Annotated in this window: 52 protein-coding genes and 3 pseudogenes (1 of these 55 only partly in view); 23 read left to right on the top strand and 32 right to left on the bottom strand. The window is 63.1% G+C overall.

Annotated elements, in window-relative coordinates:
• Window positions 1–49, bottom strand: a pseudogene (locus AC19YR_RS20405) (RHS repeat-associated core domain-containing protein); its annotated part reaches 515 nt to the left of the window's first position; the annotation flags it as partial.
• A gap of 1460 nt (window positions 50–1509) precedes the next feature.
• On the opposite strand from AC19YR_RS20405, the gene AC19YR_RS20400 reads away from it, so the two are divergent.
• Window positions 1510–2136, top strand: a complete 627-nt coding sequence (locus AC19YR_RS20400) for a class I SAM-dependent methyltransferase (protein WP_500599890.1) — start codon at window positions 1510–1512, stop codon at window positions 2134–2136.
• A 73-nt stretch (window positions 2137–2209) separates the two neighbouring features.
• On the opposite strand, the gene AC19YR_RS20395 is transcribed toward AC19YR_RS20400, so the two are convergent.
• From AC19YR_RS20395 to AC19YR_RS20380, 4 genes are all read right to left on the bottom strand, one after another.
• Window positions 2210–4444, bottom strand: a complete 2235-nt coding sequence (locus AC19YR_RS20395; RefSeq protein ID WP_500599888.1) for a glycoside hydrolase — start codon at window positions 4442–4444, stop codon at window positions 2210–2212.
• Window positions 4445–4566: 122 nt separating this feature from the next.
• Complete coding sequence (locus AC19YR_RS20390; RefSeq protein ID WP_095109195.1) at window positions 4567–7620, bottom strand: efflux RND transporter permease subunit; 3054 nt, start codon at window positions 7618–7620, stop codon at window positions 4567–4569.
• The gene (locus tag AC19YR_RS20385) at window positions 7617–8687 is read right to left on the bottom strand and encodes an efflux RND transporter periplasmic adaptor subunit (RefSeq protein ID WP_500599886.1); all 1071 of its coding nucleotides are present in this window, start codon (window positions 8685–8687) and stop codon (window positions 7617–7619) included. Before AC19YR_RS20385 ends, AC19YR_RS20390 begins: the two co-directional genes overlap by 4 nt.
• On the bottom strand, window positions 8684–9778 hold the full coding sequence (locus AC19YR_RS20380) for an efflux RND transporter periplasmic adaptor subunit (protein ID WP_095109197.1): 1095 nt from the start codon (window positions 9776–9778) through the stop codon (window positions 8684–8686). Before AC19YR_RS20380 ends, AC19YR_RS20385 begins: the two co-directional genes overlap by 4 nt.
• A 250-nt stretch (window positions 9779–10028) precedes the next feature.
• Here AC19YR_RS20380 and AC19YR_RS20375 point away from each other — a divergent pair, with 250 nt between their 5' ends.
• Window positions 10029–11189 carry an AAA family ATPase gene (locus tag AC19YR_RS20375; RefSeq protein WP_095109198.1) on the top strand — a complete coding sequence of 387 codons (1161 nt, stop codon included), beginning with the start codon at window positions 10029–10031 and terminating at the stop codon, window positions 11187–11189.
• A 304-nt stretch (window positions 11190–11493) separates the two neighbouring features.
• On the opposite strand, the gene AC19YR_RS20370 is transcribed toward AC19YR_RS20375, so the two are convergent.
• Window positions 11494–12573 carry a fatty acid desaturase gene (locus tag AC19YR_RS20370; protein WP_095109199.1) on the bottom strand — a complete coding sequence of 360 codons (1080 nt, stop codon included), beginning with the start codon at window positions 12571–12573 and terminating at the stop codon, window positions 11494–11496.
• Window positions 12574–12673: 100 nt separating this feature from the next.
• Between AC19YR_RS20370 and AC19YR_RS20365 the strand changes: the two genes are divergently transcribed.
• Window positions 12674–13678 carry an AraC family transcriptional regulator gene (locus AC19YR_RS20365; protein WP_500599883.1) on the top strand — a complete coding sequence of 335 codons (1005 nt, stop codon included), beginning with the start codon at window positions 12674–12676 and terminating at the stop codon, window positions 13676–13678.
• Between the two features lie 132 nt (window positions 13679–13810).
• Here AC19YR_RS20365 and AC19YR_RS20360 read toward each other — a convergent pair whose 3' ends face one another.
• Window positions 13811–14503, bottom strand: coding sequence for a Crp/Fnr family transcriptional regulator (locus tag AC19YR_RS20360; protein ID WP_500599881.1), 693 nt, complete (start codon window positions 14501–14503; stop codon window positions 13811–13813).
• A gap of 86 nt (window positions 14504–14589) precedes the next feature.
• Here AC19YR_RS20360 and AC19YR_RS20355 point away from each other — a divergent pair, with 86 nt between their 5' ends.
• The gene (locus tag AC19YR_RS20355) at window positions 14590–15090 is read left to right on the top strand and encodes an Mpo1 family 2-hydroxy fatty acid dioxygenase (protein ID WP_500599879.1); all 501 of its coding nucleotides are present in this window, start codon (window positions 14590–14592) and stop codon (window positions 15088–15090) included.
• 210 nt (window positions 15091–15300) lie between these two features.
• Here AC19YR_RS20355 and AC19YR_RS20350 read toward each other — a convergent pair whose 3' ends face one another.
• The 6 genes from AC19YR_RS20350 to AC19YR_RS20325 form a co-directional block, all read right to left on the bottom strand.
• The gene (locus tag AC19YR_RS20350; protein WP_095109203.1) at window positions 15301–16281 is read right to left on the bottom strand and encodes a sulfate/molybdate ABC transporter ATP-binding protein; all 981 of its coding nucleotides are present in this window, start codon (window positions 16279–16281) and stop codon (window positions 15301–15303) included.
• Window positions 16282–16284: 3 nt separating this feature from the next.
• Entirely contained in the window at window positions 16285–17151 is an 867-nt protein-coding gene (gene cysW / locus AC19YR_RS20345) for a sulfate ABC transporter permease subunit CysW (protein WP_095109204.1), read from the bottom strand.
• Window positions 17152–17163: 12 nt separating this feature from the next.
• Window positions 17164–17982, bottom strand: coding sequence for a sulfate ABC transporter permease subunit CysT (gene cysT, locus AC19YR_RS20340; RefSeq protein ID WP_095109205.1), 819 nt, complete (start codon window positions 17980–17982; stop codon window positions 17164–17166).
• A 101-nt stretch (window positions 17983–18083) separates the two neighbouring features.
• Window positions 18084–19094 carry a sulfate ABC transporter substrate-binding protein gene (locus AC19YR_RS20335; RefSeq protein ID WP_095109206.1) on the bottom strand — a complete coding sequence of 337 codons (1011 nt, stop codon included), beginning with the start codon at window positions 19092–19094 and terminating at the stop codon, window positions 18084–18086.
• Between the two features lie 135 nt (window positions 19095–19229).
• Complete coding sequence (oscA, locus tag AC19YR_RS20330) at window positions 19230–19412, bottom strand: sulfur starvation response protein OscA (protein ID WP_020293745.1); 183 nt, start codon at window positions 19410–19412, stop codon at window positions 19230–19232.
• Between the two features lie 282 nt (window positions 19413–19694).
• On the bottom strand, window positions 19695–21590 hold the full coding sequence (locus AC19YR_RS20325) for an FTR1 family protein (RefSeq protein WP_500599877.1): 1896 nt from the start codon (window positions 21588–21590) through the stop codon (window positions 19695–19697).
• Between the two features lie 485 nt (window positions 21591–22075).
• On the opposite strand from AC19YR_RS20325, the gene AC19YR_RS20320 reads away from it, so the two are divergent.
• The 4 genes from AC19YR_RS20320 to AC19YR_RS20305 are packed head-to-tail and all read left to right on the top strand — an operon-like array spanning window position 22076 to window position 25221.
• Entirely contained in the window at window positions 22076–23473 is a 1398-nt protein-coding gene (locus AC19YR_RS20320; RefSeq protein ID WP_500599875.1) for a COG3014 family protein, read from the top strand.
• A gap of 13 nt (window positions 23474–23486) precedes the next feature.
• Window positions 23487–23855, top strand: coding sequence for a YcfL family putative periplasmic lipoprotein (locus AC19YR_RS20315; RefSeq protein WP_095109209.1), 369 nt, complete (start codon window positions 23487–23489; stop codon window positions 23853–23855).
• 34 nt (window positions 23856–23889) lie between these two features.
• Window positions 23890–24477 (top strand): penicillin-binding protein activator LpoB, encoded by a 588-nt coding sequence (gene lpoB / locus AC19YR_RS20310; RefSeq protein ID WP_095109210.1) that lies wholly within the window; start codon window positions 23890–23892, stop codon window positions 24475–24477.
• A gap of 3 nt (window positions 24478–24480) precedes the next feature.
• The gene (locus AC19YR_RS20305) at window positions 24481–25221 is read left to right on the top strand and encodes a penicillin-binding protein activator LpoB (protein ID WP_095109211.1); all 741 of its coding nucleotides are present in this window, start codon (window positions 24481–24483) and stop codon (window positions 25219–25221) included.
• Window positions 25222–25352: 131 nt separating this feature from the next.
• Here the strand turns inward: AC19YR_RS20305 and AC19YR_RS20300 are convergent, their stop codons facing one another.
• From AC19YR_RS20300 to AC19YR_RS20290, 3 genes are all read right to left on the bottom strand, one after another.
• The gene (locus AC19YR_RS20300) at window positions 25353–25985 is read right to left on the bottom strand and encodes a LysE family transporter (RefSeq protein WP_500599872.1); all 633 of its coding nucleotides are present in this window, start codon (window positions 25983–25985) and stop codon (window positions 25353–25355) included.
• 92 nt (window positions 25986–26077) lie between these two features.
• Window positions 26078–26659 carry a mechanosensitive ion channel family protein gene (locus AC19YR_RS20295; protein ID WP_095109213.1) on the bottom strand — a complete coding sequence of 194 codons (582 nt, stop codon included), beginning with the start codon at window positions 26657–26659 and terminating at the stop codon, window positions 26078–26080.
• Window positions 26659–28569, bottom strand: coding sequence for an ATP-binding cassette domain-containing protein (locus AC19YR_RS20290; protein WP_500599870.1), 1911 nt, complete (start codon window positions 28567–28569; stop codon window positions 26659–26661). The genes AC19YR_RS20295 and AC19YR_RS20290 overlap by 1 nt, the downstream gene beginning before the upstream one ends.
• A gap of 50 nt (window positions 28570–28619) precedes the next feature.
• Between AC19YR_RS20290 and AC19YR_RS20285 the strand changes: the two genes are divergently transcribed.
• The gene (locus tag AC19YR_RS20285) at window positions 28620–29084 is read left to right on the top strand and encodes a TIGR02444 family protein (RefSeq protein ID WP_095109215.1); all 465 of its coding nucleotides are present in this window, start codon (window positions 28620–28622) and stop codon (window positions 29082–29084) included.
• On the opposite strand, the gene AC19YR_RS20280 is transcribed toward AC19YR_RS20285, so the two are convergent.
• Window positions 29081–30007 (bottom strand): AlgP family protein, encoded by a 927-nt coding sequence (locus AC19YR_RS20280; protein WP_500599867.1) that lies wholly within the window; start codon window positions 30005–30007, stop codon window positions 29081–29083. The genes AC19YR_RS20285 and AC19YR_RS20280 overlap by 4 nt on opposite strands.
• 192 nt (window positions 30008–30199) lie before the next feature.
• Between AC19YR_RS20280 and AC19YR_RS20275 the strand changes: the two genes are divergently transcribed.
• The gene (locus AC19YR_RS20275; RefSeq protein ID WP_500599865.1) at window positions 30200–30862 is read left to right on the top strand and encodes an FKBP-type peptidyl-prolyl cis-trans isomerase; all 663 of its coding nucleotides are present in this window, start codon (window positions 30200–30202) and stop codon (window positions 30860–30862) included.
• A gap of 67 nt (window positions 30863–30929) precedes the next feature.
• Here AC19YR_RS20275 and rsd read toward each other — a convergent pair whose 3' ends face one another.
• The 8 genes and pseudogenes from rsd to AC19YR_RS20235 all read right to left on the bottom strand — a co-directional run.
• On the bottom strand, window positions 30930–31388 hold the full coding sequence (gene rsd / locus AC19YR_RS20270) for a sigma D regulator (RefSeq protein ID WP_500599892.1): 459 nt from the start codon (window positions 31386–31388) through the stop codon (window positions 30930–30932).
• A 211-nt stretch (window positions 31389–31599) separates the two neighbouring features.
• On the bottom strand, window positions 31600–32118 hold the full coding sequence (locus tag AC19YR_RS20265; protein WP_095109218.1) for a disulfide bond formation protein B: 519 nt from the start codon (window positions 32116–32118) through the stop codon (window positions 31600–31602).
• 233 nt (window positions 32119–32351) lie between these two features.
• Complete coding sequence (locus AC19YR_RS20260) at window positions 32352–33584, bottom strand: heme biosynthesis protein HemY (protein ID WP_095109219.1); 1233 nt, start codon at window positions 33582–33584, stop codon at window positions 32352–32354.
• On the bottom strand, window positions 33581–34705 hold the full coding sequence (locus AC19YR_RS20255; RefSeq protein ID WP_500599863.1) for a uroporphyrinogen-III C-methyltransferase: 1125 nt from the start codon (window positions 34703–34705) through the stop codon (window positions 33581–33583). The genes AC19YR_RS20260 and AC19YR_RS20255 overlap by 4 nt, the downstream gene beginning before the upstream one ends.
• A gap of 16 nt (window positions 34706–34721) precedes the next feature.
• Window positions 34722–35489, bottom strand: a complete 768-nt coding sequence (locus tag AC19YR_RS20250) for a uroporphyrinogen-III synthase (protein ID WP_500599861.1) — start codon at window positions 35487–35489, stop codon at window positions 34722–34724.
• Window positions 35486–36427 carry a hydroxymethylbilane synthase gene (gene hemC, locus AC19YR_RS20245; RefSeq protein ID WP_095109222.1) on the bottom strand — a complete coding sequence of 314 codons (942 nt, stop codon included), beginning with the start codon at window positions 36425–36427 and terminating at the stop codon, window positions 35486–35488. The genes AC19YR_RS20250 and hemC overlap by 4 nt, the downstream gene beginning before the upstream one ends.
• Before the next feature lie 137 nt (window positions 36428–36564).
• On the bottom strand, window positions 36565–37311 hold the full coding sequence (locus AC19YR_RS20240; RefSeq protein WP_095109223.1) for a LytR/AlgR family response regulator transcription factor: 747 nt from the start codon (window positions 37309–37311) through the stop codon (window positions 36565–36567).
• Window positions 37308–37529 (bottom strand): annotated as a pseudogene (locus AC19YR_RS20235) (sensor histidine kinase); the annotation flags it as partial. The pseudogene AC19YR_RS20235 and the gene AC19YR_RS20240, both read right to left, overlap by 4 nt.
• Before the next feature lie 389 nt (window positions 37530–37918).
• Here AC19YR_RS20235 and argH point away from each other — a divergent pair.
• Complete coding sequence (gene argH / locus AC19YR_RS20230; protein ID WP_095109289.1) at window positions 37919–39313, top strand: argininosuccinate lyase; 1395 nt, start codon at window positions 37919–37921, stop codon at window positions 39311–39313.
• Window positions 39314–39368: 55 nt separating this feature from the next.
• Here argH and AC19YR_RS20225 read toward each other — a convergent pair whose 3' ends face one another.
• On the bottom strand, window positions 39369–40028 hold the full coding sequence (locus tag AC19YR_RS20225) for a glutathione S-transferase family protein (protein ID WP_500599858.1): 660 nt from the start codon (window positions 40026–40028) through the stop codon (window positions 39369–39371).
• 125 nt (window positions 40029–40153) lie between these two features.
• Here AC19YR_RS20225 and AC19YR_RS20220 point away from each other — a divergent pair, with 125 nt between their 5' ends.
• The 3 genes from AC19YR_RS20220 (at window position 40154) to AC19YR_RS20210 (ending at window position 43889) form a co-directional block, all read left to right on the top strand.
• Entirely contained in the window at window positions 40154–40441 is a 288-nt protein-coding gene (locus AC19YR_RS20220; protein ID WP_095109225.1) for a hypothetical protein, read from the top strand.
• Window positions 40442–40621: 180 nt separating this feature from the next.
• A complete protein-coding gene (locus AC19YR_RS20215; RefSeq protein WP_095109226.1) occupies window positions 40622–40870 on the top strand; it encodes a TIGR02647 family protein in 249 nt (82 codons plus the stop codon).
• A gap of 169 nt (window positions 40871–41039) precedes the next feature.
• On the top strand, window positions 41040–43889 hold the full coding sequence (locus tag AC19YR_RS20210) for a class I adenylate cyclase (protein ID WP_500599856.1): 2850 nt from the start codon (window positions 41040–41042) through the stop codon (window positions 43887–43889).
• 6 nt (window positions 43890–43895) lie between these two features.
• Here AC19YR_RS20210 and rnk read toward each other — a convergent pair whose 3' ends face one another.
• From rnk to cyaY, 3 genes are all read right to left on the bottom strand, one after another.
• Entirely contained in the window at window positions 43896–44309 is a 414-nt protein-coding gene (gene rnk, locus AC19YR_RS20205) for a nucleoside diphosphate kinase regulator (protein WP_095109228.1), read from the bottom strand.
• Between the two features lie 135 nt (window positions 44310–44444).
• On the bottom strand, window positions 44445–44675 hold the full coding sequence (locus tag AC19YR_RS20200) for a DUF1289 domain-containing protein (protein WP_095109229.1): 231 nt from the start codon (window positions 44673–44675) through the stop codon (window positions 44445–44447).
• 4 nt (window positions 44676–44679) lie between these two features.
• Window positions 44680–45012, bottom strand: a complete 333-nt coding sequence (gene cyaY, locus AC19YR_RS20195) for an iron donor protein CyaY (RefSeq protein WP_095109230.1) — start codon at window positions 45010–45012, stop codon at window positions 44680–44682.
• 239 nt (window positions 45013–45251) lie between these two features.
• Here cyaY and lptM point away from each other — a divergent pair, with 239 nt between their 5' ends.
• The 6 genes from lptM to AC19YR_RS20165 are packed head-to-tail and all read left to right on the top strand — an operon-like array spanning window position 45252 to window position 49844.
• On the top strand, window positions 45252–45410 hold the full coding sequence (gene lptM / locus AC19YR_RS20190; protein WP_095109231.1) for an LPS translocon maturation chaperone LptM: 159 nt from the start codon (window positions 45252–45254) through the stop codon (window positions 45408–45410).
• A gap of 9 nt (window positions 45411–45419) precedes the next feature.
• Entirely contained in the window at window positions 45420–46667 is a 1248-nt protein-coding gene (gene lysA, locus AC19YR_RS20185) for a diaminopimelate decarboxylase (protein ID WP_095109232.1), read from the top strand.
• 4 nt (window positions 46668–46671) lie between these two features.
• Window positions 46672–47502, top strand: coding sequence for a diaminopimelate epimerase (gene dapF, locus AC19YR_RS20180; RefSeq protein ID WP_500599853.1), 831 nt, complete (start codon window positions 46672–46674; stop codon window positions 47500–47502).
• 13 nt (window positions 47503–47515) lie between these two features.
• Complete coding sequence (locus tag AC19YR_RS20175; protein ID WP_500599851.1) at window positions 47516–48241, top strand: DUF484 family protein; 726 nt, start codon at window positions 47516–47518, stop codon at window positions 48239–48241.
• Window positions 48242–48243: 2 nt separating this feature from the next.
• Window positions 48244–49143 (top strand): tyrosine recombinase XerC, encoded by a 900-nt coding sequence (gene xerC / locus AC19YR_RS20170; protein WP_095109235.1) that lies wholly within the window; start codon window positions 48244–48246, stop codon window positions 49141–49143.
• A complete protein-coding gene (locus AC19YR_RS20165) occupies window positions 49140–49844 on the top strand; it encodes an HAD family hydrolase (RefSeq protein ID WP_500599849.1) in 705 nt (234 codons plus the stop codon). The genes xerC and AC19YR_RS20165 overlap by 4 nt, the downstream gene beginning before the upstream one ends.
• A gap of 77 nt (window positions 49845–49921) precedes the next feature.
• Here AC19YR_RS20165 and sutA read toward each other — a convergent pair whose 3' ends face one another.
• From sutA to glnK, 3 genes are all read right to left on the bottom strand, one after another.
• Window positions 49922–50245: a dormancy-specific transcriptional regulator SutA gene (gene sutA, locus AC19YR_RS20160; RefSeq protein ID WP_095109237.1), complete on the bottom strand. Its 324-nt coding sequence runs from the start codon at window positions 50243–50245 to the stop codon at window positions 49922–49924.
• A gap of 450 nt (window positions 50246–50695) precedes the next feature.
• Window positions 50696–52033 carry an ammonium transporter gene (locus AC19YR_RS20155; RefSeq protein WP_095109238.1) on the bottom strand — a complete coding sequence of 446 codons (1338 nt, stop codon included), beginning with the start codon at window positions 52031–52033 and terminating at the stop codon, window positions 50696–50698.
• A gap of 32 nt (window positions 52034–52065) precedes the next feature.
• The gene (gene glnK, locus AC19YR_RS20150) at window positions 52066–52404 is read right to left on the bottom strand and encodes a P-II family nitrogen regulator (protein ID WP_002555808.1); all 339 of its coding nucleotides are present in this window, start codon (window positions 52402–52404) and stop codon (window positions 52066–52068) included.
• Between the two features lie 372 nt (window positions 52405–52776).
• Here glnK and AC19YR_RS20145 point away from each other — a divergent pair, with 372 nt between their 5' ends.
• From AC19YR_RS20145 to drt3a, 3 genes and pseudogenes are all read left to right on the top strand, one after another.
• Window positions 52777–53037: an accessory factor UbiK family protein gene (locus AC19YR_RS20145; RefSeq protein WP_095109239.1), complete on the top strand. Its 261-nt coding sequence runs from the start codon at window positions 52777–52779 to the stop codon at window positions 53035–53037.
• Between the two features lie 144 nt (window positions 53038–53181).
• Window positions 53182–54090, top strand: a pseudogene (locus tag AC19YR_RS20140) (YifB family Mg chelatase-like AAA ATPase); the annotation flags it as partial.
• A gap of 261 nt (window positions 54091–54351) precedes the next feature.
• Window positions 54352–55575: an antiviral reverse transcriptase Drt3a gene (gene drt3a, locus AC19YR_RS20135; RefSeq protein WP_076964273.1), complete on the top strand. Its 1224-nt coding sequence runs from the start codon at window positions 54352–54354 to the stop codon at window positions 55573–55575.
• The last annotated feature ends 513 nt before the right edge of the window (window positions 55576–56088 follow it).

The following is a 56088-nucleotide window of genomic DNA, read 5'->3' as shown; positions in this document are numbered from 1 at the left end:
GTTGCACCTGGGTGACGCAGCTCAACTGGTTCTGCCCGTCCCAGCTCATCAGTTGCCCGCGCTGCAACTCCAATTGGTTGCCGTTGGCGTCAAAGCCCCCGGCCAGGTCTTCTTCGCGGGCGCTGCTGCGGTTGCTGTCGGCGGCGGTGAACATCTGGAAGGTGGCGCTGGCGCTGTGTTGGCGCGTGCGCAGGTTGCCGGCGGCGTCGTAGGTGAAGGTCTGGGTGTAGGGGCGTAGCTGATTGGGATCAACGGCAGGCGACTGCCATGGGGGCAATTGCGGCCCATGGCTAGGCTGGGCGACTTCGCGGCCCGTGGCTTGAACCACTTGGTAGAGGCTGTCGTAGTGGTAGCGATTGAGCGGTTCGATGCGCCGGTTGCGGGCAAAACGGGTGGGCTGGGACGCATCCTCGATGCTCAGGATGTTACCCACCGGGTCGTAGCCATAGCGCAAATCCTGCACGGTCTTGCCGCCCGTCGCCGTAGCCCGCAAGCGGTGCAGGCGCCCGTCCTCGGCGGCGTACTCGGCGGATAGCTGCACACCGTTGCCAGCGGTTTCCCGCTCGGGCTGGCCTGTGGCGTTGTAGTCGATAGCGCTCACCAGCCGCGTCGGCGTTTGCCCGGCGCCCGCCAGGGTGAGCCACGCCGCGCTCACTTGCCCGCCGCGGCCGTGGGTAAATCGCCGGAGGTTGCCCATGGCGTCGGTCTGCTCGCGCAGTTCACCGCAGGCGGTGTAGGCCTGTTGGTTGGCGAACGTTCCCGCCTCCAGCAAGGCGTCGCGGGCGGCTACGCTGACCGGCCAATCGGGCAGCGCCAGGCTGTCGAGAAAGCGGTTATGGTCCAGCAGCGGTTGGCCGGCCAGGTTGTATTCGACGAGCTGCCGGGTGCCAGCGCGGTGGTCGTGGCGCCCCAAGCGTGCGCATTGGTTATGGCCGGCGTTCACCGCGCCGTAGCCCCAGCGCTCCACCACCCGGGGCGCCTGGCCGGCCAGTTGTTCGGTCATGGCGATGGGGCGCAGCTGTGGATCGAACTGGGTGTGGTGGCCAGTGCCGCGAGCGTCCCAACTCGACAGGGGCGCTTGGGCGACGCTCAACAGATGCAACTGCCAGCCGCCATCCACGCTGTCTGTCAGCAGCACCTGCGCCGAGAGGCTGTAGCGCGTCGTGAGGTTGGGCCGTTGCGCATGGCCCCACAAACGCGGATCCCACGCGGCCACCTGGCGCCACGCTGCATCGAACACTTGCCGGGTGATGCGCGGTTCGCTGGCCTGGGCTGCGGTTTCCCGGCAATAAGCCACGTGGCGAACCGGTAGGCCGCGGGGGTCGATGCCCCTCAGCGTCGGGGTGGCGGTGTCATGGTTGGGCATGGTCGCGGCTCCACTCAGCAGGCAGGCCATAGCATGCGAGGTTTTTTTGCAGCCTGATACTGTCAGAAGTTACAGGTAGGCTGGCGCACCCGGCGCGGCAAAAGCGCTTATAGTCGAGGCCTCTCACCTTCTGCGCAGCCGCCATGAAACAGACCGCCGACGATCTCCAGCACATCACTGCCACCACCCTGGGCCATTACCAGCAGGTCGCCGAGGAGTTCCGCCACGGCACCCGCGACCACGATGTGAGCCAGAACATCGATGCGCTGTTGCGCCATATCCACGGGGTGGCGCCGTTCACCCTGCTGGATTTTGGCTGCGGCCCGGGGCGCGATTTGCAGACGTTCACTGGCTTGGGCCATGTGGCGGTGGGCCTGGACGGTTGCGAGCGCTTCGCGCAAATGGCCCGCGAAGACAGCGGCTGCGAGGTGTGGCAGCAAGACTTCCTCAGCCTGCAACTGCCGCCCGGGCACTTTGATGGGATCTTCGCCAATGCCGTGCTGTTCCACATCCCCAGCCAGGAACTGCCGCGGGTGTTGCGCCAATTGCAGGCCTGCCTGAAACCGGGCGGCGTGCTGTTTTGCTCCAACCCCCGGGGCGACAACCAGGAAGGCTGGAACGGCCCGCGCTACGGCGCCTACCACGACCTGGAAAACTGGCGCTTGCTGCTGACCGACGCAGGGTTCATCGAGCTGGAGCACTACTACCGCCCCGCCGGCCTACCCCGCGAGCAACAGCCTTGGTTGGCGAGTGTGTGGCGCAAGGGCTAGAGCGCCCCAGAGCAAACATTTCCCGCGCCTGGCCCGCCCGCGATGGCGCCGGCGGGGTGACGGCGCACGCCGTTCAGTCGGCGCGGTAGACCATCACCCGCCCGTCCGCGACGAAGGCGGTGATGCTATGGCCGGGAAGGTCGCGGCCGTCAATTTTGCGCCGTTGACGGGTGAAGTTAGCCACCAGCCGGGTGCCGTCGGCGAAGGTGGTTTGTTGCACCTGGCGGTCGGCGCTGAGCCAACGGAAATCCGTGAGCACCTGGGTGGCCAGGCGTTGGTGCAGCGGGCGGAAGAAGCGGTCGTGGCGCTGGATCAGCGCCAGGCGCTGTTTGAGGGTGGCGGCGCTGAGGTGGTACAGCGGCGGCACGTTGTAGAGCAGTTGGGTGAGTTCGTTTTCCACCCGCACGTTGCTCAACTTGAGGTTATCGAACAACCAGTGGTGGCTGGTGATGACCGAGCCATGGAACACCGCTTGGTACAGCGGCAGCCGCGTGGCCGGGGCGAAGTGCAGGCTGCGGTAGGGTTCCTTGAGGGGCGCGGGGCGAAAAAACACGCTGGGTTGCTGCGGCGGATACCAGTTGCCCAGGTAATAGGGCGATTGCTTGTCCTTGAAGTCTGCATCGCCCCAGCCGATCACCGGGGTCTGCATGCCATGGGCGAACAGGATGCCCTGGGCGGTGACGGCATTGCCGTCCTCGGAACCCACCGGCAATTGCAGGGTTTCGCCCACCCAACGGGCGGCGGCGATATTGCCTTGGGCCTGCTGCGCCTGGGTCATGGGCGCATCGCGGCGGTAGCTGTCGAACAGCATGCCGGTAGCGTAGGCGTCGAGAAACCAACTGTTGAACCCCACACGCTCCTGCACGGCGCGGGTCCGCGCTTGCAGCAGGGGCCGCACGCAACGCGGGTCGGTGTAGTGCCCCGCTTGCTGGAAGCCGCGCTTGGGCTGGCCGTCGCGCAGCACAATGGCGCAGTCGCGGTTGGCCTGGGTGCCGAGGTGGGCGGTGACCCAGTCCGGGTTTTCAGCAGTGGCCAGGGCGGTCTGGTAGGAATCGTAGGGCGCCACCAAATAGCCAGCCGCGACCATGGCCCGCACGGTTTCTGGGTGCCACAGCCCCCCTTCCCAGCCGTCGCCCAGGCCCAGCCACAAGCGTGGCAGGCCGGTACTCTTGAGCTGTTCCAGGGTGCGCAGCGACAACCCCGCGCCCCAGCCCTGCGGGTCGGGGGCCAGAAAAACGGCAAACTCCCCGGCCACCCGCGCGCGCACCTGCCCGTAGGCGCGGCCGAGGGCTGAAAGGTCAGGCTCGTCGGTGGCACGCCACAGCTGCCGCGCCTGCTGATTGAGGGCGCGGTTCACGCCGCCGAGCAAAGCGTCGCGCTGGTAAGGCGTGAGGGGCAGGCTGGCGCTGGCGAGAACCTGCGCCGCCTCAGCGTCGAGGCGCTCGCGCAATTGAGCGGCCAGCGAACCCTGCGGGCCCGAGGCCAGGGCCTGCAACAACTGCCCCCAATCACGCACATCCTCGGCGCCCAGCAGGTCGTTGCCCCACAGGTAAATATGGCTGGCGCCCAGCAATTGCCGGGCCTGGAGGCTGGCGAGCAGTTTGCTGCCCAGGCTTTCGTAGCGCCCGGTTTCCATCAGCCACTGGCGATAGCGCTTGGCCCCGGCCAATGGGTCGGCGTCGCCCAGGTACAGGCGCAGGGTCAAGGGTTCATCGGGTTTGAGGGCGGTGAATTCGTGGCTGGCGCTCAGGCCCAGGGCCTCGCCCTCGGCGCGAAAATGCAGGCGATTGTTGAATGGGTTGGTCAGCAGCCAATGCAGGCTGAAGTTGCCGTGGTCGCTGCCCCACAGCGGCAGGCTCAGGTCCTGGGTGGTGTTGATCGCGCCGTAGTCGAGCAGGTACGCCTGCCAGCGCCGGTCGCCACGTGGCACATAGCGGCCCTCGGTCAGCGGCCAGAGCAGGCCCCGGCCCATGGCGCTGCCCGGTTGCTCCAGGAAGGTCAGGCTGCCGGCCTCGCGGGCGCTGATGCTCAGCAGCAGTTCCCGTTGCTGGAGGCGGGCATTGACGGTGAAGGCGCCGTCGTCCCATTGCCAGTCGGCGCCCTCGGCGCTGCTCGACAATGCCCCGACGCGCCGTGCCTGGCCCCCGGCGGAGGCTTGCACCGCGTCGCCGTCGCGGGGGGTCACGCGGATCGCCAGGGTCGCAGGCTCCAGTTCGATGCGCCACAACGGGTTCTGCAGCTCGATGCGGGCCTGTGCCCAAGGCATGAACAGCACGGCACAAGCCAGCAGGACGTAACGCGGCAACATGGTCAGCCCCCTTTGCAATCAAGGGGGGCGAGGCTACGCCAGGTGGCCTTGGCGGCGCACTGGCGGGGCTTCCGATTTATGCGTAAGGCCCTTCCCGCGCGGGCGCGGGAAGGGCCTGACAGCTAGGCATCCTGGGGCGTCGGTTCCTTGATCTTGTACCAGGCCACATAGAGCGCGGGCAGGAACAGCAAAGTCAGCAGGGTGGCGACGATGATCCCGCCGATCATCGCGTAGGCCATCGGCCCCCAGAACACCTCCCGGGCGATGGGGATCATGCCCAGGCTGGCCGCTGCCGCCGTCAGCAGGATCGGCCGGCGGCGGTGCTCGGTGGCTTGCATCACCGCGTCCCACGGCGTGTAGCCGTCGCGCTCGAAGGCCTCGATCTGGGTCACCAGGATCACCGAGTTGCGGATGATGATGCCGATCAGCGCCAGGATGCCGAGGATCGCCACGAAGCCCATGGGCGTGCCCGTGGGCACCAGCGCCAGCACCACGCCAATCAGCCCCAGTGGCGCAACGCTGGCCACCAGGAACAGCTTCTGCACGCTGTGCAACTGGATCATCAGGAAGGTCGCCATCAAAAACAGCATCAGCGGCACGACTTTGGCGATCGGGCCTTGGGCCTTGGCGCTTTCTTCCACCGTGCCGCCGGTGGCCACCGAGTAGCCGGGCGGCAGGCTGGCGGCGAATTGGGCGATGGTGGGTTTGAGTTGCGCCACCAGGTCGGTGGGTTGGATTTCATCGCGCACGGCGGCCTTGATGGTGATGGTCGGCTTGCGATCGCGGCGCCAGACCAGCGGCTGCTCCAGCTCATAGCGCACCGTGGCGAAGGCCAGCAACGGGATGGAGATGCCACTGGGGGTGACAATTTGCAGGTTCTGCAGGGTTTGCGGCGAGCCGCGTTCGGCATCGATGGCGCGCCCGACCACGTTGATGAGGTAGATGTCGTCGTCCACCTGGGTCACGGGCGCGCCGCTGACGATGCCGTTCATCAGCTTGGCCACGTCTTCGGAGGACAGCCCCAATTGCCGCGCCTTGTCCTGGGCGATGTCGATGCGCAGGACTTTGCCCGGCTCGTTCCAGTCGTAAATGATCTCGCCGATGTGGCTGTTTTTGTCCAACTCGGTGGCCAGGGCGATGGCGTGCTTGCGCACCTGGTCGATGTCCTTGCCGCTGACCCGGTACTGGATCGGCCGCCCCACGGGCGGGCCCATTTCCAGGGCCTGGACGTAGCTACCGATGCCGACGAAGTCTTCGCGCAGGCGCTGGTTCAGGCGTGCGGTAAGGGCGGTGCGCGATTCCAGGCCTTTGCTGACGATCACCAGTTGGGCGTAGTAGGGGTTTTGCAGTTGTTGGTCCAGGGGCAGGTAGAAACGGATCGCACCTTCGCCGATGTAGGTGCTCCAGCGCAGCACGTCGGGGTCGTCCTTGAGGGTCGCTTCGAGGCGGTCCACGGCTTTGCGGGTTTCATCCAGCGAGGCGTTTTGCGGCAGGTTCAGGTCCACCAGGATTTCCGGGCGGTCGGACGAGGGGAAGAACTGGTTCTGCACAAAACGCATGCAGAACACCGACAGCACAAACAGCAGCACGGTGATGCCGATCGCCCACCAGCGGTTGCGCATGCACCACAGCAGCCCGCCGTTGAAGGCGCGCCCGACCCGGCCCGGCTCGGCGTTGTGGGCTTTGACCTTGGCGCTGAGGATGTGCACGCCCAGTACCGGGGCGAAGAGCACGGCGACGACCCAGGACACCAGCATGGCCACCGCGATCACCGCGAACAGGGTGAAGGTGTATTCCCCGGCGGAGCTGGCGTTGAGGCCGATGGGCACGAAACCGGCCACGGTCACCAGGGTGCCGGTAAGCATGGGAAACGCCGTGGAGGTGTAGGCGAAGGTGGCGGCCTGCTCCTTGGTTTCGCCCATTTCCAGGCGCGTGACCATCATTTCCACGGTAATCATCGCGTCGTCCACCAACAGGCCCAGGGCGATAATCAGTGCGCCGAGGGAGATGCGCTGCATGGTGATGCCGCTGTACTCCATGAACACGAACACCATGGCCAGCACCAACGGGATCGAGCACGCCACCACCAGCCCGGCGCGCACGCCCAGGCTGATGAAGCTGACGATCAGCACGATCACCACCGCCTCGAACAGCGCACTGGTAAAGCCGCCCACCGCTTCTTCCACCACTTCAGCCTGGTCCGAAACTTTGTGCACGCCCACACCCACCGGCAGGTCGGCGGTGAGGCTGTCCATGCGCGCATGCAGGGCCTTGCCGAAATCCTGGATATTGCCGCCCTTTTTCATGGCGATGGCCAGGCCAATGGCCGGTTGGCCGTTGAAGCGGAACATGGGCGTGGCCGGGTCGACGTAGCCGCGGCTGATTTCAGCAATGTCGGCCAGGCGATAGAAACGGTCGTTGAGCCGCAGGTTGACGTTGGCCAGGTCTTTTTCCGAGGCGAACTGCCCCGAGGTGCGCACCGAGATGCGCTCCGGCCCGGCGTCGATCACCCCGGCCGGGGTCACCGCGTTCTGGCTTTGCAGGCTTTGCACCACTTGGCGCTGGTCGATGCCCAGGGCCGCCAGTTTGCGCGTGGAGAAGTTGAGGTAGAGCACTTCGTCCTGCTCGCCGATCATCTCTACCTTGCCCAGGTTCGGCACTTCGCGGATTTCGGCGCGCACTTGCTCGACGTAGTCGCGCAACTGGCGCATCGACAGGCCATCGGCGGTGAAGGCGTAGACCGAGCCGTACACATCGCCGAATTCATCGTTGAACCCCGGCCCCTGCAGGCCCCGGGGGAAGTCGCCGCGAATGTCGTCGATCTTCTTGCGCACCTGGTACCAGATTTCGGGGATGTCCTTGGCACTGGTGGTGTCGCGCAGGAACACGAACACCGTCGACTCGCCGGGGCGGGTGTAGCTTTTCACGTAGTCGAGGGAATCGAGCTCTTCGAGCTTTTTCTCGATGCGGTCGGTGACCTGCTTAAGGGTTTCCTCCTGGGTCGCACCGGGCCAGCGGGTCTGGATCACCATGGTTTTGATGGTGAAGGACGGGTCTTCCTCGCGGCCCAGGTTGAGGTAGGAGAACACCCCCATCAGTAACGCGACGAACATCAAATACCAAACAAACGACTGGTGCTTGAGGGCCCATTCGGAGAGGTTGAAGCTGCCTTTCATCGTGGGCTGTCCTTATCGACTTTGACTTTTTGCCCCGGCTTGAGGCTGTTCACACCGGCACTGACCACCCGCTCACCCGCCACCACGCCGCCGGCCAGCACCACGCTGGCGCTGTCGCGGCTGAGCAGGCTGACGTCACGGGGGGCGACGGTTTGGGTCGCGTCGTCGATCACCCAGATCCGGGTTTTGCCGTCGAGCGTTTGTACGGCGCTGGCGGGCAACTCGATGCGGGGTGCAATGGCGGAGCTGAGGGTGACGCTGATGGCCGTGCCCAGGCGAAAGCCTTGTGGCGCCTGGGCCAGGGTCAGGCGTGCGCGGCGGGTGCGGGTGGCGCTTTGCGCCTGGGGTTCGATCTCGCGCACGGTGGCCAGGCTGTTGATGCTCGGGTCCAGCTGGGCGGCGACGGTGAAGACGACGTCTGCGGGCAAACGGTCGACGAGCACATCGGGCAGGTCGATCACCGCTTCCTTGATGTCGGGGCGCGCCAGGGTGACCACTTGCTGGCCCGCCGCGACCACTTGCCCGGCCTCGGCATTCCACGCGGTGACGATGGCCGCGTGGTCGGCGCGCAGTTCGCTGTAGGCCAATTGATCGCGGGCCTGGTTGACCGACGCCCGCGCCTGGGCCAGGGCGGCGGCGGTGGTTTTCAGGTCGGTATGGGCGATGTCCAGTTGGGCCTGGGCGCCCACGCCACGGTCGAACAACTGCTGCTGGCGGCGCGCATTGGCCTGGGCGTTGATCCACTGCGCCTCGATGCGCGCCAGGTCGCCCTGGGCGGCACGCAATTGGTTCTGTTGGTCGGTGGGGTCGAGGGTGGCGAGCAGCGCGCCATCGGCCACTTCGCTGCCCACATCGACATTACGGCTGGCGATGCGCCCCGGCACGCGAAAGCCTATGTTGCTTTCGTAGCGCGCCTGGATGCTGCCGGCGAAACGCCCCAGGCTTTCTTCGGCCAAGGGTTGCACCTGCACCCACAACACCGGGCGCACCGGCTCGGGCGCCGGCGCCTCTTTGGAACACGCGGCCAGCGAAAGGCTGGCGGCCAACAGCCAGGGGATGGGCTTCATGGCGCGTCTCCCTGGGAGGTGGGGGGCGTGGCGATCTCGACGCGCATGCCCGGGTGCAATAACTGGCCACCGGCAGTGACGACTTTTTCCCCTGCCTCAAGCCCCGCGCTGATGATGACCTTGCCGGTGAGGTAGCGCGCCACGGTGACCGGGCGCAACTGCGCCTTGCCGTCGTCATCGACCCACCACACGGCGGGTGCGCTTTCGTACTTGGTCAGGGCCGACCAGGGCAGTTCGACGCTGGCCAGGCTCGGCGCCCGGGCCGTGACGCTGACCACCGAGCCCAAGTCCATGCCCGCCGGCAACTCGCCGAGGCTGACCTTGACCTGCACGGTGCCGGTCTGCGCCGACACCGCCGGGGTGACTTCGCGCACTTTGCCGGTGGTCTTGACGGCCGGGTTGTCCAGCAGGCTGACCACCAGCGTCTGGTCGCTTGGCGGCGCCATCAACAGCGACTCGTAAACGTTGAACACCGCGTCCCGTTCGCCATCGCGGGCCAGGCTGAAAATCGGCACCGTGGCCTGCACCACTTGGCCCACTTCAGCCTGGCGCGCGGTAATCACCCCCGGCGCGTCAGCCACCAGCTCGGTGTAGCTCAGTTGCTCACGGGCGTTGGCCAGTTGCGCCTGGGCGGCCACCAGGGCGCTCTGGCTGCTGCGCAGGGCGGCTTGCGCGGCGTCGTATTCGCTCTGGCTGGTGTAGCCCTTGGGCAGGAGTTTTTGCTGGCGCACGAACGCCGCGCTGGCCTGGGCCACCCGCGCCTGCTCGGCGGCGACCTGGGCGCGGGCCGAATCGACATTGATCTGCAAGTCCTTGGGGTCCAGGCGCGCCAGCACTTGCCGGGCCGTCACCCGGTCGCTGACATTCACGAAGCGCTGGATGATCTTGCCGCCCACGCGAAACGACAACTCGGTCTGCACCCGCGCCTGCACATCGCCGGTGAGGGTCACGGACGCGGCAAAATCGGTGGGCCGCACCTCCTGCACATACACCCGCGGCCGCGCCTTCTCGACGGCTGGCTTGTCCCCGCAGGCAGCGAGGGACAACAGCACAACCAGAGCCAATAATCCTTTAGATACACAACCGGCCATGCAGACTCCTTGGCGGCGATACAAGCGAGCAAGTGACTATGCGACTGTGAGCTTAGATCAGGGTTCCGTCTCTGCATGACGGCAGGCCCATGCTATGTTCAGCGGCCACGAAATCTCCCTTCCCCTGTAAGAGCGGGCTGGCGCGCCAGGGCGGTCTATCGGCCCCTCGCCCTGCGGTGAATGTACCGGCCTCATCGCGGGAGAGCCCGCTCCCACAGGGGTGAGGGCAACACAGCCATAGGACCTTGCCATGCTCCAAACCCTCGCGGTGGCCAATTACCGCTCTATCAACAATCTGGTGATCCCCCTGGGGCGGTTGAACCTGATTACCGGCCCCAACGGCAGCGGCAAGTCCAACCTGTACCGGGCCTTGCGCCTGTTGGCCGAAACGGCCCAGGGCGGGGTGGTCAACGCCCTGGCCCGCGAGGGTGGGCTGGAATCGACCTTTTGGGCCGGGCCGGCGTCCGTCAGCCGGCGCATGCGCAACGGCGAGGTGCCCATCGAGGCCAGCGTGCGCAGCGGCCCGGTGCGTTTGCACCTGGGGTTCACCGCAGAGGATTTCGGCTACGCCATTGCCCTGGGCTTGCCGACACCGAGCCGGTCGCAGTTTGCCCTCGACCCGCAGATCAAGCACGAAGCCATCTGGTCTGGCCCGGTGTACCGCCCCGCCAGCCTGTTGGTGGAACGCAACGGCCCGATGGTTCGCGCCCGCGAGGGCCGCGCCTGGGACGTGCTGGCCCAGCACACGCCGGAGTTCGACAGCCTGTTCGACCAGGTCGGCAGCCTGCGCGCCTCGCCCGAGGTGCTGCATATGCGTGAGTTCATCCGCCGCTGGCGTTTTTACGATCACTTTCGCAGCGACGCCGAGGCCCCCGTGCGCCAGCCCCAACTGGGCACCCGCACGCCGGTGCTGCACCACGATGGCCGCGACCTGGCGGCGGCGCTGCAAACCATCATCGAGATCGGCGATGCCCAGGCCCTGCACGCGGCCATCAGCGATGCGTTCCCCGGTGCGCGGGTCAATATCGACCCGCTGCCGGGGGCGCGTTTCGCCATCGAGTTCCATCAGCAAGGGTTGCTGCGCCCGCTGTCCGCCGCCGAGCTGTCGGACGGCACCTTGCGCTACCTGCTGCTGATCGCTGCGCTGCTGACCCCGCGCCCGCCCAGCCTGATGGTGCTCAACGAGCCGGAAACCAGCCTGCACCCGGACCTGCTGCCGGCCCTGGCGCGCCTGATTATCCGCGTCTCGCAACATTGCCAGGTGTGGGTGGTATCCCATGCCCGGCGCTTGATCTCGGCCTTACAGCAGGACCCTGAGTGCAACTGCATCGTGCTGGAAAAAAACTTCGGCCAGACCGAAATCGTCGGCCAAAAAGCGCTGGATCAACCGGCCTGGCATTGGCCGCACTAAAAAGGGCGGGGGCTAAAAGAATGACCCGGGCATTGGCCGGGATGGGATCTGACGGCTATTTTTCTGGCGGGCGTAGGAGGGCTCTGGTTTTTGCCAGGGCCCTCCAAGGAACTACGGCTTTTGCTCAGAATCACACCCCACACCCTCCACGGACGGCACCGCCAATGGCAAGCGCACCCCCTCCACCCCGGCACCACCCGCAAGACCTGGTGAAATGGCTCGCGGCCCTGCAATTGAGCTTGCGCGATGCCCCCCCTGTAGTCAGCGGGCTCGCCCGCGCTCGGCGGCAAAGCCGTCCGCCTTCCTAAGGGTTGCTGCGCAACCCCGCGCGAGCGAGCCCGCTGGCTACCGGAGGGGCCTGCAAGCGGTTGGCCCGTGCGAACGTGCCCAGGTCATTGAAACGCACGCCCATCTCGGCCATCACCTTGTGGGCCACGGGCACCGTCAACTGGCGGATGTAGAAGGGTTCCTTGACCACGAAATGGTGAATGCCGTGGCTGCTGCCGAAGTTGAAGCAGAACGCCTGCAACGGCCACAGCCACCAGGGGTTGAGGACTTGGGTCTGCTGGATCACGTTGCCCGGCTCCACGTCGCCGTAGTAGTGCATGTTGGAGCTGACAAAGTGCAGGCAAAAGGTGCGCAGCACGTTGGGGCCGACCAGCACCACCACGGCGATATCCACCCCCTGCATCACCGCCAGGGTGGTCGCCGACCATTCGATAGGCGCACCCAGCAACGCGGCCACGCCATTGGCGCCGTGAAAGCCGAGGAACACGTACCAGGTGCCCCAGTTCAGTAGCGCCAGCGGCGCGTAGACCTTGAGCGTGCGCATGAAGATGCTGCGCTTTTGCGCCCAGGTCTTGGCCCGCAGCATGCGGATCAGCGAGGACATCATGTTGTCGCCAACCATCAGCAGCCGTGCCAGGCCCCAGGGTTCGCCGTTGGTGATGGCGCGCTCCTCCATGTCGGCCTCGCTGCCCGACACCTTGTGGTGGTTGAGGTGCAGGTGGCGGCGGATCCACGGGTTGATGGTGCTCGGGCGCGCCAGCCAGACCAGCGCCAGCATCAGGTTGTGGGGCACGCGTTGCTTGCGAAAGTACATGCTGTGGATCAGGTCGTGTTCCAGCTCATGGGTCAGGGAGGCGAAAAAGGCGTTGAGCAGCAGGCACACCCACCACGCCATGTGGCCCGTGATGTAGAGCGCCGCCGAGCCGATCATCCCGGCCAGGGCAAAGGCCAGGATGGCCGCGCCCAAGGCGTCCTGGTGGTTGAGAACCGGGTAGCGTTGGCGCAGTTCCATGCCTTTGGCCAGCACCACTTCGCGTATGTGCGCTGCTCGTTGTTGTGCATTCTGGCGCTCGGGGCTTGCGCTATTGGCGTGCATGCTTCCATCCTCTGGTCATTGACGCTCCCATCCTGCCCCGGCGCCGCGCCAGGCAGAGTAGCCGTGAACGCCAACCTGTTGACCCCAGGCGCCAACCATCATGATCGAACCCACCATCCTCGCCAGTTGGACCCGCGCCCTGCGCAAGCAGCTCGACGCCCTTGACCTGGACAGCACGGCCCTGTGCCGCGAGGCGGGCCTGGACCCGCAATGGATGGACGACCCCAACGCCCGCTACCCGGTTACCGGCACCACGCGCCTGTGGGCGTTGGCGGTGCAGGCCAGCGGCGACCCGGCCCTGGGCCTGCGGGTATCGCGGTTCGTCAGCCCGACCACCTTCCACGCCCTGGGCTATGCGCTGGTGGCCAGCGGCAGCCTGCGGGAAGTGTTCGAGCGCATCGTGCGTTATCACGCAGTGGTCAGCGACGCCCTGGAGCTGGAGCTGAGCCGCACCCCCGACCGCTATTGCTTTCACTTGCGCCAACCCAGCGACCGTACCGCGCCGGCACCGGAAGCCATCGACGCCTTTGCCGCGATCTACGTGCGCACCTGCCGTAATCGCCTGGGCCGCGACTACGCGCCCCTGGCGGTGTACCTGCGCCGCGCCGCCCCAGCCGACCCCGAGCCCTGGCACCGGGTGTTCCGCGCCCCGGTGTTCTTTGGCGCCGAGGAAGATCGCCTGGAGTTCGCCCACCAGGATTTCGACAGCCACCTGGACGACGCCAACCCGGAACTGGCCGAACACAACGAAACCGTGCTCAAGCGCACCCTCGCCCAACTGCGCCCGCTGACTTGGGAGCGCAAAGTGCGCGCCGCCATCGAAGCACGCCTGCCCGAAGGCGAGCCCTCGGCCGAAAGCATCGCCCAGGCCATGCACCTGAGCCTGCGCAGCCTGCAACGCCACCTGGCGGACGAGGGCTGCCGCTTCGACAACCTACTCAATGAATGCCGGGAAAACGCGGCCCTGCTGCACCTGCGCGACCCGCAGTGCTCGCTGAGCGAAATCAGCTACCTGCTCGGGTTTGCCGACACCAGCAGCTTCAGCCGCGCCTTCAAACGCTGGACCGGCATGACCCCGGGGCAGTTTCGCGATGGGTTGCGCTGAGCACCTGCGCGCGATAGCGGTACATCAGCACCCCTTCAGTGCCTGACAGATTGCAATCGGGGGCAGAGCCCGCTCCCACAGTTGAACAGTGATGTGGGTGGGATTTTCATTTTCCTTCTGTGGGCCCGCTTGCTACACGGCGGGGCTTGCCGCGGCGCGCAGGCGGGCGAGGTCCAGCACTTCGATTGCACCGTAGTTGAGCCGCACGATGCCCTGGCTCTGCAAGTCGTTGAGCAACTGGTTGGTGGTCTGGCGCGACAGCGACAGCATCAGCGCCAACTGCTCCTGGGGCAGTTGCAAGGCGCGCAGCGGTGGTTCGGTCTGGCCGTAGCCTTCGGCGATCAACAGCAAACGGTGGGCGACCCGGGCGGCGGCGGGCATCAGGCTGCGCTGTTCAAGGCTGATGAAGGTCAGGCGCAGCTTCTGGCTCATCAACAAGGCCAGCGCCCGCCAGTGCTGGGGCTGTTCCTCCAGCAGGGCATGCAGGGTCGCCTGGGGCATATGCAGCAGGATGCAGTGGCCCACGCCGTAGGCGTCGTGGGTGCGCGGGCGGCCATCGAACACACCGATCTCGCCGAACCACTGCGGCGCTTCCACCAGGGCCAGCAGCGCCTCCTTGCCCTCCTCATTGACTCCGCCCACGCGCACCGCGCCTTCGAGCACCGCATACAGCCCGCACGGCGGGTCGCCGCGCTGGAACAGCCGCTGCCCCGGCGCCAGGCGCCGCACCCGGGCGCGGGTCAGCAGGCTATCCTGAAAAGGCGCAGGCACTCGACTGAACCACTGCCCCTGGGACAGACATTGACTCCACGCCCGCATATCCATGAAAACCCCGTCTTGATTGTCGCCTGGCCGACAGAGCCAGGATGAGCCGCAGGGCATGATCCAGCGCCCTACAGGAGGAAACAACAATGAAAAGCCTCGTCGACCACCTCAGTCAATACGCCGCCTACCACCGCGACCGGCGCAATATCGCCAGCCACTTCATCGGCATCCCGCTGATCGTGGTCGCCGTGGCGGTCCTGCTGTCACGCCCGCAATGGCCGCTGGCCGGGCTCTGGCTGTCACCAGCGGTACTGCTGGCCCTGGCGTCGGCGGGGTTCTACCTGCGCCTGGAAATACGGCTTGGCGTACTGATGAGCGTGCTCTTGGGCCTATCCGTTTGGCTAGGCAACGCCATGGCGCAACAGAGCACCGGGGTATGGCTGGGCAGTGGCGTGGGGTTATTTGTGATCGGCTGGGCGATCCAGTTTGTCGGCCATTACTACGAAGGCCGCAAACCGGCGTTCGTCGATGACGTCACCGGGCTGATTGTCGGCCCGCTGTTCGTGGTGGCGGAGCTGGCCTTCCTGCTGGGCCTGCGCCACGACCTCCAGCGCGCCATCGAAGAACGCGCCGGGCCGGTCAAGTAGGCGCGGACACAAGCGCTGGGGGAGCAACTGTCTTACCCCTGCCACTCAGGCCGCCATCGCGAGCAGGCTCGCTCCCACAGAGGGAAAATCAAAACCCCACCCACACCACAGTTCAACTGTGGAAGCGGGCCTTGCCCGCGATGGCGGCGGTACATCCCACCTCTTCGCTGCCTGAGGCAGCGCCTTGCGGGCAAGCCCGCGCCCAACGGCCTAGGCCTTTTGCCAGACCTTAGGTTTGAAGAACAGCGTCTCGCCCCGCGTCAAACCGGTGAGGCTGTCGTGGTCCTTGACCACTTCGGCTTCGATCAGCTCGCTCTGGCCTTCGACCTTGAGGGTCACCCGGGTGGTGGCGCCGAGGGGGCGGATGTCGCGCACTTGCGCGGCGTGGTGGTCTTCCAGTTCATGGCGCGACAGCGACACTTCGTGGGGGCGGAACAACAGGTGTTGGTCTTCGCCCAGGTGCAAGCGGTTGGAGTCGCCGAGGAAGTGGTAGACGAAGTCGCTGGCCGGGTTTTCGTAGACCTCGCCCGGCGAGCCGATCTGCTCGATCACGCCCTTGTTCATCACCACGATGCGGTCGGCCACTTCCATGGCTTCTTCCTGGTCGTGGGTGACGAACACCGAAGTCAGGTTGATGTCTTCGTGCAGGCGCGCCAGCCAGCGGCGCAGCTCCTTGCGCACCTTGGCGTCGAGGGCGCCGAAGGGCTCGTCCAGCAGCAGCACCTTGGGCTCCACCGCCAGGGCGCGGGCCAGGGCGATCCGCTGGCGCTGGCCACCGGAAAGCTGCTCGGGGTAGCGGTCGCTGAGCCAATCCAGTTGCACCATGTTCAGCAGCTCATGGACCTTGACCGCGATCTGGCTTTCGCTCGGGCGCTGGTTTTTCGGTTTCATGCGCAGGCCGAAGGCGACGTTGTCGAACACGGTCATGTGGCGGAACAAGGCGTAGTGCTGGAACACGAAACCGACGTTGCGATCGCGCACGTCATGGCCCGAGACGTCTTCACCGTGGAACACGATGCTGCCCTCGTCCGGGGTTTCGAGGCCGGCGATGATGCGCAGCAAGGTGGTTTTGCCGCAGCCGGAGGGGCCGAGCAAGGCCACCAGTTCGCCGCTGTTGATATCCAGGTTGATGCTGTTGAGCGCCTTGAAGGCGTTGAAGTTCTTGCTGACGTTACGGACTTCGATCGACATGGGTTATTCCTCAGCCGCACCGGCGCGCAGGCGGTTAATACGGTTCTCGCTCCACTGCTTGAGCAGCAGGATGAAGAGCGCCAGGATCAGCAGCAGACTCGCCACCGCAAACGCGGCGACGTGGTTGTATTCGTTGTAGAGAATCTCGACATGCAGCGGCAGGGTGTTGGTCACGCCGCGGATGTGCCCGGACACCACCGACACCGCGCCGAACTCGCCCATGGCCCGCGCGGTACACAGCACCACGCCGTAGATCAGGCCCCATTTGATGTTCGGCACGGTGACATGCCAGAACATCTGCCAGCCGTTGGCGCCCAACAGGCGCGCCGCCTCTTCTTCCTGGGTGCCCTGCTCCTGCATCAGCGGGATCAGTTCACGGGCCACGAACGGCACGGTAACGAAGATGGTTGCCAGCACGATGCCCGGCAGCGCGAAGACGATCTGGATGTCGTGGTCCGACAGCCACGGGCCGAAAAAGCCCTGGGCGCCGAACATCAGCACGTAGACCAGGCCCGCGATCACCGGCGACACCGAGAACGGCAGGTCGATCAGGGTCACCAGCATGCTCTTGCCACGGAACGAGTATTTGCTCACGCACCACGCGGCGCTGACGCCGAACACCAGGTTCAGCGGCACCGAGATCAGCACCGCGATCACCGTCAGCTTGAGGGCCGACAAGGCATCCGGCTCAAAGATCGCGGCAAAAAACGCCCCCAGGCCCAGTTTCAGCCCCTGGGACACCACGATAAACAGCGGCAGCAGCAGGAACAGGGCAAAAATCAGCCAGCCGAGGCCGATCAGCACCCGGCGCGAACCGGCGCTGCCCCGGCGGGCGGCGTTGGTGGAGGCAGCAATAGACGATTGGGACATGTGTGCGCCTCCTTAAGGTCGTTCGATGCGCCGCTGCAGCAAGTTGATGAGCAGCAGCAGGACAAAGGAAACCACCAGCATCAGCACGCCGATGGAGGTGGCGCCGGTGTAGTCGTATTGGTCGAGCTTGACCATGATGAGCAGCGGCAAAATCTCGGTTTTCATCGGCATGTTGCCGGCGATGAAAATCACCGAGCCGTACTCGCCCACACCACGGGCAAACGCCAGGGCGAACCCGGTCAGCCAGGCCGGCAACAGCGCGGGCACGAGGATGTGGCGGAACACCTGCCACGGCTTGGCGCCCAGGCACGCAGCGGCTTCTTCGACTTCGCGGGGGATGTCGGCCAGCACCGGTTGCACCGTGCGCACCACGAACGGCAGGGTGACGAAGGTCAGCGCCAGGGTGATGCCCAGGGGCGTGTAGGCGATTTTAAAACCCAGGTCAGTGGCGAACTGCCCCACCAGGCCGCTGGGCGCGTAGAGCGCGGTCAGGGCGATGCCGGCAACGGCGGTGGGCAGGGCGAACGGCAGGTCGATCATCGCGTCGATGACCTTGCGCCCGGGGAAGGTGTAGCGCACCAGCACCCAGGCCAGCAGCGTACCGATGATGCCGTTGATGATCGCGGCGTACAGCGCCGTACCGAAACTCAGCTTGAGCGCCGCAATGACCCGCGGCGCGGAAATGATGGCCCAGAACTGATCCCAGGTGAGTTGGGCGGCATGGACGAACATCGCCGCCAGCGGAATAAGCACAATCAGGCTGAGGTACACCAAGGTGTAGCCCAGCGTCAGCCCGAAGCCGGGTATGACGGGGGAGATACGACGCGACATAAAAGTCCTTGGTTAGCGGGTAGATGCAACGCTAGGAGCGGGGCTATGCGCAGGCTCGGATATCAGCCCCCGCATAGCCCCGCTCCTAGCGGTTGCCTGGCTTACTGCGCGGTGTAGATCTGGTCGAACACACCACCGTCGTTGAAGAATTTCGGTTGGGCAGTCTTCCAGCCGCCGAAGTCTTTGTCGATAGTCACCAGGTCCAGTTTCGGGAATTGCTGGGCGTACTTGGCGGCCACCGCAGCGTCACGCGGGCGGTAGAAGTTTTTCGCCGCGATTTCCTGGCCGGCCGGGCTGTACAGGTGCTTGAGGTAGGCCTCGGCGATTTGCGCGTTGCCCTTTTTCTCGGCGTTCTTGTCCACCACCGCCACGGGCGGCTCGGCGAGGATCGACAGCGACGGCACGACGATGTCGAACTTGTCGGCGCCGCCGTCTTCCTTGAGGGCCAGGAAGGCTTCGTTTTCCCAGGCCAGCAGTACGTCGCCCTGGCCGTTGTTGACGAAGGTGATGGTCGAGCCGCGAGCGCCGGTGTCCAGCACCGGCACGTGCTTAAACAGCTCCTTGACGTATTCCTGCGCCTTGGCTTCGCTACCGCCGGCCTTCAGGCCATAGGCCCAGGCCGCGAGGAAGTTCCAGCGCGCACCGCCGCTGGTTTTCGGGTTCGGGGTGATGACTTCCACGCCGTTCTTGACCAAATCGCCCCAGTCCTTGATGCCTTTGGGGTTGCCCTTGCGCACCAGGAACACGATGGTCGAGGTGTACGGCGTGCTCGCTTCGGGCAGGCGTTTTTGCCAGTCCAGCGGCAGGCTCTTGCCCAATTTGGCGACTTCGTCGATGTCACCGGCCAGGGCCAGGGTCACCACGTCGGCGCGCAGGCCATCGATCACGGCGCGGCCCTGCTTGCCCGAGCCACCGTGGGACTGCTGGATTTTCACGTTGTCGCCGGCGTGGTCCTGCTGCCAGAACTTGATGAACTCGGCGTTGTATTCCTGATACAGCTCGCGGGTCGGGTCGTAGGAGACGTTGAGCAGCTCGTAATCCTTGGCCACTGCAGAACCAGCAAAAACGGCACTGGCCAGGGCGGCCAACGCGTAACGGCGAATCGACGACATAGTGAAGCTCCTGAAATTTTTTAGTGTTGGCTGTTCTTATGGCGCTTCAGGCCCGCATTCGTGCTTGAACGCTGGTGTAGCTGCTGGCTGGGGTCATGGGCGTGCCCTGCGGTGGTCCGGTTGGCGTGCGGCAGTTCAGCTCGGCTTGGTGCCGGGGTTCTGCAAACGGAATTTCTCTTTGCGTTCGATCTGGACCACTTGCGCGTTGTGCACGGTGATTTCCACTGCGCCAAAGCGCAGGTCGCGCAGGGCGCTTTGGATCTCGCGCAAAATGGCTGCTTCGTCCTGGCCGTCAACGCTACGTAGAGATGCGCTCATGGTGCTGCTCCTGAATGAGATGTGCCCGGCAGTGGCGGCACTGCGTGTGGCTTGGAGCAGATAGTAGTGAGCCGCAGATATTCTTAAAAATACTATTTAAGAATTTTTATATAACTGGAACGCATTACCTGATGGCACAAGGCTTTGCGCCGGGAATGAGGGCGATCTGGCTGCGAAATCCCTTCTTGTGGGAGCAAGCCTGTGTATGGGCTTGCCCGCGATGAGGCTGGAACACCTGCCGCCATCGCGAGCAGGCTCGCTCCCACAAGGGGTTAGGGTGGCCTACACCTGCACCCGCCGTTTGTCCGCCACGCGGCTGCGGCTGTAGAGCACGACGATGGCGATGATGGCCACGGCCTGTGCGCTCAGGGAGTAAGCGTCGGCGTGGATGCCCAGCCAGTCGAAGTCAAAGAACGCCACCGGGCGGGTGCCGAAGATCCCCGCTTCTTGCAGGGCTTTGACGCCATGGCCGGCGAACACCACCGACAACGCACACAACAGCGCCGCGTTGATGCCGAAGAACAGCGCCAGCGGCAGTTTCGCCGAACCGCGCAGGATCACCCAGGCCAGGCCGATCAACAGCACCAGGGCCGTGGCGCCGCCGGCGATGACTGCGTCATGGCCCGCGGGGCCGGCCTGCAGCCACAGGGTTTCGTAGAACAGGATCACCTCGAACAGTTCGCGGTACACCGAGAAGAACGCCAGGATCGCGAAGCCGAAACGCCCGCCGCCGCCCACCAGGCTGCTTTTGATGTAGTCCTGCCAGGCTGCTGCGTGGCGGCGATCGTGCATCCACACGCCGAGCCACAGCACCATGACGCTGGCAAACAGCGCCGTGCAGCCTTCGAGCAATTCGCGTTGGGCGCCGCTGACGTCGATCACATAGGCGGCCAGCGCCCAGGTCGCCAGGCCCGCCAGCAAGGCCAAGCCCCAGCCGATGTTGACGCTGCGCACCGCCGATTGCTGGCCGGTGTTGCGCAGGAAGGCGAGGATCGCCGCCAGTACCAGAATCGCTTCGAGGCCTTCGCGCAGCAGGATCAGCAGCCCGGAGATGTAGCTCAGCGACCAGCTCAAGCCGTCGCTGCCCAGCAACCCGGCCGACTCGGTGAGCTTGGCCTTAGCCGCGCCCAGGCGCTGTTCGACCTGCTCCAGCGGCAAGCCGTCCTGCAAGGCCTGCCGGTAGGCCATCAGGGATTTCTCGGTGTCTTTGCGCACGTTAGCGTTGACGTTATCCAGGGAGCTTTCCACCAGCTCGAACCCTTCCAGGTACGCCGCCACCGAGAGGTCGTAGGCCTGCTCGTGGTCGCCGGCGCGGTAGGCCGCCAGGCTTTTGTCCAGGGTCGCGGCGGTGTAGTCGAGCAACTGCCCGGGGCCGCGCTTGACCTGCGGCGGCTGCGCGCGCTGGGCACGGAAGGTGGCGGCCGCGGCCGGGCCTTGGGCGGCCAGCACTTCAGCGGGAGTCTGGCGCGCCAGGTCGGCGAGGTTGAAGGCCTCGGCGCTTTTGGCCTGGGCCGGGTCGCTGCTGAAACCGGCGATGTAGGTGGCCAGGTCCCAACGTTGGCGCTCATCCAATTGGTCGGCGAAGGACGGCATGTCGGTGCCCTCCACGCCCAGGCCAAGGGTGCTGAAGATGCCGTAGAGGCTCAGGCGATCAAGCCGCGCCGCGTCCCGCAGGTTGGCGGGCGGCGGGGTCAGGCCCACGCCCGCCGGGCCATCGCCGACGCCGCTGGCGCCGTGGCACACCGAGCAATGCTGGGCGTAGAGCGGCGCGCCACGCGTGGGGTCGGGGGTGATGATCGGCGCCTGGCTGACTTCATAGGCCGCCGCCAGTTGCGCGCCCAGTTGCCGTGCCTGGCGGGCCACGGCGCTGCCGTCCTCGCGGGCAACCACGGCGGCCTTGAGGCGGGCGATGCCTTGTTCCAGCTCGGTTTTTTGCGCCTTGGCCGGCAGCTCGGCGACCGCGCCTTGCAGCACGCCGAGGAATTCCACTTGCTCGCGGTACTCAGACTCGTCGATCACCTGGCCCGCCTCCACCGTGGCTGGGTAATCGGCGCCGATGTAGTCGAGCAAATGCAGCGCCTGGGGCGCACCTTCGACGGTATCGGCCAGCAGGTGCGGGCTGCTGGCGATCAGGATCGGCAGCACCAGCCAGCCCAGGGCGCGGGAAAAGGCAGTCATGAATGATTCTCACCTGGAAACAATAAGTAACATATTGTTCACTTCGATAAGAGTTTGCTCAAGGGGTTCGTGGGACCAGGGACCTAAACCCGTGAGGAATCAGGCAAGTGGCGACCGGCGGGAGACTTCGATAAGGGTTTGCTCAAGAGGTTCGTGGGACCAAGGACCTAAACCAGTGAGGAATCAGGCAAGTGGCGACCGGCGGAAGACTTCGATAAGGGTTTGCTCAAGGGGTTCATGGCGCTAAGGGCATGAACCGGGAGGAAATCGGGCGAGTGGCGCCAAACATGAATGATGGCACCACGTCTCAAAACGGAATTAAAAAGCCATTACATGGCCATCTTCGGCCCTTATAATGCGCCGCCCTCGTTATCGCGACCGGGCATTTAAGCTCCTCTTTTTATGAGGAATTGGCCTTGCGCCAATTGGTTCCTCCAGCCCGACCAGCACACTCGGCTGTCTACGTTCAGGGAAGAAGTAACTCGATGGCATCCCGCGCCCTTACCGTGCTCGCGCTCAGCGCAGCGACCCTGCTGGCCGGTTGTTCGGCCTTTCGCAGCTACGACTCCGAACTCCAGGAAACCAACCAGCACTTGACCCGCGGTAATGTCGAGGCGGCGTTGACCCTGCTGGAGAAGAACAACAGCGGCGAGAACAAAGACCTGCTGTATTACTTCGAGAAGGGCGAACTGCTGCGCGCCAAGGGCGACCTGAGCGGCAGCCAGGCAGCCTGGGGCAGCGCCGATAAAGTGGTCGGCGCCTGGGAAGACGCGGTCAAGTTCGACACCGAGAAGTACGTGGCCCAGTTCGGCAGTTTCCTGGTCAACGACAAGGTGCGTCGCTACGAAGGCTACGACTACGAAAAAGTCATGCTGACCACGCAGATGGCCCTGAACCTGCTGGCCGTCAACGACTTCGACGGCGCGCGTACCGAGATCAAGAAAACCCACGAACGCGAAGCGGTGATCGCCGAGTTGCGCGACAAGGAATACCTCAAGCGCGAAGACGAGGCCGAGCAGCAAGGGATCAAAACCGAGTACAAAGACTTGCAAGGCTACCCGGTGGCCAGCCTCGACGCGCCGGACGTGGTCAGCCTGAAAAACAGCTACCAGAGCGCCTTCAGCCACTACCTGGCCGGTTTCGTCTACGAAGCCCTGGGCGAACGTGACCTCGCCGCGCCGGGCTACCGCAAGGCCGCCGAGCTACGCCCCAACACGCCGCTGCTGGAAAAAGCCCTGCTGAACCTCGACAAACCGGCCAGCAAGGCCCAGGACAGCGACATCCTGATCGTGGTGCAAAGCGGCCTGGCGCCGGCCCGCGACTCGATCCGCATTCCCCTGCCGCTACCCATCAGCGGCAACCTGGTGATTACCCCGCTGTCGTTCCCGATCATCAAGCCCGACACCTCGACCGCCGCGTTCAGCCAGATAGGCATCGACAACCAGCAACACGACCTGACCGCGCTCAACAGCACCACCGCCATGTCGCGCCGCGCCCTGCGCGATGACATGCCGGGGATCATCCTGCGTACCAGCGTGCGGGCCATCAGCCGTGGCGTGGCGCAAAAGCAGATGAACGACAGCAGCCCGCTGGCCGGCCTGGCGATGGGTATTGCCTCGGCCGTGATGGAAGGCGCCGACACCCGCACCTGGCGCACCCTGCCGGACAACACCCAGGTCGTGCGCCTGCGCATGGCCAAGGGCGAGCACCACCTGACCCTGCCCAACGCCCTGGGCGGGGCGGTGGTCAAGGTGAAGGTCGAGCAACCCTACCAAGTGATCGCCGTGCGCGTGGTCGGCAACCAGGCCTTCGCCAGTGGCGTCGATGCTCAGGTAGTGCCCAACAGCAGCGCCGCAGCCGTCGCCAGCCTCAAACAACCTTAAGCAGAGAGTCGCCATGCGTTTGAAAGTCCTCGCCGTCGTCGCCCTGGCCTTGCTGGCCGGGTGCGCCACCCCGCCGCCGGAACCCGGTAGCGCGGCCAGCAAAGTCGTGTCCATGGGCAAGCTGAAAAACATCGTGGTCGGCGCTATGCGCGTGGCCCGTGAAAACGGCTTCCTCACGGTCAACGTGCAGTTGAGCAACACCAGCTACAACAACAAAACCATGTACTACCGCTTCGCCTGGCTCGGCCCCGAAGGCTTCCCGGTGGGCGAAGAGGAAACCTGGAAAAGCCTGACCCTCTACGGCACCCAGACCAGTTTCCTGCCGGCCATTGCGCCGACACCCAAAGCCGTGGATTTCCGCCTGGAAATCAAAACGCCTTAAGGCCCCCAACGACCCGTTTCTAGAGAGCTCTCCCATGTTTGCACGCATTTCGTTTCTCGCCGTCGTCGCCCTGCTGGCCAGCGGCTGCGCCAATAATTCGCCCGTACTGGGCGGCAAGAACATCGGCTACGGCGACACCAAGGCTGTGGAGCTGGTGACCAACGAGTTCGGTTCCACCGACCTGCAAATGATCGCCGAAACCATGACCCGTTCCCTGGCGCAGTCCGGCATCCTGCAAGGTCGCCCGGTGGTGCAGGTCTACGATGTGAAGAACAAGACCAGCGAGTACATCGATACCCGCGAGATCACCACCTCGATCAAAACCCAACTGATGAAGTCCGGCACCGCCCGCTTCGCCAGCGACAACACCGCGATGCAGAACCAGGTCGACCAGCTCAAGCTGCAAAACCAGAGCGGCCTGTACAAGAAAAACACCGTGGCCAAGACCGGCAACATGATCGCCGCCAAATACCGTCTTGAAGGCTCGATCAGCTCGATCGTCAAGCGCAGCAGCGACTACAAAGACGTGTTCTACAAATTCAGCCTGCAATTGATCGACGTCGAAAGCGGCCTGGCTGAATGGATGGACGAAAAAGAGATCCGCAAGACCACGGAGCGCTAAGCAATGCGTGCATGGATTGGCATCATCAGCCTGGCGTGCGCCTTTGCCGCCCAGGCCGCACCGAAAGTCGCCGTGACCGACCTGGCCTACCAGGAACGGGTGGAGCAATACATCCACATCGTTTCTGCTGCCAGCCAGTCCCAGGCTGGCCTGTACAACGCCAGCGGTTCGTCGAGCTACAACGAGTTCGAGAGCAGCACCAGCTACATCGAGCAAACCGAGTTGCGCAAATTCAGCGGTGACATCAAGGGCGAGATTCTCAAGTCCGGCATGTTCCAACTGATTCAGGGCACGCCGTACACCGCCAAGTCGCGCGAGGACGTGTACGACGTCATCAAGCGGATCAAGGCCGGCAACTTCAAGGGCGCGGACTACGTGCTGTTCGGCACCCTGTCGGACATCGACTTCACCCGCGATATCACCGCCCTGGACAACACCGACAGCTACTCGGCGATCCTGGGCCTGAGCCTGGTGGCGGATTTCAGCCTGATAAACACCAAGACCTACGAAATCACCTCGGCCTTTACCGCCATGGGTGAAGGCCAGGACACCAAACTGGTGAAGAGCCGCGACGTTCGGGTCTCGCTGAACCGCCCACGGGTGGTGCGCGACGTGTCCAAGGCCCTGGGCGAGGACGTGGCGAATCAGTTGAAGGAACAGCTGATCGGCGCCGACTACGGCCAACCTGAGCAAGCCCCGCGCAACAACCTGCCCCGTGACACGGCGCCGGTGATTTTGCGCTGAACCGCTCTTGGCCAGCCAGATCCACTCTGAGGGAGTGGGCTGGCCCGCGATGGCAGTCGATCAACCAGTATCCAAGGTGGCTGACCTGGCCTCATCGCGGGCCAGCCCGCGCCCACAAAGGTTTTGGGGGGCTAGACCGGAGCGCGGCGCAAGGTGGCCATGAAGGCTGCCGCGCCGATGAACAAGCCGGCGAAGGTGCGGTTCATGCGTTTTTGCTGCTTAGGTGTGCGCAACAGGCGCAGCACCTTGGAAGCCAACCCGGTGTAACCGGCCATCACGATCAAATCGACCACCACCATGGTCACGCCCAGGGTCAGGTACTGCGCCACCAACGGCGCGTGCGGGTTGATGAACTGCGGCAGCACCGCAAGCATGAACACCAGAGCCTTGGGGTTGCTGATGTTCACCAAAAAGCCACGGAACACCAGGGCCAGGGGGTTGCCGATGGGGCGGATGCTGGCGTCGTCGCTTATCTCGCTGGGTAGCGCGCGCCATTGCTTGACGGCCAGGAACACCAGGTAAGCCACGCCGAACCACTTGATGGCATAGAACGCCGTCGAAGAAGCGGCGAGCACCGCGCCCACTCCGGCGGCGACAATCGCGATCTGCAACGCCAGGCCCAGTTGCAGGCCCAGGGCATTCCAATAGCCGCGCCAAAAACCGTACTGCAACCCGCAGGACATCGACGCAATGGCACCCGCGCCAGGGGAAAGGCTAATCACCCAGCACGCAGCGAAGAACGCCAGCCATGTTTCAAGCACCATCACACACCTCGGCTCAGACTTGTTACAGCCGTCTAAGCTAATGCGCCGCTGGGCGAATGACTATCGATATTTTTGCGTGCAACAAGGAAGGGCTAGCGGTCGCCCAGGCCCAAAGGCAGGCCATCGCTGCCGCGCCAGCGGCGCACCGAGCGCTGGAAGAACAGGCTGTTGGGCACTTGCACCATAGCGCTACCGGTGCCGAGCTCTTCGGCTTCGATCAGCGTGGTGTAGAGCAGGTTAATGGCCACCACCCGGCCCTTGACCCCAGGTTTGTCGGTGGTGTCCACCAACTCCACCACATCGCCCAGGCGAAACGGCCCGACGGTGAAGATCAAAATCGCGCAGAGCAGGTTGGAGAGCACGCTCCACATGGCGAAGAACGCCACCGCCGCCACGGCCACGAAGCCGGACAACGCCGTCCAGAGCACCGTCGCCGATACCCCGAGGCGTTCAAGCACGAAAATCAGCGCGCTGCCCATAATCAGCCAGCGCAAGCCGCCACGCAGGGGCAAGAGCAATTGCGGCGGAAACGGGTAGCGCTCACCCAAGCGCGTCAGGCCCTTGGCGACGAACCGCTGGGCCAGGTAGCCGGCCAACAGGATCAGAAGGATTTGCAGCCCAAGCCACAGCGGCTCGGTCCATACCGACGACAACGGCCACTTGAACGCTTCCATCAGGACAGCGCCTCCAGCTCCGCTTGCAGGCTTTCCAGCAGCTCCAGCGCCTCCATCCAGGTTTCCTCCAGCTCGGCTTCGCGCACCTTGAGCTTGGCCTGTTCGGCCAGCAGGTCACGCAACTCGTCCTTGCGCGCCGCTTCGTACACCGCGCTGTCGCCGAGGCTGGTTTCGATCTTGGCGAGTTTTTCGTGGACCTTGCCCAACTCAGCTTCGAGCTTGTCGGCTTCGCGCTTGTGCGGCGCCAACTGCTGGCGCAACGCGGCGGCGGCCTGGCGCTGGGCCTTCTTGTCGGTTTTGTCCGGGTTGACCGGGGTGGTGCTGACCGGCGCATTGCGCAAGCGATAGTCGTTGAGCCAACGCGCGTAGTCTTCCAGGTCGCCGTCGAACGCCTGGACCTTGCCATCGGCCACCAGCAGGAACTCATCGGTAGTGCTTTTGAGCAAGTGCCGATCGTGGGAAACCACCAGTACCGCGCCGCTGAATTCCTGCAGGGCCATCGTCAGCGCCAGGCGCATTTCCAGGTCCAAGTGGTTGGTCGGTTCGTCGAGCAACAACAGGTTCGGCCGGCCCCAGGCGATAAGGGCCAATGCCAGGCGCGCCTTTTCGCCGCCGGAGAAGTTCAACACCGGCTCGTCGATGCGTGCGCCACGGAAGTCAAAACCGCCGAGGAAATCGCGCAGGGTCTGCTCACGCTCGGTCGGCGCCAGGCGCTGCAAATGCAAAAGCGGGCTGGCTTTGGCGTCCAGCGAGTCCAACTGATGCTGGGCGAAATAGCCCACCACCAGGTTCTCGCCGCGGACCAGGCGACCGGCCAGCGGCTCGAGTTCACCGCAAAGATTTTTAATCAGGGTCGATTTACCCGCGCCGTTGGGGCCGAGCAAACCGATGCGCGCGCCCGGGGTCAGTTGCAACTTGACCTTTTCCAGCACGGTTTTGTCGCCGTAGCCCAGGCGAGCGTCGGACAGGTCCAGCAAAGGGCTGGAGATTTTCAGCGACTCGCGGAAGACGAAATCGAACGGCGAGTCCACGTGGGCGGCGGACAGTTCTTCCATCCGCTCCAGCGCCTTGATCCGGCTCTGGGCCTGGCGGGCCTTGGTGGCCTGGGCCTTGAAGCGAGCGATGTAGCTTTCCATGTGCGCCCGTTGCGCCTGCTGCTTCTCAAAGGCCTGCTGTTGCTGGGCCAAGCGTTCGGCACGGGCCCGCTCGAAGGCGCTGTAGCCACCGCGATACAGGGTGATCTTGCGCTGTTCGACGTGGGCGATGTTATCGACCACGGCATCGAGGAAGTCGCGGTCATGGGAAATCAGCAGCAAGGTGCCGGGGTAGCTTTTGAGGAAGTCTTCCAGCCACAGGATCGCATCGAGGTCCAAGTGGTTGGTGGGCTCATCGAGCAACAGCAGGTCCGAGGGGCACATCAGCGCCTGGGCCAGGTTCAGGCGCATGCGCCAGCCCCCGGAGAACGCCGCCACCGGGCGGTCCATCTGCTCGTTGGTGAAGCCCAGGCCGGCGAGCATCTTGCGGGCGCGGGCGTCGGCGGTGTAGCCGTCGGCGCTGTCGAGCTCCGAGTGCAAGCGCGCCTGGGCGGCGCCGTCCTGGGCCAGTTCGGCTTCGGCCAACTCGCGTTGCACCTGGCGCAGACGCAGGTCGCCATCGAGCACGTAGTCGATCGCAATGCGGTCGAGGGTGTCGATCTCCTGGCGCATGTGCGCAATGCGCCAGTCGGCGGGCATCAGGCAATCGCCGGAATCAGGGGCCAATTCGCCCAGCAACAGGGCAAACAACGTGGATTTACCGGCGCCGTTGGCACCGATCAAGCCGGCTTTGTGACCGGCGTGCAGGGTCAGCTCGGCGTCTTCTAGCAGACGTTGCGGGCCGCGCTGTAATGTTAGGCTTTGAAGTCGAATCATAATGGCGGCGGAGTCTACCAGCTTCGCTCGCAACTGGCGCGAGTCTGAATATGCCCTCTGACCTATGGAATACGGCCCTGGCCCTCTACGCCCGGCCCGGAGTCGAAAGCGCCTGCCTGCAACTGCAAGCCGCGGGTGGCAACGTCTGCCTGCTGCTGTGCGCTTGCTGGCTGGAGCAACGAGGCACCGCCTACACCGCGCAACGCCTGCGCCTGTTAAAGGAGTTGGCTGACCCCTGGCACGAAAAGGTCATCCAGCCGCTACGACAATTGCGCACGCAATGGCGCGAACCGGCGCACACAGACGCACACCTATCGGCGTTGCGCGAGCAGGTCAAAAACCTGGAACTGGAAGCCGAACGGCAATTATTGATACGGCTGGAAAATGCTGCGCAGGGTTGGCCACACGCTCAAAGCAGTGACTCGACGCAGTGGCTGGAAGGTTTGGCGGCGGGTGCCGCCAACCTGAACCGCGACGCGCTCAATCAATTGCGCGTCGCGGTGACCGGCGCTTAGGAAGCGCTGGTCGGCGTGGTGGCGGCTGGCGTAGCGGGAGTGGTTGGAGCGGTGGCGGCTGGCGCTGCAGTGGCAGGCTTGGCGGCAGCAGGCGTTGCCGGTTTGGCCGCAGGCTTGGTGGCTGCCGGTTTTTTCACCGCAGGTTTGGCAGCAGGTTTTGCCACAGGCTTGGCAGCCGGTTTGACGGCTCTGGAAGCAGCGGGCTTAGCGGCCGGTTTGGCCACAGGCTTGGCGGCTCCAGGTTTTACCGCAGCAGACTTGGCCGCAGGTTTAGCCGCTGCCGCCTTGGTCGCGGGCTTGGCCGCTACCGTTCTGGCAGCAGGTTTTGCGGCGGGTTTGGCAGCGATGGTTTTAGCGGCGGGTTTGGCAGCACCAGCGGCGGGCTTTTTCACCGCAGGTTTGCTGGCGGCTTTAACCGCAGGCTTGGCCGTGGCTTTGGTCGCTGGCTTAGCCGCGGCTTTCGATACAGTCGGCTTCGCGGCGGGTTTCTTTGCCGCAGAAGCGACAGCAGCAGGCTTCGCCGAACGCAAGGTCAGTGCCTTGCCCACGGCCTCTTTCACGCGGCCAACACCCTGGGCCAATTTCAGGCTTTCCTGGGCATCGCGCTTGAGCTGAAGAATGTAGGTGCGGGTTTCGGCCTGGCGATCCTTGAGGGCATCGAGCAGGTCTTCGAGTTCTTTCACCGCGCCTTTGGCTTTGGCTTGCGCCTTGGCCTTGCCGGTCGCCGCAGCGTCCTGCAATTTGATGCGCGATTTGTGCAGTTTTTCCTGAGCCTTGCCCCGTTGCTTTTCCAGCTTGGCGAGCAGTTTTTCAGCATCAGCCAAGGCTTGCGAACAAGCGTTTTCCAAATGTTCGAGCAGGCTGCCCGAAAGCTGTTGGAGCAAATGCAACGGAGTATTTACAGGCTTCTTCTTGGCCGACATGGTTTACCTCCTGGCTGACGTGGGTGCGGCTCATACTAGACCTCTGCTGCTACCGCCGCTAGGGCATGTTGACAGTATCCAAAGCGCTGCGTTGCAACCGATGGAAAATGTTCTTCGCCCTGGCGCAAGTTGCCCCGACACTCACCGTTTCAGGCTGGCATAATCGGCCCCCTATCCGGTCGGAGCACAGTCATGTCGCGTGTTTTTTTTCTATCGTTATGCCTGTGTTTCGGGTTGGCCCATGCGGGCGAAAAAACGCCGGCCAATGACCGTCACGACCTGGCCTATAGCCTGGGCGCCAGCCTCGGCGAACGTCTGCGCCAGGAAGTCCCGGGCCTTGAACTCAAGGCGCTGTTGGACGGTTTGCAACAGGCCTACCAAGGTAAGCCGCTGGCACTCAAGGACGAACGTATCGAGCAGATACTCGCCGAGCATGAAGCCCGCACCAACGAACAGTCGGCCAGGCCGCAAAGTGAAATCGCGCTCCAGGCACAGCAACGCTTTCTTGCCCAAGAACGCGCCAAGCCGGACGTTCGCGAATTGGCGGGCGGCATTCTGCTGACCGAACTCAAGGCTGGTAACGGCCCCCAGCCGAGCGCCGAAGGCAGCGTGCAGGTTCGCTATGTGGGGCGACTTCCCGATGGCTCCGTCTTCGACCAGAACGCTCAACCGCAGTGGTTCCGACTCGACAGTGTTATCAGCGGCTGGCGCAGCGCCTTGCCCCAGATGCAGGTGGGCGCGACGTGGCGCTTGGTGATTCCAGCCGACCAGGCCTATGGCGCGGAAGGTGCCGGCGACTTGATCGCTCCCTTTACACCCCTGGTGTTCGAAATCGAATTGGTGAACGTGCGCTGAACGGCGGCACAAATGAAAAACGGCACGCCAAGCGCACCGTTTTGATGGAAAGAGGTAGAGAAAAAACTCAGACCTGAACCGGGACTTCCTCCTTGTGAGCGGTGTGCAACACTTCGATCAGGCAGTCTTCCAACTCGAAACGCTCATGTAGCAGTCCACCCAACTCCTTGAATTTTTCCGCGACGCAATTACCGGCATCGCACAGGTCATTGAACGCCAAGAGCTTCTCGGTAATCACATCGATACGCGGGTAGAGCGTCTCTGCAAGCTCAAGCCCACGTTTATCCTCAAAGGCCTTGGCCTCGCTGGTGAGCTGTTCGTATATCTCGAAATGCCCCGCTGACACGTAGTCGACCAGCACGCCGCAGAACTCCTGCAGTGACTCGCGGTTCTCACCCAGCACTTCGGGCTTGGCGCCGAGAGCATCATAGGCCCGAACCAGTTCGTGACGCTCCTGCAACCAGCGGTCGATCAGCAGATGCACTCCACCCCAGCGTTCCTGAGCATTCTGACAACTTTCGAGCATGGTGATCTCTCTTCCCTTAAGGGCCATGTCGCTCTATGCCCGTCGCTAGGTTTAAAACCCTATAAGCGCCCAGGCAGAACGCCATCGAACAACCTAATTGCGTTAACACGTGCGGGCCAGATTATGCCCGCACGACTACTGCTTCAAGGTACGCAGCAGATAATGTTCATACAAGCGTTTAATCTTCAACAGCGCCGTGCAATGACGCAAATCAGCTCGCCGCTTTCAGGCAGGTGAGCCGCACCAGGTGAAAAAGCTGGAAAACACTCAGCAGCACCATCGCCACAAAAAACAACAGGCTCCACTCCGGCACGCTCAGGTCGAACAGGCTCCAGGTCAGTTGCGCGCATTCGGCATCGCCCTGGAAGAACTGCCTGAACACGCACATCCAGGGTGCCTTCCACACCCCGGAGTTCAGGATGTTCGAGCACGTGAAGCCTTGTGCCGAGTCGACGCTTTGCAGCAAGACATGACGCCAGGCAATGACCATCCCCGCCAGGCTACTGAACAGGTTCAGCAACCAGTACCCGTAGCAGCCTCTGATTTTTGCTCCATGCAGTGTGGCAACCAGACTGGTGAGCGTGAACACGATCAGGAAGAAACGCTGCATCATGCACAGCAGGCAAGGCTCAAGTCCGACGACATATTCCAGATAATACGAAGCACCCAACGCCAGAGTTCCTGCGAGGAAAGTCATGAGAAACAGGGGTCGTGAGCAGGCCAAGAACATGGCTTATCCGTAACAAAAGAGACAGGCAGTTACGGTAGAGGAAAGGACTTGACCCTTTCAAGGAGGCTCCCCGCGGACAAATCCTCAATGATGTAAGGAATCGCCGACAGATACAGAAGGCCTATGAGTAGGCCTTTGTAGGATTTCACCACAACAGTTCATATTGCGTAGAAAGCTCTGTCGCCGCGAAGGGGCAGAAGTCAACTTGACGACAAATCAGCCCCGCCCACGGACTACACCGGAACCGGCAGAGAAAAAGCCAGTAAACGTTCATCCAGCAGGCCCAGGCCTTCCTGGAAGAGCTGGTTGCTCTGTTCAGTATCACCCAGCCGAGCCAATAGCCGGGCAAGTTCAGCACAAGCTTCTGGATTGCGCTGAACCCGCAGGCTGCTCTCCAGATAATCCCGCGCCTTGCCCCAGAGACTGTTTTGCAAACACAGGCGGCCCAATGTCAGCAGCAGGCTCGGGTCTTGGGGATGCTCCTTGAGCCAGCCTTCGGCAAGCTTGAGCTGGCGATCCGGGTCAGCGCCACGCAACAAGCCATACAACCGCACCAGATGGCTGTCGTATTGGCGCTTGAGCGCGATACGCAGGACTTCCTCGGCCTCGGCCTGCGCCCCCAATTGCCGTAACTGCTCGGCGTAAGCGAGCACCAACTGCGGTTCTTGGCGTTGAGCGGATGTCAGCTGCTGCCAGGCCCGCGTCAGCGACTGCAGGCCCACAGAACCATCTTCATCGCGATGGGCTGCCAGCGACAGATTTTCGCCCCAGGCCCGACGTTCCAGATCTGCCAACTCGGCCGCCGGTAGGATCTTGTTCTTGCGCAACTCCGGCAGCAGGCGAATCAATGCCGACCAATCGCCGCGCTGCTGATGCAGGCGCTGCAACTGTCGCAGCACCTGTATGCTGTGCGGATGGCGCTCACGCATGGCTTGCAGGGTCGCCAGAGCCCCCTCTGTATCGTTGCGATCGGTCTGCAACTGGGCATGACTCAAGGCGATCGCCAACTCGGCCTGAGGCTGGCGCTCCAGTGCGCGCTCAAGCAGTCGATCGCTTTCTTCGTAGAGACCTTGCTCGTTCGCCGCGCGTGCGGCGCCAAGGTAATACAACAAAGGCTGGCGTTCGGCCTCGGCGGCCCGGTGCAGGTGCTTCTGGGCACTGGCCCAGCGACCTTCGGCGAGGTCCATTTGGCCTTGCTCGATGGCAATCTGCACACGCCGACTGCGGTTGCGCCGCGACCATGGATTCACCACACCGCCGGAGGTGGTCAGCAGTTCGATCAGCACCTTGATTCCCCAGATCACCAGCCATAGCACCGCGACCAGTGCCAGTGTCGCCCACAGTGACGACTCGAAGCGGAAGTTCCGGTAGGCGATCAGCACATACCCCGGGTGCTCGGCGATGGCCAGGCCCAGCAACGCGGCGGCGGCGATGACCAGGAACATCACCACATACAGGCGCTTCATGGCGTCGGCTCCGGCAAGACAGCGGCGGGTTTGACCGACTCTTCGGCGCTGACATTACGCCGCTCCAGATAGGCCTGGACTGCACCGAGAGTACCGGCCAGGTCTGGTGTGACCACCGTGACCGGTTGCTTGGCCAGTTCCGCCACGCGTTCAAGCATGACTTTGCTTTGTGGGTTGTCTTGGTTGAAGTTGTTTTTCAGTACGTCCCGCGCCTCATCCAGCGCTTGGGTGTACACCGCAGCTTGGCCGTTGAGGGCCGCCCACTGGGCTTGCTCCAACGCGAGGCTGAGGGCCAGGCGTACTTGTGCCAGGCCCTGGCCCGCCAGCAGCGGCCGGATATTTTTGTCGGCGTTGAAATCGATACGCACATAGCGTGAGATCTCTGCCCACCATTGGGCCCAGCGGCTCGCGCCGTCACCGTCGGCGGTCAGCCCCAGCAGAGCCTCGCCACGGTCGTGGTACTCAGGCGCCAGCGCGCTGAGCTCGATGACTTGATCGCGCAAGGCGCCCAATTGCAAGAACAACCCGGTGCGGTCCGGTTGCTCGGTGCTACGCAGGGCCGCCAGGGTTTTGGCCAACTGTTCGCGGGCGGCGAATGAGCCGGGATCGTTTTGTTCGCGCAGGATCTCATCGGCGCCCTGGACCAGCGCCTGAGCACTGCTGATGTCCTGTAGCGCGGAAAGACGCAGGCTGGCCAGGCGCAGGAGGTGCTCGGCCTCAGCCAGACGCCAGTCCTTGCGACTCGCCCCCAGGACAGTTTCCAGGCGCTGGTTCAAACGCTGCTGGTCGCCTTGCAACTGCGCCACCAGGCGCCGGCGTTCTTCCAGTTCCTGCGCGCCGGGCAACTGTTCGAGCTGCTCGCGCAGGCGCTGCTCACTGAGTTTGAGGTTTTGCGCCTGGTCGCCCAAAGCCTGAAGTTGCCCCAACTGCTGCTGGTTGCTCGCTTGCAGGCTGCGCACCTGCCAGACACCCCAGCCACCGGCGGCGGCCCCCGCGGCTCCCAGCAGCAAGGCCAGAACCGCCAAGCCATTGCCTCGGCGTGGGGCGGTTTCGGTCACAGGTTCGGCAGGCGCCTGAAGCTGTGGCTGGACGTCATCTTTGGGCAAGGTTGTTTCGCTCACGTATCCATCCTTTGTGTTAGGGAACGGCACCGGTCTCCCGCAACGCCGTTAGCAGAGCCGTGGCACTGGCACCACTGCAGTCCACCACTTGTCGGGCCCCGGCAGCTCGCGCCAACTCGGCGACCCGGGGGCTAGGCACGAACAGTGGCAGTTGCGCCAGTTCCGGCCAGGCCGCATCCGCCATTTGGCGCAGATGCAAAAAACCCTGTCCACTGCTGACCACCAGGCCGTTCAGGCGTTCCGCTTGAATTATCCGGGGCAATGTCGCGGGTTCGTAGTGCGGCAGGTAGCGGCGATACAGCTCCAGACCCTCGACACTAGCACCTTGCTCGCGTAAACGCTCAGTCAGCAGTTCGCGCCCGCCCTCACCCTTGAGGATCAACACCCGGGCGCCGGGTCGCGAAACCGCCTCGGCAAATGCAGGCAACGCCAACAGTGCTTCGCTGTCATCGCCTTGCGCGGGGAAGCTCACATCGAGGCCGCGGTCGGCGAGAAGCTGCGCGGTGGCGGCGCCCACACTGAACCAGCGTGTTGCTGCAGGTGGCGTGGGCCAGGTCTGGTCAAGCAGCGCAATGCCCAGCCGGGCGGCGGGTTTGCTGACGACGATCACCGCACAATAGCGGTCGAGGCCGATCATCTGCTCGCGTTGTTGCACCGAAAGCGGCAGCGCCTCGGTTTCCAGAAGCGGCAGGCTGCTGCTGAACACACCGGCCTCGGCCAGCGTGGCGGCCAATGTCGCCGACTCCAGCTCAGGGCGGGTCAGCAGCAAACGCCAACCCTTCACTCGTGGCCCGCCTCACCGTAGACCGCTTGCAAGATGGCATCGGCGCCCTGTGCCAACAGGTCTTCGGCGACCTGCACACCCAACTGGGCGGCGGCGCTTCGCGGCCCGCGTACATCCGCCGTCAATAGCAGGCCACCATTGGGGTCGCCCACCAGGCCACGCAACCACACCTGCTCGCCTTCGAGCACTGCGTAGCAGGCGATGGGTACCTGGCAACCGCCGTTGAGGTGTTTATTCAGCGCACGTTCGGCGGTGACCCGCGTGGCGGTGTCGTGGTGATGCAGCGGCGCAAGCAACGCATGAATCGCGCTATCAGCGCTGCGGCATTCGATGCCCACCGCACCCTGGCCGCCGGCCGGCAGGCTGTCATCGACACTGATGGAAGAACTGATACGGTCCTCGAAGCCCAGGCGGATCAGCCCGGCCGCCGCGAGAATGATGGCGTCGTATTCGCCTGCGTCAAGCTTGGCCAGGCGCGTATTGACATTGCCCCGCAGGAAGCGGATCTGCAGGTCCGGGCGACGGGTCAGCAACTGGGCCTGGCGGCGCAGGCTGGAGGTACCGACCACGCTGCCCTGGGGCAGCGCATCGAGGCTGGCGTAAGTGTTGGAGACGAACGCATCGCGCGGGTCTTCGCGCTCGCAGATGCAGTACAGGCCCAGGCCTTCGGGGAAGTCCATCGGCACGTCTTTCATCGAATGCACGGCGATGTCGGCTTCATTTTCGAGCAGCGCGGTTTCCAGCTCCTTGACGAACAAGCCCTTGCCACCGATTTTCGACAGGGGTGAGTCAAGCAGCTTGTCACCACGGCTGACCATGGGCACCAGCGTCACGATCAGGCCTGGGTGTGCCTGCTCCAGACGAGCCTTGACGTATTCGGCCTGCCATAAGGCCAGGGCGCTTTTACGGGTAGCGATGCGGATTTCGCGAGAGGACATGGATCAATCCGTACTGAAAAGATACGGCAGATAATAACAGCTCGGGCAATGGCGCTTTGATTTGAATCAGGAACTGCGCGGCCTCCCTGGCCCCACTCGCCTGGCGATGAAGTGAAATATGCGCCGCAGGCCGCGAACTAAAGCTGTTGCATCATCTTGCGCACGCCCGCCACATGGCGGCGGCTGACGATCAGCGCGTCGCCATTCAAGCCCTTGAGGAACAGCTGGAAATGCCCCAGCGGTGTGCGCTGCAAGCGCTCGATGCGGTCGCGGGCCACCAACGCGTTGCGGTGAATGCGCACGAAGCGATCGCCAAACTCGTCTTCCAGCGCCTTGAGCGGTTCGTCCAGCAAAACTTCGCCGCCCTCGTGGCGCAAGGTCACGTATTTGTGGTCGGCAATGAAATAGATCACCTGGTCCAGGGGAATCAGCTCGATGCCTTTGCGGGTGCGGGCACTGATGTGGCTGCGTGGGCCGCTGCCCGTCTCGGCGGCGGGGCGGGTCAGGGCGGCCAGTTGCACGCGATTGGGCCGCTCAGCCTTCCTCAACGCCTCGAGCAGTAATTCGGCGCGTACGGGCTTGACCAGATACCCCACCGGGCTGCCCTGCAGCACGTCCAGGGCGAATTCGTCATAGGCCGAGCAGAACACCACCGCGGGGGGCGCTTCGCGCTCGCACAACCGGGCGGCGACCTGCAAGCCATCGAGGCCGGGCATGCGGATGTCGAGCAACACCACGTCCGGCCTGAGGCTGTCGATCAGTGCCAACGCCTCTTCGCCATTGGTGGCGCTGGGTTCCAGGACTGTATATCCCTCAAGCTCACTGACCATACGGCTCAGGCGCTCGCGGGCTAGGGGTTCGTCATCAACGATCAGGACATTCATATTGCGCTGGATTCCTGCGTGAGTCTCGCACAAGGATAGCGTAGACAGGTGAAGTGACGTCCGTCACGGCAACCCACGCTAAGACTAGCGCGAGAGCCAAAAAGTGCCGCGAGACAGGCACCAATATTTAACGGTGTCTGAGCAGCACCGCCCCAGGACCGGCCTGGCGCGGTGTCGTCGTAGGGATTGCCGATAAACAATATGAACACCCCCTCTTCTTATAGTCAGCGTCTACTCCGGGCGCACTGCCCACTACTTACGGGCAGGCAAGTCGATCAGAGCGCTTTCGGGCGACGGTGGCAAGAGCCGTTAGTTACCGGATAACACATGCCGTATTACACCGATCTATTAGTGCAACTGTAGACGTTCGCCAAGACGATATGGCTCATTTGAAAAATATCCTTTGATCCAAGCCTTAATATCACCACAAACATCCAGCGCCAGTAGGCCCAGTCTCTGCCCGCCGTCATTAGGCCGCAAGGCGACAAACACCTGGCGGGGCAAATAAATGAACCGGGCGACCAGTGTCAACGATAGCCTGGGCAACCCTGTTATTATCCGCGGCAACTTTCACGCCATCTTTCTTCAGCACATCACGAGCGAATTCATGAGCACTGACAAGACCAATCAGTCCTGGGGCGGCCGCTTCAGTGAACCCGTCGACGCCTTTGTTGCGCGTTTCACCGCCTCCGTCACGTTCGACCAGCGCCTGTATCGCCACGACATCATGGGCTCCATCGCCCACGCCACCATGCTGGCCAAGGTCGGCGTGCTCACCGACGCCGAACGCGACACCATCGTCGATGGCCTGAAGACCATCCAGGGCGAAATCGAGGCCGGCCAATTCGACTGGCGTGTGGACCTCGAAGACGTGCATATGAATATCGAGGCGCGTCTGACCGACCGCATCGGCATCACCGGCAAAAAACTGCACACCGGCCGTAGCCGCAACGACCAGGTCGCCACCGATATCCGTCTGTGGCTGCGCGACGAAATCGACCTGATCCTGGGCGAAATCACCCGCCTGCAAAAAGGCCTGCTGGAACAGGCCGAGCGTGAGTCGGGCACCATCATGCCCGGCTTCACCCACCTGCAGACCGCGCAGCCGGTGACCTTCGGCCATCACCTGCTGGCGTGGTTCGAAATGCTCAGCCGCGACTACGAACGCCTGGTGGACTGCCGCAAGCGCGCCAACCGCATGCCCCTGGGCAGCGCCGCGCTGGCCGGCACCACCTACCCGATCGACCGCGAGCTGACCTGCCAGTTGCTGGGTTTCGAGGCCGTCGGCGGTAACTCCCTGGACGGCGTGTCGGACCGTGACTTCGCCATCGAATTCTGCTCCGCCGCCAGCATCGCGATGATGCACCTGTCGCGGTTCTCCGAAGAGCTGGTGCTGTGGACCAGCGCGCAGTTCCAGTTCATCGACCTGCCAGACCGCTTCTGCACCGGCAGCTCGATCATGCCGCAAAAGAAAAACCCCGACGTACCGGAACTGGTGCGCGGCAAGACTGGCCGCGTATTCGGTGCGCTGATGGGCCTGTTGACCCTGATGAAAGGCCAGCCGCTGGCCTACAACAAGGACAACCAGGAAGACAAGGAACCGCTGTTCGACGCGGCCGACACCCTGCGCGATTCGCTGCGCGCCTTCGCCGACATGATCCCGGCGATCAAGCCCAAGCACGCCATCATGCGCGAAGCGGCCCTGCGCGGTTTCTCCACCGCCACGGACCTCGCGGACTACCTGGTGCGCCGTGGCCTGCCGTTCCGCGACTGCCACGAAATCGTCGGCCACGCGGTGAAGTACGGCGTGGACACCGGCAAGGACCTGGCGGAAATGAGCCTGGAAGAACTGCGCCAGTTTAGCGACCAGATCGAGCAGGACGTGTTTGCCGTGCTAACTCTGGAAGGCTCGGTCAACGCGCGCAACCATATCGGCGGCACCGCGCCCGCCCAGGTCAAGGCTGCCGTGGTTCGCGGCCAGGCGCTGCTGGCCAGCCGCTAAGCCCGGTGCTCGCGAGGGCGACCCGAAAATCGCCCTCGCGAGCACAAACCCCGCCTTACCTCTTGCTGTTGACCATCTCCAGAAAGGCCGGCATGCAGGCCTCTTTGTCAGCAGCAATGCGCTGCACATTCGGGTTCTGCTCCAGGCGCTCCAGCAAGGCCTGGGCCGCCGGCAATTCGGCCAGCAGGTCCAACCCGAACAACTTCTTGGCCACCCCACAGGCCAGCGGCACGCTGTAGAGAAAATACAGGTCCGCCACAGTCAAGCCATCCCCCGCCACGTAGGGCGCAAAGCGGCCGTGCCGCGCCAGCGTCGCGATGCCCAGCAGCACATCCTCCCTGGTTTTGTCCTTGATCGCCTGCGGCACCGTCATGCCTAAAAAAGCCTCGGTGTAGCAGGCGCGGGCGGGCAGTTCGATGTACAGCTCGATTTCCCGGGCCAGGGCCAGCACCTGGGCGCGCTGGAACGGCTCGGCGGGCAGCAGCGCGGTGCCTGGGTGGGCGTGTTCGAGGTATTCGAGAATCACGCTGGTTTCGTTGATGAAGCCTTGCTCCACCCCCAGCACCGGGATCTTGCCCCGTGGGCTGATGGCCAGGACCTGGGGTGATTGGCCGGAAAAGAACTGTACTTCCTCGAAGGGCAAGCCCTTCTCCAGCAGCGCCAGCTTGACCATGTTGTAGTAGTTACTGACGCAGAATCCATAAAGCTTGAGCATCGCAGAGCCTCCGGGCCGTACAGGGGTGGGCCGGGGTTGTTTATAGAACCTGGCGGCGGTTGTTGCCAGCAGCATCACGGCCTTGAATGCAGTTAGACTGCCCACTTTTCCTTGAGGAGCCTGCCATGAGCGAGCCAACCGATATCGACAACGACGAAGAAGCGTTCGCCGAAGATACCCTGATCCAGGCCATCGAAAACCAGATCGAAAGCGACAACCCGCCCGCCGCCAAAGCCACGTTCAACAAGCTGACCCTGGTGGGCTACGAACGCGACGAGATCCTCAACCTGATGGCCCACGTGCTGGCCGTTGAGATCGACGCAATCCTGGAAGAAGACCGTGCTTTCGATACCCAATGGTACGAAGCGGCCCTGCGTGCTCTGCCTGAGTTGCCGCCAGAAAAGAACGGATGAATGCAGCACCTGGCCCCCGCGCACGGGCCAGGCTGCCCCAGGTCAACGCAGCCTGCGCACTTGCCACCTACACTGCCTCCTGTCATTCACCAGGCAGCGCCGGTCAGTACTGGACAGCACGGGCAAGTGCGTTCACCTTAGGAGCCGCTGTCATCTATTCCTAGAAAGTCTGGAGTCCTTATGTCGTATACCCCTGAGCTGGTTGCCGAACTGGAAATCCTTGCACTCTTCAACCTGGACAGTTCCCAGGAAGGCCTGAAAATTCATCAGACCGCCGCCCCAACCGCCATCGCCGCCGCAAAACGCCTGTACGAAAAAGAACTGACCACCCAGCCCGATGGCGGTTACCTGACCAGCCTGGGGCGCGACGCCGCCGAGCACGCCCAAGGCCTGCTGACCATCCTGTCACCCGTCGAAGAAGCCGCATAACCCACCACCTGACGCCCACGGAATCGCCCGCCACGGGCGTTCCGCGGGAACACCCACCCGCCGTGCTGTAAATCTGGCGCCAGAAATAAAAATTACGCTTAAAGCTCCCCACCCCCACGCTGTAGACTGGCCCCCGCCCGACACCTTTCACGTCCGCGCCCGGTGAGCCATGCCCCGCACCCATGAAATCCGCCCAGATCTGGACGAGGGAATCGACCGTAAGGTTCTGAGCCAACTGCGCGCGCGCTTTCTCACGCTCAATTCAGGTCGCCTGGCCCGCGCCATGGAAGGGCTGACGCCGCGCCAGCAATTGGTACTCAACCTGCTGCCGCTGTTTTTCCACGTCAACCACCCGCTGTTACCCGGTTACGTGTCCGGCAGCACGCCGGCGGGCCTGTCCAATTTCGAGCCCGACTCGCAAGCCCTGGCCGAAGCCCAACGCCTGACGCGCTCCTTTTCCTATAAACCGCGCCACGGCAACCCGCCGCGGCCCATCCATGGCCTGTTCCTGATGGGCAGCCTGGGCACCCTCGCCCAGGCCGACCAGAGCGACATGGACGTGTGGGTCTGCCACGCCCCGGACTTGAGCGAAAGCGAACTGAACGAGTTGCGCAAAAAATGCCAGCTCCTGGAAGCCTGGGCCGCCAGCCAGGGCGCCGAGGCGCATTTCTTCCTGATCGAGCCCAACCGCTTCGTGCGTGGCGAGCGGGATGCGCCCCTGAGTTCCGACGACTGCGGCACCACTCAGCATTACCTGCTGCTCGACGAGTTCTACCGCACCGCGATCTGGCTCGCTGGGCGCACGCCACTGTGGTGGCTGGTCCCGGTGTACGAAGAAGCGCGCTACGACCAGTACGGCCACACGCTGCTGTCCAAGCGTTTTATCCGCGCCGACGAGACCCTGGACCTGGGGCATTTGGCGCGAATCCCGCCGGGCGAGTTCGTCGGCGCCGGGCTCTGGCAACTCTATAAAGGCATCGAGTCGCCCTACAAGTCGGTGCTCAAGCTGCTGCTGATCGAGGTTTACGCCAGCGAACACCCTAAGGTCGAATGCCTGAGCCTACGCTTCAAGCAGGCCGTGTTCGCCAATCGCCTGGACCTCGATGAACTGGACCCCTACATCGTCGTCTACCGGCGCATCGAGGAATACCTCACCGCCCGCGGCGAACCGCAGCGCCTGGAGCTGGTGCGCCGCAGCCTGTACCTGAAGGTCAACCGTAAGCTCAGCGCCAGCCCCGGCCAGCGCGCCAGCAGTTGGCAACGCGACCTGCTCGAACGCCTGGCCGCGGAATGGGGCTGGGATTCGCGGCAACTGGCAATGCTCGACAGCCGCAGCCAATGGAAGGTGCGCCAGGTCAGTAGCGAGCGCCGGGCGCTGGTCAACGAGCTCAACTACAGCTATCGCTTCCTGACCCAGTTCGCCCGCACCGAGCAGACCGTCAGCCAGGTCAACAAACGCGAACTGAACATCCTCGGGCGCAGGCTCTACGCGGCGTTCGAGCGCAAGGCCGACAAGATCGAGTTCATCAACCCCGGCATCGCCCCGGACCTGGCCGAAGACACCCTCACGCTGGTGCAAGCAGCCCCTCGCAAAGACATGGGGCAACTCCACTGGAGCTTGTTCAACGGCAGCCTCAGCGCCCACGAATGGGAACATTTTGCCCCGATCAAGCGCAGCCGCGGCTTGCTGGAACTGCTGACCTGGTGCCACCGCAACGGCGTGATCGACAGCAGCACCCGCCTCGCCCTACACCCCGGCAGCAGCGACTTGAGCGAGTTCGAGCTGTTCAACCTGCTCGGCAGCCTCCAGCAAACCATTGCCTTGCCACTAATCGGCGTCAGCGAAGAGGCCTTGCTGCACGCCAGCAAGCCCAGCGAAGTGCTGATCCTGGTAAACGTCGGCATCGACCCGCTCAAGCAACACCGCGACCTGAACATCCTGATGACCACCGAGCGCACCGACTCGCTGAGCTACGCCGGGGTGCGGGAAAACCTGGTGCTGACCCTCGACCAAGTCACCCTCAACAGCTGGAACGAAGTGCTGGTCAACCGCTACGACGGCGCCCACGCGCTGCTCGACTGCCTGGGCGACTACCTCAACAACCTGCCCCAAGGCTCGCCGCAACCGCGCCTGCGGGTGCGCTGCTTCTGCCACAACCGCGCCCAGTTCATTGCCCGGCGTGTAGAAGAGTTGTTCGACACCGCGCAAAACCTGCTGCTCAGCCAGCTCAACCACCGCTATTTGATCCAGGTTCAGCAGCACTACCACGTGCTGGAGCTGATCCCCGGCCAGGTCAGCCACGTCGCCCTGCCCAGCCTGGCAGCGCTGCTCGATTACCTGGGGGAAGAACAACCGCGCTACAGCCCGCTGCACCTGGACCCGATGGCCCTGCAAGAGCACGACCTGGCGCTGATCCTGCCCATGGGCCTACCCGATTGCATCCAGGTGTTCTACCGCATCGACGAGGCCCGGGCCGAGCTGTATGTGCTCGACGAACACAACGCCCTGTGGCAACAGCAACTGCCCTATCACGACGAACAGAGCCTGCTGGTGCCGCTGCAACGCTTCCTGAATTCAGTGGTGTTTCGCCGCGAGGCGTTGCTGCCGCTGGACGCCCCCCCGCCCCTGGCCGACCTGGACCTGCACTACTACCAACTCCTGCCCTCGGGCAACGGCCGGGCACGGCGCGTCGAAGCACGACCAGCGCCGCAAACACCGATCAACATGGCGTTTTATGACGTGCAGGCGATCATCGGCAAGGGTGCGCCCGGGCAGGTGCAGGTCACCTTGTTTTGCGATCAACAGGAGTTTGGCGAGTTGGAGTACGGCGACCAGCTGTTCAGCGTGGTCGCCCGGCAGATCATCGGGCAGCGCCGGGAGGTGGAGCGCTACCGCTGCTATATCACTGACCTGGACCTCTCGGGCCTGCTCGGTGACGGGCCAAGCCCGAGCAATCTGTATCTGCGCTACAAGGCCGACCTGGAACGCGCACTCAACGATGCGCTGGACCAGGCCTGAGGCATATCAGAGCTCGAAATCGCCAGCGGCTTCAGGCTGGTACTCAACTTCGATCAATTCCAGCTTCAGGGTCTTGCCACCCGGTGCCGGCCAGTCTATGTGCTGGCCTGCCTGCAAGCCCAGCAGCGCGCTGCCGACCGGGGCCAGGATGGAAATCTTGCCTTCGTCGGCGTTGGCGTCCTTTGGATACACCAGGGTCAAGTGATAGTCCTTACCGCTGCCTTGCTCACGGCAGTGCACACGCGAGTTCATGGTGACGACGCCGGCCGGCACTTCCTCGTGACCAACCACGGTGTCGGCGCGGTCGAGTTCATCCTGCAACGCCGCGACGCCTGGAGTCGATTCGTCCAGGCTGTCAATCAGGCGCTCCAGACGTTGCACGTCGAGGCGGGTGAGAATGATGGAAGGTGCGGTGGTCATGATTCAGGCAGACTCCTTTTTTCTGCACAACAAAAGCAAAACCCCGCCAGGAATAGGCGGGGTTTTCACTGACCTCGGTGGGTTGAGGCGTACCCGGACACTACCACAGCTCAATAAATAAACAAGCCGTGGGCGTCAGCCGCACGGACCGGCGGCGCTGCGGCGGGTTGCCGCCTGGCCGCAGATCGCCCGGCGCCGCGCGTCGTCCGCCGAGCGCCATTCGCGGATGTCTTCGACATGGCGAAAGCAGCCGATGCAGACTTTCTGCTCATCCAGACGGCAAGTGCTGATACAAGGCGACGGCACCGCCGGGCTGACGTTGCTGAACAACGGCTTGGCGGGACGGGCGGGGGCAGGCTGGGTCACGGTTTCACAGCCCTTCGAAATCGAGCTTGGCCCCGGCCTGCGCAAACACGATGCGCTCGAGCATTTCGCCCAATTGCTCTTCGCTCTTGTCGCACATCCAGCGCTCGCTCTCTTCGTCGTAATCGAAGTGGAAACCACCGCAAACCGCCGCGAGCCAGAGCTGGCGCAAGGGTTCCTGGCGGCTGAAGATCAACTGGCTGCCGCCCTCGAACTTGACGGTCAGCACACCGGCCGAACTTTCCAGATCTACATCCAGGCCACTCTCGTCGAAAATATCTTCCAGCGTCTGCTGGGTCGCATCGACCAGATCGTGGAAACGGGCTTCGGTCAAACTCATTGCGGCAACCTCAAAAAGTGTCTACTCACGCTCAAGCGCCGCAAGATACGGGCGCGCCCCGGCGATTGCAAAGGATACCGACCAGGCGCCCGGCAAGCGTATGAATTATCCACAGGCTGCGTGCGATCAATTTCCAGAACCTCGGCAAAGGCCCGCCAGACGGGTGCCCCACTGCATAGGCAAGGCGCCGGGTGGCCGGTATACTCCGGCGCAATTAACGCATTTTCAAGGATTTCGCCATGAAGCGCCTGATCTCTTCCCTTGCTGCGCTTGTCGCGGTTGCCTGCCTTGTTTCTGCCTGCGGCCAGAAAGGCCCGCTGTATCTGCCCGATGACAGCAAGACCCCTGAAGAACAGGCCAAGTCGCAATCGCAGTCACACAAGCACGACACCTACTAAGGGAACGCCATGGACGCTTTTAACTACCGCGACGGGCAACTGTTCGCGGAAGGCGTAGCCCTGTCCGCCATCGCCGACCGCTTTGGCACGCCGACCTACGTGTACTCCCGAGCCCACATCGAGGCCCAATACCTGGCCTACGCCAACGCCCTGAGCGGCATGCCGCACTTGGTGTGCTTCGCGGTCAAGGCCAACTCCAACCTGGGCGTGCTCAATGTCCTGGCGCGCCTGGGCGCCGGTTTCGACATCGTCTCGCGCGGTGAGCTGGAGCGTGTTCTCGCCGCGGGTGGCCAGCCCGACAAGATCGTGTTTTCCGGCGTCGGCAAGACCCGCGAAGACATGCGCCGCGCCCTGGAAGTGGGCGTGCACTGCTTCAACGTCGAATCCACCGATGAGCTCGAACGCCTGCAAGTGGTCGCTGCCGAGCTGGGTGTTCGCGCGCCGATCTCCCTGCGGGTCAACCCGGACGTCGACGCCGGCACCCACCCGTACATTTCCACCGGTCTCAAAGAGAACAAATTCGGCATCGCCATTGCCGACGCCGAAGACGTCTACGTACGTGCCGCGCAATTGCCCAACCTGGACGTGGTCGGGGTCGATTGCCACATCGGTTCGCAACTGACCACCCTGGCACCGTTCATCGACGCCCTCGACCGCCTGCTGGGCCTGGTCGATCGCCTCGGCGACTGCGGCATCTACCTGCGCCACATCGACCTGGGTGGCGGCCTCGGCGTGCGCTATCGCGACGAAGAGCCGCCGCTGGCCGAGTCCTACATCAAAGCCGTGCGCGAACGCCTCGATGGCCGCGACCTGGCCCTGGTGTTCGAGCCCGGCCGCTTCATCGTGGCCAATGCCGGCGTGCTGCTGACGCGGGTCGAGTACCTCAAGCACACCGAGCACAAAGACTTCGCCATCGTTGATGCAGCCATGAACGACCTGATCCGCCCGGCCCTGTACCAGGCCTGGATGGACGTCACCGCCGTGCAACCTCGCGCCACGGCCGCCCGCGCCTACGACATCGTCGGGCCGATCTGCGAGACCGGCGACTTCTTGGCCAAGGAACGTGAACTAGCCCTGGAAGAAGGCGACCTGTTGGCCGTGCATTCGGCCGGTGCCTATGGCTTCGTCATGAGCTCGAACTACAACACACGCGGCCGTTGCGCCGAGGTGCTGGTCGATGGTGACACTGCGTTTGAAGTGCGTCGCCGCGAGACGGTAGCCGAGTTGTTCGCCGGCGAAAGCCTGCTACCGGAGTAAAACCATGCTGCTGCGTTTTACCAAGATGCACGGCCTGGGCAACGACTTCATGGTCCTCGACCTGGTCAGCCAGCACGCGCACATCCTGCCCAAGCACGCCAAGCAATGGGGCGACCGCCACACCGGCGTGGGCTTCGATCAACTGCTACTGGTCGAAGCACCGAGCAACCCCGAGGTGGATTTCCGCTACCGGATCTTCAACTCCGACGGCTCGGAAGTGGAGCAGTGCGGCAACGGCGCGCGCTGCTTCGCCCGTTTCGTGCTGGACAAGCGCCTGACCACCAAGCGCCAGATCCGCGTCGAAACCAAAAGCGGCATCATCGAGCTCGACATCCGCAGCGACGGCCAGATCAGCGTTGATATGGGCCCGCCGCGCCTGGTGCCGGCCGACATCCCGTTCCAGGCCCCGGAGCAAGCCCTGAGCTACCCGCTGGAAGTAGACGGCCAAACGCTGGACATCGCCGCCGTGTCCATGGGCAACCCCCATGCGGTACTGCGGGTCAATGACATTAACAACGCGCCGGTGCATGAACTGGGGCCGAAGATCGAACATCACCCGCGCTTCCCGGCGCGGGTCAATGTCGGCTTCCTCCAGGTTATCGACCGCCAACGCGCGCAACTGCGCGTATGGGAACGCGGCGCCGGGGAAACCCAAGCCTGCGGCACCGGCGCCTGCGCGGCTGCGGTAGCTGCCATCAGCCAGGGGTGGATGGATTCGCCGCTGTTGATCGACCTGCCCGGCGGGCGCCTGTCCATTGCCTGGGCAGGCCCCGGCGAGCCGGTGCTGATGACTGGCCCCGCGGTACGGGTATACGAAGGACAAGTGCGTCTTTGAACGAGCCAAACCCATGACCGACCGACCTCAGGTTCCAGCCCCGCAGCCCGGCCCAACGCCGGGTGACAGCCTCGAAACGGCAGCGATTGCCGCGTATCTGGAAGCCCACCCGGATTTCTTCGTCGAACACGAAGACCTGCTGGCCACCTTGCGCCTGCCCCACCAACGCGGCGACACCGTGTCTCTGGTGGAACGGCAGATGAAGATCCTGCGCGAACGCAACATCGAGATGCGCCATCGCCTCTCGCAGTTGATGGACGTGGCCCGGGACAATGATCGGCTGTTCGAGAAAACCCGGCGCCTGATCCTCGCGCTGATGGACGCTGCCAGCCTGGAAGAGGTGGTCATCAGCGTCGAAGACAGCCTGCGCCAGGATTTCCAGGTGCCCTTCGTCAGCCTGATCCTGTTCAGCGACAACTCCTTGCCGGTGGGCCGCTGGGTGCCAACCGCCGACGCCCAGGCAGCCATCGGCGGCCTGTTGGCCGAAGGCAAGACCGTCAGCGGCAGCCTGCGCGAGCATGAGCTGGACTTCCTGTTCGGCGAAGAGCAGCGCAAGCAGATCGGCTCCACTGCCGTGGTCGCCCTCAGCCACTTGGGCCTGCACGGCGTGCTGGCCATCGCCAGCCGCGATCCGCAGCACTATAAAAGCTCGGTGGGCACCTTGTTCCTCAGCTACATCGCCGAAGTCCTGGGCCGCGTCGTGCCCCGTCTGAACAACGCCTTGCGCTCGGTACGCTAAACATGGAACGACAACTGGACGCCTACTGCGCGCACCTGCGCAGTGAGCGCCAGGTGTCACCCCACACGCTTGAGGCCTACCGGCGCGATCTCGATAAAGTCCTGGCCCACTGCCAAAAGCAAGGCATCGGCAGTTGGGCGGCACTGGACATCCAGCGCCTGCGGGGCGTGATCGCCCGCCTGCATGCCCAGGGCCAGTCTTCGCGCAGCCTGGCGCGCCTGCTGTCAGCGGTGCGCGGGCTCTATCGCTACCTCAACCGCGAAGGCCTGTGTGACCACGACCCCGCCACGGGCCTGACGCCGCCCAAGGGCGAACGACGTCTGCCCAAGACACTCGACACCGACCGCACCCTGCAACTGCTCGAAGGGGCGGTGGAGGATGACTTCCTGGCCCATCGCGACCAGGCCATCCTGGAGCTGTTCTACAGCTCGGGCCTGCGCCTGAGTGAACTGACCGGGCTCAACCTGGCCCAGCTCGACCTCGCCGATGGCCTGGTGCAAGTGCTTGGCAAGGGCAGTAAAACCCGCGTGCTGCCGGTAGGGCGCAAGGCCCGGGAAGCCTTACAACTGTGGCTGGCGCTGCGGGCCCTGAGCAACCCGGTGGACGATGCCGTGTTCGTCAGCCAGAAGGGCCGTCGCCTGGGACCACGAGCCATTCAGTTGCGGGTCAAGGCCGCGGGCGAGCGGGAGCTGGGGCAGAACCTGCACCCGCACATGCTGCGCCACTCCTTCGCCAGCCACTTGCTGGAGTCGTCCCAAGACCTGCGTGCGGTGCAGGAGCTGCTCGGCCACTCGGACATCAAGACCACGCAGATCTACACCCACCTGGACTTCCAACACCTGTCAGCGGTCTACGACAGCGCCCACCCCCGAGCCAAACGCAACAAGAGTGAAGAGCCATGACCATTCAACTCATCACGTTCGACCTGGACGACACCCTCTGGGAAACCGCACCCGTGATCGTCAACGCCGAGGCGGTACTGCGTCAGTGGCTGAGCGAGCATGCGCCGCACTTGGGCGGCGTGCCGGTGGAGCATCTGTGGGCAATTCGCGAGCGCGTGCTGAACGCCGAGCCCGGGCTCAAACACCGCATCAGCGCACTGCGCCGCAAGGTGCTGTTCCACGCGTTGCATGAGGTGGGCTACGCCGAAGCTCAGGCGGCGCAACTGGCCGAGGCGGCGTTCGAGGTGTTCCTCCACGCGCGCCATCAGTTGCAGGTGTTCCCCGAGGTGCAACCGACCCTGGAGCGGCTGGCCAACCACTTCGCCCTGGGTGTGGTCACTAACGGCAACGCCGACGTGCGACGCCTGGGCCTGGCGGACTACTTCAAGTTCGCCCTGTGCGCCGAGGACATCGGCATCGCCAAGCCCGACGTGCGCTTGTTTCACGAAGCCCTGGAGCGTGGCGAAACCCGCGCCGAACACGCCGTGCACATCGGCGATCACCCGGGTGACGACATCGCCGGGGCGCAGCAGGCTGGGTTGCGGGCCATTTGGTACAACCCAGCGGGCAAAGCCTGGGAGGCCGAGCAACTGCCCGATGCCCAAGTGCGCAGCCTGACCGAATTGCCGGCCCTGCTGGCTCGCTGGAACGCCGTGCGCTAAAACCGCCCGCCCCGACGAGCGCCCATGAAAAAGCCCGCAGCGACGGCGGGCTTTTTCAGCAAGTACGCAGCAAACGCTTAGATAGGTCGGCTGCCGTACTTGTTATCAGGCTTCTTGGGTGGGTCTGCCACCACATTGGCCTCGACTTCCTGCACCTTGCCGCCTTTGGCAAGGAACTCCTCCATGGCGCGTGCCAGAGCATCACGCTCTTTGTTCTTGGCTTCGACGCTGGGCAGCTCATCGACGGAAACGGCCGCCTTGGACTTGCCTTTTGCGGTCGGGACCGGAGCATCACCGCCATCGTCCTCGGCAACGTCTTCAGCCGCCGCTTCCAGGCCTTCTTCGGCCTCGTCTTCGTCACCTACTTCGAGGTCGTCGTTTTCCAGATCATCGTCGCTCATGTTCTACCTCATGACTTGCGAAAAGCAGATTAGTTATAGCCCAGCCTGGCCATCTGTCGAAGGCGGCCGGAAAAAAATCAAGACCCACTGGTAGCCAGGGGTTGCACCTCGTCACCGTGCTTCACGACGAAGGCTTTGCACGCACCACCGTGGCGATGCCGCTCAAGAGAAACACCGTACCAGCCGCCCAGCGCCTGTCGGTCAACCTGCTCTGGCACCACGACCGACCGCCTAGACGTTACCGCTCGCCACCGTTACACACAGGTTCGGCGCGCATTCTAGCGCGCCCACGAAAAAAACAAAGCGCCTAATCTTCCTGCAAAGCTGTAAGCCTTCGGCCGTCTGAAAGCATGCGGTCTGAAGGATATTCGGCCCACCTGGCAATCGACAAACCCCAGACAAAAAAATGCCCGGGCAAGCCGGGCATTTTTTACGCCTTACACAGGCTGCCTATAAGTTGTAGCCACGCTCGTTGTGTTGCGCCAGATCGAGGCCGACAGCCTCTTCCTCTTCGCTCACCCGCAGGCCCATCACCGCATCCAGCACCTTGAGGATCACGTAGGTGACAATACCGGTGTAGACCACGGTAAAGCCCACGCCCTTGCACTGGATCCAGACTTGCGCCGCGATATCAGTCACCGTACCAAAGCCGCCCAGGGCCGGAGCAGCGAATACGCCCGTGAGGATCGCACCGACGATACCGCCGATGCCGTGCACGCCAAAGGCGTCCAGAGAGTCGTCGTAGCCCAGCTTACGCTTGAGACTGGTGGCGCAGAAGAAGCAGATCACACCGGCCACCAGGCCGATCACCAGGGCGCCCATCGGGCCTACGGTGCCCGCGGCCGGAGTGATGGCCACCAGGCCCGCCACCACACCGGAGGCAATGCCCAGGGCGCTTGGCTTACCGTGGGTGATCCACTCGGCGAACATCCAGCCCAGCGCAGCGGCGGCGGTAGCGATTTGCGTCACCAGCATCGCCATGCCAGCCGTGCCGTTGGCGGCGGCGGCGGAGCCGGCATTGAAGCCGAACCAACCGACCCAGAGCATCGCCGCGCCCATCAGGGTGTAGCCCAGGTTGTGCGGGGCCATGGGTGTGGTCGGGAAGCCTTTGCGCTTGCCCAGTACGATGCACGCCACCAACCCTGCCACACCGGCGTTGATATGCACCACGGTGCCGCCGGCGAAGTCCAGCACGCCCCAGTCCCACATCAAGCCGCCGTTGCCGGACCAGACCATGTGCGCAATCGGCGCGTAGACCAGGGTGAACCAGATGGCCATGAAGATCAGCATCGCAGAGAACTTCATGCGCTCGGCGAAGGCACCGACAATCAGCGCCGGGGTGATGATGGCGAACGTCATTTGGAAGGTGATGAACACCGCTTCCGGGAACAAGGCCGCCGGCCCAGTGATACTGGCTGGCGTAACGCCCGCCAGGAACGCCTTGCCCAGGCCGCCGAAGAAGGAGTTGAAGTTGACGACGCCCGCTTCCATGCCGGTGGTGTCGAAGGCAATGCTGTAGCCGTAGACAACCCACAGGATGCTAATCAGGCCGGTAATGGCGAAGCACTGCATCAGTACAGACAGGATGTTTTTCGAGCGGACCATACCGCCGTAGAACAGCGCCAGGCCGGGAATGGTCATGAACAGCACCAGGGCTGTGGAGGTCAGCATCCAGGCGGTATCGCCGGAGTTGAGGACTGGAGCCGCCACTTCGTCTGCCGCCATAGCCAGGCTGGGCATTACGAGGGACAACAGGGCTCCAAGCCCTGCGAATGTGCGCAGAGTCATAGTGTTTCTCCTGGGGCGTTGGGTTTGGCGGCTTAGATTGCGTCGGTATCGGTTTCGCCGGTACGGATGCGAATAGCCTGTTCCAGATTGACCACGAAGATCTTGCCGTCACCGATCTTGCCGGTGTTGGCTGCCTTGGTTATCGCCTCGATAACCCGATCAAGATCCTTGTCGTCAATGGCGACATCAATCTTCACCTTAGGCAGGAAATCGACCACGTATTCCGCGCCGCGATACAGCTCGGTGTGGCCTTTCTGCCGACCGAAGCCTTTGACCTCAGTAACGGTAATGCCCTGCACGCCGATCTCGGACAGCGACTCGCGTACGTCGTCCAACTTGAACGGCTTGATGATGGCAGTGACTAGCTTCATGAAAACTCTCTCCCGAATTGGTGGACTTGCCCCAGGAAAACAAACCCGGCTCAAGTCTAAGCGCAGTGCCTGGCTTTGTAACGCATCGTCGGCCCGACTCAGCCATCCCGGCGCACTGCGTTCGTCACAGCGACTGCATCAGTGCATGGGTCATCAGGCACTAAGCAGAAACCTTGCCATCTCTAGAAAAACCCACCATATCAATCGCTTGCCAACGGCCATTGGCCTTTTGCCGCCATCGCCCGCCGGCTTACGCACAAAAACGGTGCAGCCGTGGCGCAACCGATGCGCGATAACCGTGCGGCCGCCCCTGCCCTGGCGGGCAGACACCCCGTGATACACTGCCGGCCATCTGTTCCCAGGACTTTTCCCATGCTCGCGCCCAAAGACCTCCTCGACGCCCTGAGCGGCCACGCTTCCCGTTTGTTCAGCGGCGACACCGCGCTACCGCGCAATGAAATCGAAAGCCAGTTCAAGGCCCTGCTGCAAAGCGGCTTCAGCAAACTGGACCTGGTCAGCCGGGAAGAATTCGACAGCCAAATGGTCGTCCTGGCCCGCACCCGCGCACGCCTGGAAAGCCTTGAGGCGAAAGTCGCGGAGTTGGAAGCCAAGCTCAACCCGCCCCCGCAGTAACCTCGCCACCACGCCCGTCGCCACCGATGGGCGTGGCCGCCCGATACGTCTTGCAACCCTGTCACCCCCGCCTCGCCTTCACACCTCGACTACCCTTCCCGGACCCGCAGGATGCGGTTCTCTGTGCCCATCAAGGAAGGTTCCATGTCGCTGGCCATCGTCCACAGCCGCGCCCAGGTGGGCGTTGAAGCCCCCGCCGTCACCGTCGAAGTACACCTCGCCAACGGCCTGCCCGCGCTCACCCTGGTGGGCCTGCCGGAAGCCGCCGTGAAGGAAAGCAAGGACCGGGTGCGCAGCGCCATCATCAACTCGGGTTTTCAGTTTCCGGCACGGCGCATCACCTTGAACCTCGCCCCTGCGGACCTGCCCAAGGACGGCGGGCGCTTCGACCTGGCCATCGCCCTGGGCCTGCTCGCTGCCAGCGTGCAGGTGCCCATGCTGGCCATCGAAGAAGTCGAGTTCCTCGGTGAACTGGCCTTGTCCGGTGCCTTGCGCCCCGTGCGCGGTGTACTCCCGGCAGCGTTGGCGGCGCGCCAGGCCGGGCGCGTGCTGGTGGTGCCCCGGGCCAATGCCGAAGAGGCCTGCCTGGCCTCGGGCTTGAAGGTGATCGCGGTAGAACACCTGCTCGAAGTGGTCGCCCACTTCAACGGCCACACGCCCCTGGAGCCGTTCACGTCCAACGGCCTGCTGCTGGCCAACAAACCCTACCCCGACTTGAGCGAAGTGCAGGGCCAAGTGGCCGCCAAGCGGGCCCTGCTGATCGCCGCGGCCGGGGCCCACAACCTACTTTTAAGTGGCCCGCCAGGCACCGGCAAAACCCTATTGGCCAGCCGTTTACCCGGCCTGCTGCCGCCATTGAGCGAGGCCGAAGCCCTGGAAGTCGCAGCCATTCAATCGGTGGCCAGCCTGATGCCGCTGCGCCACTGGCCGCAGCGGCCATTCCGCCAGCCCCACCACTCGGCCTCCGGCCCGGCGCTGGTGGGCGGCAGTTCCAAACCCCAGCCCGGGGAAATCACCCTAGCCCACCACGGCGTGTTGTTTCTCGACGAGTTGAAGCTTAGGGCTACATGTCAACATGTGTACCCCAGAATTTCTGACCTTGAGTCGCGTTTCCTCACGTTTGGACCGCGCATCCCCCGGCCTACTCACGACTGCGTTGTGTAGTGGCTAACAGATAGCAAATCACCCTGCCCTTATGCCATGATCGGAATCGATTTATTGCGTTCGACGGTGCCATTAAAGGCAAACTGAAAACTCTGCCTCGAATGTCTAATTATAAATCGGTAGGAAATACCTATAGGCAGGGAGCGAGTAATGCTGAATCAACATTTTTCTTCTAAAAATTTCATGCGGCTTTTAACTAGGCAGGATATTTTCAGATATGACATGGGCACTGGTACCGACGACTACAGAGCAAAATTAACTACAGTTGAAGAAACTATAGGAAAAGACAGCTACGCCTTTTCAAGTTTTAAAAGAAAGAAGATGACGCATGGCGAAGTCATATCACCGGCATGCATTGTTGACGACTTCGCGTTAAGAAAGCTGAACGACAACATAAAACGTGTGTTCAGCATAAAGACCACGGACAGAAATAGTATATTGCCACAAATTAAAGTCCTTTTGAACGAAGGTGGCGAGTTTTGGTTGCGGAAATATGACATAGCCAAATTTTTTGAATCGATACCAGTAGGAAAAGTTCTTGATCTTGTCAGAAACGACTATCGGTTGTCATACGAATCAAAGAAGATCTTAAATAATCTATTTTGCAATCCAACAATAACAAAATCTGCAGGCCTACCACGCGGAATATCACTTAGCTCAACATTGTCCGAGCTGTATATGCGAGAATTTGACGCATTCTGCAGAAAACTTCCAAACTGCTATTTTTACACTCGATATGTTGATGACATTTTCATGCTTTTTCATGAGGACCCCGGGGATATCACGCCGAAACTTATCCTTCCGGATGGGCTTTTTTTCCAGCCGATAAAAACTCTAGAACTACACCATCAGCATAAAGGCCCGGTGAAGACAAGCGATGGCGGCTCAAGCGTAACGTACCTCGGATACGAATTTGACTTTAAATCTAACAGCAAGGATAAAGCTACAAAACTACAAGTAGGAATTGCCTCAAAAAAGATCAAGAAAATAAAAACGAGAATAATGCTTGCACTGTTTGACTACTGCCAAACTAAAAATTATCTCTTGCTCAAATCCAGACTTACGTTCCTTGCAAGCAACTACAATATCGGCAAAGACTCTGCGCGAGGAAAACTGTATGCAGGCGTCCATTTTAATCATCTGCTCGTAGATAAAGAGCGTTATGGCGATCTTACGGATATTGACAGTTTTTTGCGTAAAGCTATCTGCAGCGCGAAAGGTTCTTTAGGCCGAAAGCTTTCCCCTCTCCTGTCTGCGCCTGAGCGCCGAGAGCTTATGAAGATCTCCCTAATGCAGGGCTTCCAAAAGCAGATAGTAAGGGCATTTGCACCTGATCATCTCTTGGAAATAAAACGGATTTGGGCACATGTATAAACAGCCAAGCAACAAAGTTCGCATTAGAAAGAACGACGAATATAGGGCTATGTTGACGGAAACACTCCCTTATGAAGTCCCGATGCTTTTCTCCAATGAAGGTTTATATCTTGCCGCAAAAGACAAATTACTCTCCAAACTTAAGGAAGAACACGGTTTAGATATCTTCAACAACCAACCAACGATTCCATACAAATACAAAATACGTAAGAACTCATACGAATCGCGCGGCCTAGCTATAATGCACCCTGCTCAACAACTGGAGACGGGGTTATTCTATTCTCGTTATGATCACTTGATTGTCGGGCTATGCCAAAGAAGCCCCTTCTCCCTAAGGGCACCATGCTCGATTGCGAGCTACTATGTAGAGCGAGCGCTTTCTAGCAGCCTGAATTCATAGAATAAGTGCAACGTTTGAAACGATAGGCAGAGAGTCAGCCACCGGTAGAATCCAGGCTCTCACACCGAAGGATTCAAGCGCAGATGACTACGCATTACCGGCAGCTGACTCAG

It is taken from the genome of Pseudomonas sp. MF08817 (assembly GCF_059862705.1).
The sequence above is the reverse complement of the archived record's forward strand: the minus strand, read 5'-3'. Positions and strand labels throughout refer to the sequence as shown.

Bases quoted from the DNA above. Each gene is read 5' to 3' on its own strand.
- AC19YR_RS20285 (WP_095109215.1), top strand. From the start codon at position 28,620: ATGCCCTCTGACCTATGGAATACGGCCCTGGCCCTCTACGCCCGGCCC.
- cyaY (WP_095109230.1), bottom strand. From the start codon at position 45,012: ATGAGTTTGACCGAAGCCCGTTTCCACGATCTGGTCGATGCGACCCAG.
- AC19YR_RS20280 (WP_500599867.1), bottom strand. From the start codon at position 30,007: ATGTCGGCCAAGAAGAAGCCTGTAAATACTCCGTTGCATTTGCTCCAA.
- AC19YR_RS20215 (WP_095109226.1), top strand. From the start codon at position 40,622: ATGTCGTATACCCCTGAGCTGGTTGCCGAACTGGAAATCCTTGCACTC.
- AC19YR_RS20315 (WP_095109209.1), top strand. From the start codon at position 23,487: ATGCGTTTGAAAGTCCTCGCCGTCGTCGCCCTGGCCTTGCTGGCCGGG.
- AC19YR_RS20390 (WP_095109195.1), bottom strand. From the start codon at position 7,620: ATGAAAGGCAGCTTCAACCTCTCCGAATGGGCCCTCAAGCACCAGTCG.
- AC19YR_RS20240 (WP_095109223.1), bottom strand. From the start codon at position 37,311: ATGAATGTCCTGATCGTTGATGACGAACCCCTAGCCCGCGAGCGCCTG.
- AC19YR_RS20325 (WP_500599877.1), bottom strand. From the start codon at position 21,590: ATGACTGCCTTTTCCCGCGCCCTGGGCTGGCTGGTGCTGCCGATCCTG.
- AC19YR_RS20360 (WP_500599881.1), bottom strand. From the start codon at position 14,503: ATGGATATGCGGGCGTGGAGTCAATGTCTGTCCCAGGGGCAGTGGTTC.
- dapF (WP_500599853.1), top strand. From the start codon at position 46,672: ATGCTGCTGCGTTTTACCAAGATGCACGGCCTGGGCAACGACTTCATG.
- AC19YR_RS20220 (WP_095109225.1), top strand. From the start codon at position 40,154: ATGAGCGAGCCAACCGATATCGACAACGACGAAGAAGCGTTCGCCGAA.
- oscA (WP_020293745.1), bottom strand. From the start codon at position 19,412: ATGAGCGCATCTCTACGTAGCGTTGACGGCCAGGACGAAGCAGCCATT.
- xerC (WP_095109235.1), top strand. From the start codon at position 48,244: ATGGAACGACAACTGGACGCCTACTGCGCGCACCTGCGCAGTGAGCGC.
- AC19YR_RS20295 (WP_095109213.1), bottom strand. From the start codon at position 26,659: ATGGAAGCGTTCAAGTGGCCGTTGTCGTCGGTATGGACCGAGCCGCTG.
- argH (WP_095109289.1), top strand. From the start codon at position 37,919: ATGAGCACTGACAAGACCAATCAGTCCTGGGGCGGCCGCTTCAGTGAA.
- lysA (WP_095109232.1), top strand. From the start codon at position 45,420: ATGGACGCTTTTAACTACCGCGACGGGCAACTGTTCGCGGAAGGCGTA.
- rnk (WP_095109228.1), bottom strand. From the start codon at position 44,309: ATGACCACCGCACCTTCCATCATTCTCACCCGCCTCGACGTGCAACGT.
- AC19YR_RS20335 (WP_095109206.1), bottom strand. From the start codon at position 19,094: ATGTCGTCGATTCGCCGTTACGCGTTGGCCGCCCTGGCCAGTGCCGTT.
- AC19YR_RS20380 (WP_095109197.1), bottom strand. From the start codon at position 9,778: ATGGCCGGTTGTGTATCTAAAGGATTATTGGCTCTGGTTGTGCTGTTG.
- AC19YR_RS20210 (WP_500599856.1), top strand. From the start codon at position 41,040: ATGCCCCGCACCCATGAAATCCGCCCAGATCTGGACGAGGGAATCGAC.
- AC19YR_RS20300 (WP_500599872.1), bottom strand. From the start codon at position 25,985: ATGGTGCTTGAAACATGGCTGGCGTTCTTCGCTGCGTGCTGGGTGATT.
- AC19YR_RS20395 (WP_500599888.1), bottom strand. From the start codon at position 4,444: ATGTTGCCGCGTTACGTCCTGCTGGCTTGTGCCGTGCTGTTCATGCCT.
- AC19YR_RS20145 (WP_095109239.1), top strand. From the start codon at position 52,777: ATGCTCGCGCCCAAAGACCTCCTCGACGCCCTGAGCGGCCACGCTTCC.
- AC19YR_RS20365 (WP_500599883.1), top strand. From the start codon at position 12,674: ATGATCGAACCCACCATCCTCGCCAGTTGGACCCGCGCCCTGCGCAAG.
- rsd (WP_500599892.1), bottom strand. From the start codon at position 31,388: ATGCTCGAAAGTTGTCAGAATGCTCAGGAACGCTGGGGTGGAGTGCAT.
- sutA (WP_095109237.1), bottom strand. From the start codon at position 50,245: ATGAGCGACGATGATCTGGAAAACGACGACCTCGAAGTAGGTGACGAA.
- glnK (WP_002555808.1), bottom strand. From the start codon at position 52,404: ATGAAGCTAGTCACTGCCATCATCAAGCCGTTCAAGTTGGACGACGTA.
- drt3a (WP_076964273.1), top strand. From the start codon at position 54,352: ATGCTGAATCAACATTTTTCTTCTAAAAATTTCATGCGGCTTTTAACT.
- AC19YR_RS20375 (WP_095109198.1), top strand. From the start codon at position 10,029: ATGCTCCAAACCCTCGCGGTGGCCAATTACCGCTCTATCAACAATCTG.
- AC19YR_RS20305 (WP_095109211.1), top strand. From the start codon at position 24,481: ATGCGTGCATGGATTGGCATCATCAGCCTGGCGTGCGCCTTTGCCGCC.
- AC19YR_RS20290 (WP_500599870.1), bottom strand. From the start codon at position 28,569: ATGATTCGACTTCAAAGCCTAACATTACAGCGCGGCCCGCAACGTCTG.
- lptM (WP_095109231.1), top strand. From the start codon at position 45,252: ATGAAGCGCCTGATCTCTTCCCTTGCTGCGCTTGTCGCGGTTGCCTGC.
- AC19YR_RS20385 (WP_500599886.1), bottom strand. From the start codon at position 8,687: ATGAAGCCCATCCCCTGGCTGTTGGCCGCCAGCCTTTCGCTGGCCGCG.
- cysW (WP_095109204.1), bottom strand. From the start codon at position 17,151: ATGTCCCAATCGTCTATTGCTGCCTCCACCAACGCCGCCCGCCGGGGC.
- AC19YR_RS20165 (WP_500599849.1), top strand. From the start codon at position 49,140: ATGACCATTCAACTCATCACGTTCGACCTGGACGACACCCTCTGGGAA.
- AC19YR_RS20350 (WP_095109203.1), bottom strand. From the start codon at position 16,281: ATGTCGATCGAAGTCCGTAACGTCAGCAAGAACTTCAACGCCTTCAAG.
- AC19YR_RS20275 (WP_500599865.1), top strand. From the start codon at position 30,200: ATGTCGCGTGTTTTTTTTCTATCGTTATGCCTGTGTTTCGGGTTGGCC.
- AC19YR_RS20225 (WP_500599858.1), bottom strand. From the start codon at position 40,028: ATGCTCAAGCTTTATGGATTCTGCGTCAGTAACTACTACAACATGGTC.
- cysT (WP_095109205.1), bottom strand. From the start codon at position 17,982: ATGTCGCGTCGTATCTCCCCCGTCATACCCGGCTTCGGGCTGACGCTG.
- AC19YR_RS20400 (WP_500599890.1), top strand. From the start codon at position 1,510: ATGAAACAGACCGCCGACGATCTCCAGCACATCACTGCCACCACCCTG.
- hemC (WP_095109222.1), bottom strand. From the start codon at position 36,427: ATGTCCTCTCGCGAAATCCGCATCGCTACCCGTAAAAGCGCCCTGGCC.
- AC19YR_RS20355 (WP_500599879.1), top strand. From the start codon at position 14,590: ATGAAAAGCCTCGTCGACCACCTCAGTCAATACGCCGCCTACCACCGC.
- AC19YR_RS20265 (WP_095109218.1), bottom strand. From the start codon at position 32,118: ATGTTCTTGGCCTGCTCACGACCCCTGTTTCTCATGACTTTCCTCGCA.
- AC19YR_RS20370 (WP_095109199.1), bottom strand. From the start codon at position 12,573: ATGCACGCCAATAGCGCAAGCCCCGAGCGCCAGAATGCACAACAACGA.
- lpoB (WP_095109210.1), top strand. From the start codon at position 23,890: ATGTTTGCACGCATTTCGTTTCTCGCCGTCGTCGCCCTGCTGGCCAGC.
- AC19YR_RS20155 (WP_095109238.1), bottom strand. From the start codon at position 52,033: ATGACTCTGCGCACATTCGCAGGGCTTGGAGCCCTGTTGTCCCTCGTA.
- AC19YR_RS20320 (WP_500599875.1), top strand. From the start codon at position 22,076: ATGGCATCCCGCGCCCTTACCGTGCTCGCGCTCAGCGCAGCGACCCTG.
- AC19YR_RS20260 (WP_095109219.1), bottom strand. From the start codon at position 33,584: ATGAAGCGCCTGTATGTGGTGATGTTCCTGGTCATCGCCGCCGCCGCG.
- AC19YR_RS20175 (WP_500599851.1), top strand. From the start codon at position 47,516: ATGACCGACCGACCTCAGGTTCCAGCCCCGCAGCCCGGCCCAACGCCG.